Source organism: Pseudomonas sp. B21-036 (genome assembly GCF_024748925.1).
Taxonomy (GTDB): Bacteria; Pseudomonadota; Gammaproteobacteria; order Pseudomonadales; family Pseudomonadaceae; genus Aquipseudomonas; species Aquipseudomonas palmensis.
The window spans coordinates 127,501-185,171 of sequence record NZ_CP087178.1; the positions used below are offsets into that span (position 1 = coordinate 127,501).

44 protein-coding genes, 1 tRNA gene and 3 rRNA genes (2 of these 48 only partly in view) are annotated in these 57,671 nt (G+C 66.0%); 35 read left to right on the forward strand and 13 right to left on the reverse strand.

The features are described from left to right. The 3 genes from LOY33_RS00595 to rrf (LOY33_RS00605) all read left to right on the forward strand — a co-directional run. Positions 1-557, forward strand: a 23S ribosomal RNA gene (locus LOY33_RS00595); it begins 2,333 nt to the left of the window's first position. 138 nt (positions 558-695) lie between these two features. Then, positions 696-811 (forward strand): 5S ribosomal RNA (gene rrf, locus LOY33_RS00600). 107 nt (positions 812-918) lie between these two features. Further along, a 5S ribosomal RNA gene (gene rrf / locus LOY33_RS00605) occupies positions 919-1,034 on the forward strand. A gap of 140 nt (positions 1,035-1,174) precedes the next feature. On the opposite strand, the gene LOY33_RS00610 is transcribed toward rrf (LOY33_RS00605), so the two are convergent. From LOY33_RS00610 to LOY33_RS00630, 5 genes are all read right to left on the reverse strand, one after another. Then, positions 1,175-2,353 carry a PepSY domain-containing protein gene (locus tag LOY33_RS00610; protein WP_043861335.1) on the reverse strand — a complete coding sequence of 393 codons (1,179 nt, stop codon included), beginning with the start codon at positions 2,351-2,353 and terminating at the stop codon, positions 1,175-1,177. Positions 2,354-2,439: 86 nt separating this feature from the next. Next, entirely contained in the window at positions 2,440-4,815 is a 2,376-nt protein-coding gene (locus LOY33_RS00615; RefSeq protein ID WP_408980699.1) for a TonB-dependent siderophore receptor, read from the reverse strand. Between the two features lie 221 nt (positions 4,816-5,036). Then, positions 5,037-6,005 (reverse strand): FecR domain-containing protein, encoded by a 969-nt coding sequence (locus tag LOY33_RS00620; protein WP_258660671.1) that lies wholly within the window; start codon positions 6,003-6,005, stop codon positions 5,037-5,039. Continuing rightward, entirely contained in the window at positions 5,995-6,492 is a 498-nt protein-coding gene (locus LOY33_RS00625; RefSeq protein WP_054915945.1) for a sigma-70 family RNA polymerase sigma factor, read from the reverse strand. The genes LOY33_RS00620 and LOY33_RS00625 overlap by 11 nt, the downstream gene beginning before the upstream one ends. Positions 6,493-6,587: 95 nt before the next feature. Further along, positions 6,588-7,277 (reverse strand): GntR family transcriptional regulator, encoded by a 690-nt coding sequence (locus tag LOY33_RS00630; RefSeq protein WP_258660673.1) that lies wholly within the window; start codon positions 7,275-7,277, stop codon positions 6,588-6,590. Positions 7,278-7,488: 211 nt separating this feature from the next. On the opposite strand from LOY33_RS00630, the gene lapG reads away from it, so the two are divergent. Both lapG and lapD read left to right on the forward strand, forming a co-directional pair. Beyond that, positions 7,489-8,181: a cysteine protease LapG gene (lapG, locus tag LOY33_RS00635; RefSeq protein WP_408980672.1), complete on the forward strand. Its 693-nt coding sequence runs from the start codon at positions 7,489-7,491 to the stop codon at positions 8,179-8,181. 9 nt (positions 8,182-8,190) lie between these two features. Then, the gene (gene lapD, locus LOY33_RS00640) at positions 8,191-10,128 is read left to right on the forward strand and encodes a cyclic di-GMP receptor LapD (protein WP_258660675.1); all 1,938 of its coding nucleotides are present in this window, start codon (positions 8,191-8,193) and stop codon (positions 10,126-10,128) included. A 76-nt stretch (positions 10,129-10,204) separates the two neighbouring features. Here lapD and LOY33_RS00645 read toward each other — a convergent pair whose 3' ends face one another. Further along, complete coding sequence (locus tag LOY33_RS00645; protein ID WP_043861329.1) at positions 10,205-10,516, reverse strand: hypothetical protein; 312 nt, start codon at positions 10,514-10,516, stop codon at positions 10,205-10,207. A 168-nt stretch (positions 10,517-10,684) separates the two neighbouring features. On the opposite strand from LOY33_RS00645, the gene LOY33_RS00650 reads away from it, so the two are divergent. From LOY33_RS00650 to LOY33_RS00705, 12 genes are all read left to right on the forward strand, one after another. Further along, positions 10,685-11,584: a TauD/TfdA family dioxygenase gene (locus tag LOY33_RS00650; RefSeq protein ID WP_258660676.1), complete on the forward strand. Its 900-nt coding sequence runs from the start codon at positions 10,685-10,687 to the stop codon at positions 11,582-11,584. Between the two features lie 20 nt (positions 11,585-11,604). Then, positions 11,605-12,624, forward strand: coding sequence for an ABC transporter substrate-binding protein (locus LOY33_RS00655; protein ID WP_258660677.1), 1,020 nt, complete (start codon positions 11,605-11,607; stop codon positions 12,622-12,624). Positions 12,625-12,628: 4 nt separating this feature from the next. Beyond that, on the forward strand, positions 12,629-13,492 hold the full coding sequence (locus LOY33_RS00660) for an ABC transporter ATP-binding protein (RefSeq protein ID WP_043861326.1): 864 nt from the start codon (positions 12,629-12,631) through the stop codon (positions 13,490-13,492). Between the two features lie 15 nt (positions 13,493-13,507). After that, complete coding sequence (locus tag LOY33_RS00665) at positions 13,508-14,377, forward strand: ABC transporter permease (RefSeq protein WP_054915880.1); 870 nt, start codon at positions 13,508-13,510, stop codon at positions 14,375-14,377. Between the two features lie 90 nt (positions 14,378-14,467). Continuing rightward, positions 14,468-15,280: a tetratricopeptide repeat protein gene (locus LOY33_RS00670; RefSeq protein WP_043861324.1), complete on the forward strand. Its 813-nt coding sequence runs from the start codon at positions 14,468-14,470 to the stop codon at positions 15,278-15,280. A 97-nt stretch (positions 15,281-15,377) separates the two neighbouring features. Then, positions 15,378-15,830 (forward strand): MarR family winged helix-turn-helix transcriptional regulator, encoded by a 453-nt coding sequence (locus LOY33_RS00675; RefSeq protein ID WP_043861339.1) that lies wholly within the window; start codon positions 15,378-15,380, stop codon positions 15,828-15,830. Continuing rightward, entirely contained in the window at positions 15,827-17,917 is a 2,091-nt protein-coding gene (locus LOY33_RS00680) for an FUSC family protein (protein WP_088513901.1), read from the forward strand. Before LOY33_RS00675 ends, LOY33_RS00680 begins: the two co-directional genes overlap by 4 nt. Beyond that, positions 17,914-18,126: a DUF1656 domain-containing protein gene (locus LOY33_RS00685; protein WP_043861322.1), complete on the forward strand. Its 213-nt coding sequence runs from the start codon at positions 17,914-17,916 to the stop codon at positions 18,124-18,126. The genes LOY33_RS00680 and LOY33_RS00685 overlap by 4 nt, the downstream gene beginning before the upstream one ends. After that, entirely contained in the window at positions 18,123-18,998 is an 876-nt protein-coding gene (locus LOY33_RS00690; protein ID WP_253086546.1) for an HlyD family secretion protein, read from the forward strand. The genes LOY33_RS00685 and LOY33_RS00690 overlap by 4 nt, the downstream gene beginning before the upstream one ends. Further along, positions 18,995-20,395, forward strand: a complete 1,401-nt coding sequence (locus tag LOY33_RS00695; RefSeq protein ID WP_043861320.1) for an efflux transporter outer membrane subunit — start codon at positions 18,995-18,997, stop codon at positions 20,393-20,395. The genes LOY33_RS00690 and LOY33_RS00695 overlap by 4 nt, the downstream gene beginning before the upstream one ends. A 278-nt stretch (positions 20,396-20,673) precedes the next feature. Further along, positions 20,674-20,916: a DUF2789 domain-containing protein gene (locus LOY33_RS00700; protein WP_043861319.1), complete on the forward strand. Its 243-nt coding sequence runs from the start codon at positions 20,674-20,676 to the stop codon at positions 20,914-20,916. A 69-nt stretch (positions 20,917-20,985) separates the two neighbouring features. After that, complete coding sequence (locus LOY33_RS00705; RefSeq protein WP_054915884.1) at positions 20,986-21,624, forward strand: hypothetical protein; 639 nt, start codon at positions 20,986-20,988, stop codon at positions 21,622-21,624. Between the two features lie 3 nt (positions 21,625-21,627). Here LOY33_RS00705 and LOY33_RS00710 read toward each other — a convergent pair whose 3' ends face one another. Further along, the gene (locus LOY33_RS00710; protein ID WP_043861317.1) at positions 21,628-22,068 is read right to left on the reverse strand and encodes a CBS domain-containing protein; all 441 of its coding nucleotides are present in this window, start codon (positions 22,066-22,068) and stop codon (positions 21,628-21,630) included. Between the two features lie 104 nt (positions 22,069-22,172). Continuing rightward, on the reverse strand, positions 22,173-22,799 hold the full coding sequence (locus LOY33_RS00715) for a LysE family translocator (protein ID WP_213606680.1): 627 nt from the start codon (positions 22,797-22,799) through the stop codon (positions 22,173-22,175). Positions 22,800-22,923: 124 nt separating this feature from the next. Between LOY33_RS00715 and LOY33_RS00720 the strand changes: the two genes are divergently transcribed. The 8 genes from LOY33_RS00720 (at position 22,924) to LOY33_RS00755 (ending at position 40,474) form a co-directional block, all read left to right on the forward strand. Beyond that, positions 22,924-24,357, forward strand: a complete 1,434-nt coding sequence (locus LOY33_RS00720; protein ID WP_258660682.1) for a PLP-dependent aminotransferase family protein — start codon at positions 22,924-22,926, stop codon at positions 24,355-24,357. 58 nt (positions 24,358-24,415) lie between these two features. Continuing rightward, entirely contained in the window at positions 24,416-26,413 is a 1,998-nt protein-coding gene (locus LOY33_RS00725; RefSeq protein WP_258660686.1) for a TonB-dependent receptor, read from the forward strand. Positions 26,414-26,780: 367 nt separating this feature from the next. Continuing rightward, on the forward strand, positions 26,781-28,553 hold the full coding sequence (locus LOY33_RS00730; protein WP_054915887.1) for a ShlB/FhaC/HecB family hemolysin secretion/activation protein: 1,773 nt from the start codon (positions 26,781-26,783) through the stop codon (positions 28,551-28,553). A gap of 8 nt (positions 28,554-28,561) precedes the next feature. Continuing rightward, the gene (locus LOY33_RS00735) at positions 28,562-29,080 is read left to right on the forward strand and encodes a toxin-activating lysine-acyltransferase (protein WP_213606682.1); all 519 of its coding nucleotides are present in this window, start codon (positions 28,562-28,564) and stop codon (positions 29,078-29,080) included. Between the two features lie 40 nt (positions 29,081-29,120). Further along, positions 29,121-38,201, forward strand: a complete 9,081-nt coding sequence (locus LOY33_RS00740) for a hemagglutinin repeat-containing protein (protein WP_258660689.1) — start codon at positions 29,121-29,123, stop codon at positions 38,199-38,201. Then, a complete protein-coding gene (locus LOY33_RS00745) occupies positions 38,201-38,815 on the forward strand; it encodes a GAD-like domain-containing protein (RefSeq protein WP_043861310.1) in 615 nt (204 codons plus the stop codon). Before LOY33_RS00740 ends, LOY33_RS00745 begins: the two co-directional genes overlap by 1 nt. Positions 38,816-38,819: 4 nt before the next feature. Then, entirely contained in the window at positions 38,820-39,437 is a 618-nt protein-coding gene (locus tag LOY33_RS00750; protein WP_043861309.1) for a hypothetical protein, read from the forward strand. 131 nt (positions 39,438-39,568) lie between these two features. Beyond that, positions 39,569-40,474, forward strand: coding sequence for a hypothetical protein (locus LOY33_RS00755; protein WP_043861308.1), 906 nt, complete (start codon positions 39,569-39,571; stop codon positions 40,472-40,474). Positions 40,475-40,543: 69 nt separating this feature from the next. On the opposite strand, the gene LOY33_RS00760 is transcribed toward LOY33_RS00755, so the two are convergent. Continuing rightward, a tRNA-Arg gene (locus LOY33_RS00760) sits at positions 40,544-40,620 on the reverse strand. A gap of 262 nt (positions 40,621-40,882) precedes the next feature. Here LOY33_RS00760 and gabD point away from each other — a divergent pair. From gabD to LOY33_RS00775, 3 genes are all read left to right on the forward strand, one after another. Continuing rightward, on the forward strand, positions 40,883-42,325 hold the full coding sequence (gabD, locus tag LOY33_RS00765) for an NADP-dependent succinate-semialdehyde dehydrogenase (protein WP_043861307.1): 1,443 nt from the start codon (positions 40,883-40,885) through the stop codon (positions 42,323-42,325). A 182-nt stretch (positions 42,326-42,507) separates the two neighbouring features. Continuing rightward, positions 42,508-43,788 (forward strand): 4-aminobutyrate--2-oxoglutarate transaminase, encoded by a 1,281-nt coding sequence (gene gabT, locus LOY33_RS00770; RefSeq protein ID WP_054915891.1) that lies wholly within the window; start codon positions 42,508-42,510, stop codon positions 43,786-43,788. Between the two features lie 136 nt (positions 43,789-43,924). Continuing rightward, positions 43,925-45,127 carry a response regulator gene (locus LOY33_RS00775; protein WP_043861305.1) on the forward strand — a complete coding sequence of 401 codons (1,203 nt, stop codon included), beginning with the start codon at positions 43,925-43,927 and terminating at the stop codon, positions 45,125-45,127. 97 nt (positions 45,128-45,224) lie between these two features. Here LOY33_RS00775 and LOY33_RS00780 read toward each other — a convergent pair whose 3' ends face one another. Further along, entirely contained in the window at positions 45,225-46,214 is a 990-nt protein-coding gene (locus tag LOY33_RS00780; RefSeq protein ID WP_058541701.1) for a sensor domain-containing diguanylate cyclase, read from the reverse strand. Positions 46,215-46,364: 150 nt separating this feature from the next. Then, positions 46,365-47,549: a delta-9 fatty acid desaturase DesA gene (desA, locus tag LOY33_RS00785; protein ID WP_043861303.1), complete on the reverse strand. Its 1,185-nt coding sequence runs from the start codon at positions 47,547-47,549 to the stop codon at positions 46,365-46,367. A gap of 150 nt (positions 47,550-47,699) precedes the next feature. On the opposite strand from desA, the gene dibA reads away from it, so the two are divergent. The 6 genes from dibA to LOY33_RS00815 all read left to right on the forward strand — a co-directional run bounded on the left by dibA (position 47,700) and on the right by LOY33_RS00815 (position 53,854). Continuing rightward, positions 47,700-49,595 carry a phosphodiesterase DibA gene (gene dibA / locus LOY33_RS00790; protein ID WP_043861302.1) on the forward strand — a complete coding sequence of 632 codons (1,896 nt, stop codon included), beginning with the start codon at positions 47,700-47,702 and terminating at the stop codon, positions 49,593-49,595. 236 nt (positions 49,596-49,831) lie between these two features. Beyond that, positions 49,832-50,014, forward strand: a complete 183-nt coding sequence (gene oscA, locus LOY33_RS00795) for a sulfur starvation response protein OscA (protein ID WP_007941032.1) — start codon at positions 49,832-49,834, stop codon at positions 50,012-50,014. A gap of 46 nt (positions 50,015-50,060) precedes the next feature. Continuing rightward, positions 50,061-51,068 (forward strand): sulfate ABC transporter substrate-binding protein, encoded by a 1,008-nt coding sequence (locus LOY33_RS00800; RefSeq protein WP_043861301.1) that lies wholly within the window; start codon positions 50,061-50,063, stop codon positions 51,066-51,068. Positions 51,069-51,155: 87 nt separating this feature from the next. After that, positions 51,156-51,974 carry a sulfate ABC transporter permease subunit CysT gene (gene cysT / locus LOY33_RS00805; protein ID WP_043859898.1) on the forward strand — a complete coding sequence of 273 codons (819 nt, stop codon included), beginning with the start codon at positions 51,156-51,158 and terminating at the stop codon, positions 51,972-51,974. A 14-nt stretch (positions 51,975-51,988) separates the two neighbouring features. Next, a complete protein-coding gene (gene cysW / locus LOY33_RS00810; protein WP_043859899.1) occupies positions 51,989-52,861 on the forward strand; it encodes a sulfate ABC transporter permease subunit CysW in 873 nt (290 codons plus the stop codon). A 3-nt stretch (positions 52,862-52,864) separates the two neighbouring features. Beyond that, positions 52,865-53,854 carry a sulfate/molybdate ABC transporter ATP-binding protein gene (locus LOY33_RS00815; RefSeq protein ID WP_054915893.1) on the forward strand — a complete coding sequence of 330 codons (990 nt, stop codon included), beginning with the start codon at positions 52,865-52,867 and terminating at the stop codon, positions 53,852-53,854. A 119-nt stretch (positions 53,855-53,973) separates the two neighbouring features. On the opposite strand, the gene LOY33_RS00820 is transcribed toward LOY33_RS00815, so the two are convergent. Together LOY33_RS00820 and LOY33_RS00825 are read right to left on the reverse strand one after the other, a co-directional pair. Then, positions 53,974-55,572 (reverse strand): alkaline phosphatase family protein, encoded by a 1,599-nt coding sequence (locus LOY33_RS00820; RefSeq protein ID WP_043859901.1) that lies wholly within the window; start codon positions 55,570-55,572, stop codon positions 53,974-53,976. Positions 55,573-55,672: 100 nt separating this feature from the next. Further along, on the reverse strand, positions 55,673-56,617 hold the full coding sequence (locus LOY33_RS00825) for a LysR family transcriptional regulator (RefSeq protein ID WP_043859902.1): 945 nt from the start codon (positions 56,615-56,617) through the stop codon (positions 55,673-55,675). 144 nt (positions 56,618-56,761) lie between these two features. Between LOY33_RS00825 and LOY33_RS00830 the strand changes: the two genes are divergently transcribed. Further along, positions 56,762-57,671 carry the beginning of a TonB-dependent receptor gene (locus tag LOY33_RS00830; RefSeq protein WP_258660694.1) on the forward strand. The gene runs 1,430 nt beyond the window's last position, so the window shows 910 of its 2,340 coding nt (coding positions 1-910); it begins with the start codon at positions 56,762-56,764; its stop codon lies beyond the right edge, outside the window.

The following is a 57,671-nucleotide window of genomic DNA, read 5'->3' on the forward strand; positions in this document are numbered from 1 at the left end:
TGCGAGACAGACACGTCGAGCAGGTACGAAAGTAGGTCTTAGTGATCCGGTGGTTCTGTATGGAAGGGCCATCGCTCAACGGATAAAAGGTACTCCGGGGATAACAGGCTGATACCGCCCAAGAGTTCATATCGACGGCGGTGTTTGGCACCTCGATGTCGGCTCATCACATCCTGGGGCTGAAGCCGGTCCCAAGGGTATGGCTGTTCGCCATTTAAAGTGGTACGCGAGCTGGGTTTAGAACGTCGTGAGACAGTTCGGTCCCTATCTGCCGTGGACGTTTGAGATTTGAGAGGGGCTGCTCCTAGTACGAGAGGACCGGAGTGGACGAACCTCTGGTGTTCCGGTTGTCACGCCAGTGGCATTGCCGGGTAGCTATGTTCGGAAGAGATAACCGCTGAAAGCATCTAAGCGGGAAACTTGCCTCAAGATGAGATCTCACTGGAGCCTTGAGCTCCCTGAAGGGCCGTCGAAGACTACGACGTTGATAGGTTGGGTGTGTAAGCGCTGTGAGGCGTTGAGCTAACCAATACTAATTGCCCGTGAGGCTTGACCATATAACACCCAAGCAATTTGCGTCGAACGACCAGATTGCGGTGTTGTGAAGACACAGTAAGCCGAAGATTTGTACCTCACGAACATCACATACCCGATTCGCTGGAGTGTCTGAACAAGACCTTCTGGCAACAGAATTTCTTGACGACCATAGAGCATTGGAACCACCTGATCCCATCCCGAACTCAGTAGTGAAACGATGCATCGCCGATGGTAGTGTGGGGTTTCCCCATGTGAGAGTAGGTCATCGTCAAGATTAAATTCCGAAACCCCTATCTGCATCTGCAGGTAGGGGTTTCTTTAGAGTAGAAGCATCAAGAATTCGCCGGCACGTCGCAATGTACGGGCCAGCACACAGAATTTCTTGACGACCATAGAGCATTGGAACCACCTGATCCCATCCCGAACTCAGCAGTGAAACGATGCATCGCCGATGGTAGTGTGGGGTTTCCCCATGTGAGAGTAGGTCATCGTCAAGATTCAATTCCAGAACCCCTGTCTGCGTTGCAGACAGGGGTTTTGTCTTTTCAGGGGCTAGGGTAGCGGGTTGTTCCTGCCACCCTCTGCACCGGCCAGGCCGGCCCCTGCACACAATGGGCTGCAGGAGCCGACCTTCAGTCTATGCAGTGCGCCGAGCCCGGCTACTGCGCCGCGCCAGCAACTTGCGCCACCAGATATACACCCCTGTCACCGACAGCACCGCAATCACTACCCCCAGCACCGCGATCATCACCTGGCCTGTAGTGCCGAGGATCCTGCCGCCATGTATGGGTAGTTGCAGCCGGTAGAAGCGTTCCCCCAGGGTGCCCTGGCCAGCGATCTCCTGCCCCAGCAGGCGCCCGTCGGTGCCATGGAAGAACAACCACGACTTGCCCTGGGCATCGGTGTCGTGCTGTCCGAAACCGGCGCCATAGAAGTTGTACTCGAAGCTGTAGTACAACTCGCCGATCGGCGCCGTCAGCCCCAGCCGCTGGCCCTCCTGCTGCGCCAGCTGATGGGCTTGATGCCATGTCAGCTGGGTCTGTCCCAGTTCTTCCCTGGGCAGCCTGCCACGGGCCTCATAGACGCTTGGTTCCACCGGCGAGAACAGCGACACCGCCGGCTTGAACACTTGGCTGGGCAGGTTCATCGCCACACTGCTGACGGCCACCGGCAACAGCAGCAGCCACAGCCACAAGCCCCCAGCCCTGTGGATATCCATGTTCAGTCGATACGCATGCCCGCCCTTGATCTTCCAGGCCGTGCTCCATTTGCGCCAGAACGGACGACCACGGGGCAGGGTCAGCAGCAGGGCGATGAAGCAGTCGAGCACCCACAGGATCGCCACCACGCCCATCAGCCACAGCCCCCAGTTGCCCGGCAGGGTCAGGTTGTAGTGCAGCTCGAGGACGAACGGCATGAAGTTCTCCCGCGAGAAACAGCACTCGCCCCAGTAGCGCTGGCCCAGCGTCTGGCCGCTGACCGGGTCGAGGTAGAACACCGTGTTCTTCTCGGCATACGGCTTGTCGGTGGCCGGGTCGTTGCGCGGCACCATCGCCAGCAACGCCGAATGGCCGGGCTCGTCGGGGTATTCCATGTACCACACCTGCAGGCGCGGGTGTTCGGCCTGCACCTTGTCCACCAGGTTGCCGGGGTCCTGGCGGGGGCCTTGCGCCGGGGCTTCATAGAACGAAGGGTTCAGCCATTCGTCGATCTCGTGGTTGAACGCCAGCACGCTCCCGGTGAGCCCTGCCAGGGCAAGGAACAGCGCGGTGGCCAGGCCGATATAGCGGTGCAGCAATACGTAGAGGTGGCGCATATAAAAGGATTCCAGATCAGGTCGCCAGATGCGACAAAGCCAGCGCCTGGAATCAGGCACTGGCTTTGCGGCTCACGGGGGTGTGGTCAGAACTGATAGCTGACCGTGGCGCTGACATTGCGCTCTTCACCCATGTAGCAGTAGTTCAGGCTCGCGCACGAGGCGATGTAGCTCTCGTTGGTGAGGTTGTTGGCATTGAGCCGCACATCCACGCCCTTGAGCCCGACCTTGCCCAGGTCGTAGCCCACCGACGCATCGAACAGGGTGTACGACGGTACCTTCATGGTGTTTTCCGCATCCACCCAGCTGTAGCCCACGTAACGCACGCCACCGCCTACGCGCACACCGTCCAGCACCCCCTGGCGGAAGTTGTAGTCCGCCCACAGCGAGGCCATGTGCTTTGGCGCCTGGGTTGGCGAGTTGCCCTTGTTGTCGAGTGTGCTGCCAGCCAGGGTGCTCGGCATCGTCTTGCTGTACTCAATGTCGGTGAAGGTGTAGCTGCCCAGCACCTTGAGGTTCTCGCTCAACTGCATGTGCGCTTCCAGCTCCAGGCCTTGGGAGCGTACCTGCCCGACCGGGTAGTAGAAGTCGTTCTGCGGCTGTTTGGTGGCCAGGTTCTCCTGCTCGATGCGGAACACCGAGGCGGTGAACAGGTTGTCGGTGCCCGGCGGCTGGTACTTGATACCGGCCTCCCACTGGGTGCCTTCGGTCGGTGCCAGCGGGTTGCCGGCGGCATCGGCGTAGGAGTTGGGGTTGAACGACTCCGAATAGCTCAGGTAAGGCGCAATACCGTTGTCGAACAGGTACAGCACGCCCGCGCGGCCGGTGAGCTTGGTGCGGTCATCGCTGATCCTGGTGCCCAGTGGGCGGGTAGGCTCGGCGATACGATTCTCATCCGAGGTCTTCACCCAGTCCTGCCGCAGCCCCAGCGAGAAGCGCCACTTGTTCAGCTCGATCAGGTCCTGGGCGTAGATGCCGGTCTGCTGCAGGCGCCGGGTGTAGCTGGTCGGTGCGTAATAGGTGATCTGCGAATTGCCGTACTGCGGGTTGAACGCATCGATCGACGCCAGGCCGCCGCTGCTCCAGTCCACCACGGTCTTGCGTCGCTGGTAGTCCAGGCCCACCAGCGTGGTGTGCTTGGCCGCGCCGGTGAAGTACTCGGCCTGCAGCATGTTGTCGATGATGTAGGAGTGCAGTTTCTCGTCGGCACCGGTGTAGTAGCGGTTCAGCTTGTTGCTGGTGGGCGACTCGTAGCCCCAGGCGTACACCTGGTCCATCTTCACCGTCGAGTCCAGGTAGCGGAAGTTCTGGCGTGCGGTGAACACATCGTTGAAGCGATGCTCGAACTGGTAGCCGAACGACTGCTGATTGCGCTCGTAGCTGTCGATGCCCGGCTCGCCCTCGAAGAAGTGTTCCGAGATACGCTGGCCGTTGCGTTTGTGCAGCGCGCCATCGGCTGGCACGCCGGCGTGGTAGCCGCCTTCCGGATCGTTCTGCAGGTAGGCCTGCAAGGTCAGCGAGGTGTCCTCGGTGAAGTCGATGCTCAGGGTCGGCGCCAGCGCATAGCGCTTTTCTTCGTTGTGATCGAACTGGGTGTCGGACTGATGCGTCAGGCCGGTCAGGCGGTAGGCGATACGCTTGTCGTCGTCCAGCGGGCCGCTGAAGTCGAAGCCCACCCCACGCTGGCCCTGGGTGCCGACGGTAGCCTGCACCTGGCGGAAGTTCTCGTACAGTGGCTTCTTGGTGGTCAGCGCCACCAGGCCACCTGGCGAACTGCGGCCATACAGCACCGACGACGGACCTTTGAGAATATCCACGCGCTCGAGGAAGTACGGGTCGATCTGCATGGTGCTGAAGGTGCCGCTGTCACCCATCGACTTCAGGCCGTCGATGTAGATGTTGTCCACCGAGCCATCGTTGAAGCCGCGCATGGCCACATAGTCATAGCGGTGGGTCGCGCCATACGGGTTGGTCAGCACGCCCGGGGTGTAGCGCATGGTCTGCGAGACCGTCTGCGCGCCCTGGTCGTCCATCTGCTGGCGGGTTACCACAGACACCGACTGCGAGGTCTCCAGCAGCGCGGTACTGGTCTTGGTCGCGATCTGGCTGTGGGTGGCGTTGTAGCCCTCCATGCTGCCCAGCGCGTTGCCCAGGGCAAAGCCACGCACGTCGGTGGTAGGCAATGCCAGTGCGGCGTCGTGCGGGGCCGCATGCAGCACATAACTGGTGCCATCCTGGCTCACCGCCTCCAGCCCCGTGCCATTGAGCAACTGGCGCAGCGCCTGGTCGGTGGCGTAGCTGCCCTGCAGGCCGGGCGATTGCGCGCCCTGGGTCATCTGCGGGGTGCTCGACAGCGTGATGCCGGCCTGGCGTGCGAACTGGTTCAGCACCTCGTCCAGCGAGCCGGCGGGGATGTTGTACTGCTGGCTGGCGCTGCCCGCAGGTTCGGCCATCGCTACCATCGGCACGCTGGCCAGGCCCAGCGCGGTACCGAACAGTGCGGCGCGCACCGCCTTGCCCAGGCGTGAATCTAAGAGAGGTTGAAACTCATTACTGTCAGTGAGCCGCGGCTGGGCCAGGGTATCGCGCATGAAGAGCATCCGTAGGGTCGGTAAGGGCAGAAGGGAGTCGCTTACTGTCCTAGCCGGACGTGCCGACAAAACCCGCCAAAAAAATCAGCGCATCACGCCTGGCGTTCCAGGCGTACCCACCAGCGCGTGCGATAGCTGACATGCACCGGCAGGGTCTGCGGCAGCAGGTGCAGCAGCTTGTCGGTGTCTTCCAGGCGGAACACCCCGGACAGGCGCAGGTTGGCGATATCGTCGGAGCAGCTCAGGTAGCCGTGGCGGTAGCGCGCCACCTCGTCGATGAAGTCCCCCAGGCGCATGTTGCGCGTGACGATCAGGCCATCGGCCCAGGCACCGGGGTCCATGTTCTGCTGCGCCACGGGCGTGGCGCCCTGGGCATTTACCAGAAAGGCTTCGCCAGCAGCCACCCATTGCAGCCCGGCGGGGCCGGGGTGATGGATCGCCACCTTGCCCTGGCTGACCGTGACGCGGGTGCAGTCGCGCTCCTGGCGCACCACGAAGCGCCCATCGAAGCCTTCGAGCAGCGCATCGCGGCTCTGCACCAGCAACGGCCGCCCAGCCGGGCCGAGCGGGTGTTCGGCGCAGGTCAGCATCAACTCCCCGTGCTTGAGGCGCACCAGGCGCTGGCGGCTGTCGAAGGCCAGGTCTGCCGCGGTATGGGTATTGAGATTGAGCAGGCTGCCATCGGGCAGGCGGACGCTGCGCCGCTCGCCGGTGGCCGTGGCGAAATCCGAGGTCCACGGGTCGAGCAGGCCAACGTCCTTGCTGACCCAGGACGCTGAGCCAAGCATCACCACGCCGCCCAGCAGCTTCAGGGCCTGGCGCCGGTGCAGCCGCTGCTGGCTGTTCTCCAGGGTCTGCAGGGCGACGACACCGGCGCCCGGCACCGCACGCAGGTTCATTTCCTGCTGCAGGCTGTGCACCCGCTGCCAGGCCAGTTCGTGCTCGTGGCTGGCGCTGCGCCACTGCTCGCACTGGGCCTGCAACTGCGGGCTGGCGCCGTTCTCGCGCACCCGCAGCATCCAGTGAATGGCCTGCTTGACCACGCGCGGGCTAGGGTTCATAGCGCAGCAGGTAGCAGTGATAGAGGGCGTCGGCCACATACCGCTCCACCGAGCGCAGCGAGATACCCATCTGCTCGGCGATCTGCTTGTGGCTCAACCCTTCGCACTGGGCCAGCAGGAACGCGGTGCGCACCTTGGGCCTGAGGCCGTCGAGCAGGCACGCAATGCGTTCCAGCAGCTCCAGCAGCAGCTCGCGGGTCTCCGCTGATGGCACCTCGGCCTCGGGCAGCTGCGCCAGGGCTTCGAGGTAGGCACGCTGCAGCTCTTCGCGGCGCCAGTGATCGATCACCAGCCCGCGCGCGATGGTGCGCAGAAACGCACGCGGCGCATTCAGCTCCAGTTGTTCGCGCCGCTGCAGCAGGCGCACGAAGGTGTCCTGGGCCAGGTCCGCGGCATCGGCCGCATTGCCCAGGCGGCAGCGCAGCCAGGTGTTCAGCCAGCTGTGGTGTTGCTGATAGAGCCTGTGCACAGAGTCGTGGGAGGACATGAAGGCGCGCTGCAACCAAGGTCATAAATGATAATTAGTCTCATTGTTATGGGGCCTTGCGCAATTTGCAACCACTGACCGACCCGGCGGCGCGTTCAGCCCTGCGGCTGGCTGGCCAGGTACTGCCTGATGGTCTGCATGCCCTTGTCCAGGTGCTGGGTCAGAAGCTGTACAGCTTCGTCCACCTGGCCGGCCTGGGCTGCGTCCACCAGCGCAATGTGATCGTCCTGGGTCAGCTTGCCCAGCCCCATCGACGACAGATGAAACCGCAGGAAGCGCGCCTCTTCGCTCAACTCGTTGTCGATCAGGCGCAGCAACTTCTGATTGGGCGCCTTGCGGTACAGGGCCATGTGCAACAGGCGGTTGAGCTGGCCCATCTCGGCGTGCCGGGTCTCGTTCTGCAGTTGCTCGATGTAGCCCCGGGCCAGGGCGATGTCCTCGGCGTCCAGCAGCGGGATCGACTGGCGCAGCGCCTCGCTCTCCAGGATCACCCGTAGCCCGTAGGAGTCCATTGCATCTTCGCTGATCAGCGGGGCCACCACCGCGCCCTTGTGCGCCACCACCTGCAGCAGCGACTGCGCCTCCAGCTGACGCAGGGCCTCGCGCACCGGCATGCGGCTGACCCCGAACAGCGTCGCCAGCTCCTGTTGGCGCAACGCCATGCCGGGTGCCAGGCGCCCGTCGAGGATGGCGCTGCGCAGGCGCTCTTCGATCACGCTGCGCGCCAGGTGAGCAGGCACCTGCTCGTCACCCAGAATGCTCAGGAGTTTGATTTTTTCGGCCACGCTGACTGCCCTGCTAGCAAAGATTGGATCCAATGACCCTAGTGATGACGGTTGCGCCTGTCAAATTCAGGCCGGCGCGGGCCTGCGGGCGTTCGCGGCGGCTATCCTGAATGAAGTCGCAGCGCTTTGGAAGCTTGCCGCCGTGCGCCATTGTCTTTTGCCCGCCCAGCCTGCACCATCGCGATTCCACGATCTGCATGGACCGCCGGCCTTGGCGATACGTTGGGCTTTGCCTCTGACCCCGCGCCGGGCTGGCCTGGCGCTGTTGCTCGGCTGCGTATTGCTGGGCAACCTGCGCGCGGACTGGGACTTTTCCCAGATCAGCCGCAAGGCCCAGACCCTGTACGGCCCCCTTGGTGCCGGCCAGCAGCGTATCGATGCCTGGCAGCAGTTGCTTGCCACCCAGCGCCAAGGCAGCGAAGCCGAGCGCCTGCAGGTGGTCAACCAGTTCTTCAATCGCCAGTTGCGCTACGTCGAAGACCCCGAACTGTGGCAGCAGGCCGACTACTGGTCCACCCCGATCCAGTCACTGATCAAGGGCGCCGGCGACTGCGAAGACTACGCCATCGCCAAGTATTTCAGCCTGCGCCGCCTGGGTATCCCCAGCGAGAAACTGCGCATTACCTACGTCAAGGCGCTGCGCCAGAATCGCGCGCACATGGTCCTGACCTACTATTCCACTCCAGAGGCGATGCCGCTGGTGCTCGACAGCCTGATCGACACCATCGAGCCGGCCAGCCAGCGCACCGACCTGCTGCCGGTCTATGCCTTCAATGGCGAGGGCCTGTGGCTGACCGGGGCGGGTGGCAATCGCAAGGTCGGCGACAGCAAGCGCCTGTCGCGCTGGCAGGATCTGTTGAAGAAGATGCAGGCCGAGGGGTTTCCCACCGAGCCGGCTTACTGAGGATTGCGGATGTCACTGTTCAAGCAATTGTTGCTCGCCATCTGCCTGTTTCTGGTGGTCGCCTTCAGCGGCAGCTTCATGGTCGGCCTGGAAAGCTCGCGCAGCCAGTACGTCAATCAGCTGCGCGCGCATGCGCAGGACGCCGCCACCGCGCTGGCGCTGTCGCTCACGCCGAACATCGACGACCCGGCAATGGTCGAGCTGATGGTCAGCTCCATCTTCGACAGCGGCTACTACGCCAGCATCCGCGTGATCGACCTGGGCCCCAATGCCCTGCTGGTGGAGCGTCACGCCGAGCCGGACAGCAGCGGTGTGCCGGCCTGGTTCATCCGCCTGATCAACCTGGAGCCGGCCGGCGGCGATGCCATCGTCAGCCGCGGCTGGCAGCAGGCGGCGCGGGTCGAGGTGGTCAGCCACCCGATGTTCGCCCTGGCCAAGCTGTGGCGCAGTGCGCTCGGCAGCCTGGCCTGGCTGCTGGCCTGCGGGGTGGTCAGTGCACTGCTGGGGGCGCTGCTGCTGCGCCGTCAGCTGCGACCGCTGGACTACCTGGTGGCGCAGTCCCAGGCCATTGCGCGTCGCGAGTTCCTCAGTGCGCCGCGCCTGCCGCGCACCCCGGAGCTGCGCCGGGTGGTGCAGGCCATGAACCAGATGGTCGAGAAACTCAAGGCGCTGTTTCTCGAGGAGGCCCAGCGCAGTGAAGCCCTGCGCGCCGAGGCCTGGCAGGACAGCCTGACCGGCCTGGGCAACCGGCGCTTCTTCGAGATGCAGCTGTCTGCCCGGCTCAGCGCCCAGGACGATAGCCCCGGCTACCTGATGCTGGTGCACGTGCAGGACCTGGCCGGGCTCAACCTGCGCCTGGGCGGCCAGCGCACCGATGCCCTGCTGCAGGCTCTTGCGCAGCAGGTGCAGCGGGTGTGCGTGCACTATCCCAAAACCCTCGACCTGATCGCCCGTAGCCGTGGCGGCGAGTTCGCCGTGCTGGCACCGGGGCTGGTGCATGACGAGGCCGTGCACCTGGCCCAGGAACTGGAGCAGACCCTGCACAGCCTGTACGACACCGGTGCTTCCGACCGTAACCCGGTGGCCTGGATCGGCCTGGCCCCCTACAGCCCGGGCGACGCCCCGCAGGCCCTGCTCGAGCGCTGCGACGAAGCCCTGGCCCAGGCGCAGAGCCAGCAGCTGCCGACGTGGGTCTGCCTGCCCGCACACGCCCCGGCGCTGCTGGACCACGACTGGCATGCCCTGCTGCAACACGCCCTCGACCAGCGCCGCTTCGAGCTGTTCTTCCAGCCGGTGGTGGCGACGCACGAGCTGGGCCGCGTATTGCAGTACAAGGTGCTGTCGCGCCTGCCCGACGGGCATGGGCAAACCCTCCCCGCCGGGCGCTTCCTGCCCTGGCTCGAGCGTTTCGGCTGGTCGATCCGGCATGACCTGCTGATGCTCGAACAGGTGCTGGCCCACCTGCAGCGCCATGACCAGGCGCTGGCGCTGAACCTGTCGGCGGCCACCCTGGCCGACCCCCAGGCGTTGCAGGCGGTGTACGGGCTGCTGGGGCGTCACGCGGCGCTGGGCCCGCGCCTGACTCTGGAGATCGGCGAAGAGCAGTTGCCCGACCAGGCCGCGCTCGAGCAGTTGGCACGGCAACTGGGCGCGTTGGGCTTCAAGCTGAGCCTGCAGCACTTTGGCGGGCGCTTCAGCATGATCGGCAACCTGGCGCACCTGGGCCTGGCGTACCTCAAGGTCGACGGCAGCTTCATCCGCGCCATCGATCAGGAGCCGCACAAGCGCCTGTTCATCGAGGCGATCCAGCGCGCAGCGCACAGCATCGACCTGCCATTGATTGCCGAGCGGGTGGAAACCGAAGGTGAACTGGAGGTGCTGCGCGAAATGGGGATTTTCGGGGTGCAGGGGCGCTTGATCGGCGAGCCCCGGCCCTGGGCGCCGTAGTGGCTTCTTCGCCGGCCACGCCGGCGCCTGCAGGCGGCGGTGAACCCCGCAGGCGCCGGCCTGGCGGGCGAAGCTGCTAGATCAACGGCCGCTCCTCATCGATCAGCTTGTTCAAACCCCCCATGGTCTGGCGCGCGCTCGAACGGCTGAGCAGCTTGGCCTGTGCGCTCGCCGGCAGGTCGGTGATGCTGATCACGCCCTTGCTGGTCAGTACCTCGATCAAGTCCTCCAGCACCCGGATCATGTCCAGGTCGCTCTGCTGCAGCTTCTTGGCAAACCAGGCCTGAGCCTCCGGCGAATCGTTGGGCAGCGCTTCGTTCTCCTCGGCAAAGGGCGTCGACTCCAACCGCACGATCTGCCCACGGGTGTCGCGTTGCACATAGAACATGGCTTTTCCCCCTGATGACATCTGCTTGATGGCCTCAGCAGCATAGGTCACGCGAAGCGGACAACCCTCTCTATGCTTATTCTCTAAAGGTATTTAAATTATTTTTCTTATGCATTTATATTTATTTCCACGCGCAGTTACCGACCCGACACGTGGGAGTGAAAAGATATGTCAGCGGCCCCTGGCGCCTTGTCGTACACCGACAGCGCCCAACCCCAAGCCTTCGAGATTCGTCCGTTTGCCGGTGCCGTGGGCGCCGAGATCATCGGCCTGGACCTGAGCCGTCCGATCAACGCTGGCGATTTTGCGCGCATCCACCGCGCGCACCTGGACCACCATGTGGTGGTGTTCCGCGACCAGCGCATCACCCCCCAGCAGCAGATCGACTTCAGCCGCCGTTTCGGCGTGTTGCAGATCCACGTGCTCAAGCAGTTCCTGCTCGGCGGCCACCCCGAGATCCTGATCGTCTCCAACATCATCGAGAACGGCCAGAACATCGGCCTGGGCGATGCCGGCAAGTTCTGGCACTCGGACCTCTCCTACAAGGAACTGCCCAGCCTGGGCTCGATGCTGCATGCCCAGGAGCTGCCCAGCGAGGGCGGCGATACCCTGTTCGCCGACATGCACAAGGCCTGGGACCAGTTGCCCGCCCACCTGCGTGCCGCCGTCGAAGGCCGCAGCGCCGCGCACTCCTACACCGCGCGCTACAGCGAAACCAAATTCGAAGGCAACTGGCGCCCCACGCTCACCGCCGAGCAACTGGCCCAAGTGCAGGAAGTGATCCACCCGGTGGTGCGTACCCACCCGGAAAACGGGCGCAAGGCGCTGTTCGTCAGCGAGGGCTTCACCACCCGCATCGTCGGCCTGCCCGAGGACGAAAGCCGCCATATCCTGGCCGAGCTGTACGCCCACAGCGTGCTCGAACACAACATCTACCGCCACCAGTGGCAACCCCACGACCTGGTGTTCTGGGACAACCGCTCGCTGATCCACCTGGCCGCCGGCTGCCCCGCGCACCTGCGTCGCAAGCTGTACCGCACCACCATCCAGGGCGACGCCCCGTTCTGACCCGTCTTCAGGAGTACCGCATGCGCAACTCAATCAGCCGCCTGGCGGCCAGCATCGGCCTGGGCGTCAGCCTGCTCGCCGGCAGCCTCGTCGTCCCCGCCACGGCCCAGGCCGAAGGTGAAATCCGCATCGCCGAACAGTTCGGCATCGTCTACCTGCTGCTCAACGTGGTGCGCGACCAGCACCTGATCGAGAAGCACGGCAAGGCCCAGGGCATCGACATCAAGGTCGACTGGACCCAGCTCTCGGGCGGCGCCGCGATCAACGACGCGCTGCTGTCCGGCTCGGTGGACATCGCCGGTGCCGGCGTCGGCCCGTTGCTGACCATCTGGGACCGCACCTACGGCCGCCAGAACGTCAAGGCCGTGGCCTCGCTGGGCAACTTCCCGTACTACCTGGTCAGCAGCAACCCCAACGTCAAGACCATCGCCGACTTCACCGAAAAGGACCGCATCGCCCTGCCGGCGGTTGGCGTCTCGGTGCAGTCGCGCTTCCTGCAGTACGCCGCCGCCCAGCAGTGGGGCGACAAGGACTACGCGCGCCTGGACAAGTACACCCTGGCGGTCCCGCACCCCGACGCCACCGCCGCGCTGCTGGCCGGCGGCACCGAGCTCAATGCGCACTTCTCCAACCCGCCGTTCCAGGACCAGGCGCTGGCCAACAAGAATGTGCACGTGGTGCTCGACACCTACGACCTGCTCGGCCCCAACTCGCCCACCGTGCTGTTCGCCACCGAAAAATTCCGCAACGACAACCCCAAAACCTACCAGGCCTTCGTCGACGCCCTGGCCGAGGCGGCCGACTTCGCCCAGCACGACAAGGGCGCGGCGGCCGATACCTACATTCGCGTGACCAAGGCCAAGATCGACCGCGAGGCGCTGCTCAAGATCATCGACAACCCGCAATACGAATTCAGCGTCACGCCGAAGAACACCTACAAGCTGGCCGACTTCATGTACCGCATCGGCGCGATCAAGCACAAACCCGAATCGTGGAAGGACTACTTCTTCCAGGACGCCAAGCCACTGCAGGGGAGCTGAGCGCATGACCGCCCGCTTGCCAGGCCACACGGCCAGCAACCTGAGCCCCGTGAGCGCACCGGCGCTGCTGCAGGTGGACAACCTCAGCCTCGAGTACCGCACCGCCCAGCGCGTGGTGCGGGCCACCCACCAGGTCAGCTTCGAAGTGGACAAGGCCGACCGTTTCGTCCTGCTCGGCCCCTCAGGTTGCGGCAAGTCGACCTTGCTCAAGGCCGTGGCCGGCTTCATCGAGCCCCGTGAGGGCGCGATCCGCCTGCAGGGCCAGCCGGTGCACGGGCCGGGCCCGGACCGCATCGTGGTGTTCCAGGAGTTCGACCAGCTGCCGCCGTGGAAAACCGTCAGGCAGAACGTGATGTTCCCGCTGCTGGCCTCCGGCACGCTCAAGCGCGCCGAGGCCGAACAGCGCGCCCTGCATTACCTGGACAAGGTCGGCCTGGCGGCATTTGCCGATGCGTACCCGCACACCCTCTCCGGCGGCATGAAGGCGCGCGTGGCCATCGCCCGGGCGCTGGCCATGCAGCCCAAGATCCTGCTCATGGACGAACCCTTTGCCGCCCTCGACGCGTTGACCCGGCGCAAGATGCAGGAAGAACTGCTGCTGTTGTGGGAGGAGGTGCGCTTCACTCTGCTGTTCGTCACCCACTCCATCGAGGAGGCGCTGGTGGTGGGCAACCGCATCCTGCTGTTGTCGCCGCACCCGGGGCGCGTGCGCGCCGAGATCCACAGTCACCAGTACGACCTGCACAGCCTGGGCGCTGCCGACTTCCAGGCCAGCGCGCGGCGCATCCATCGTCTGCTGTTCGACGATGATGCCGCCGCCGAGCAGGACGCCGCCCTGGATTTCACCGACATCCGCATCGCCTACTGACCGGGAGCCCCACCGATGACCACCTCTGCACCGGCTCCGCGTCAGGAGTACGAAGTCACCCTTGAACCCCTGCTCAGCGTACCGCTGGAACGCGAGCTGCCCCTGGGCCAGCGCCTGTGGCAACAGGGCTGGCTGCGCAAGAGCCTGATCCTGATCCTGCTGGCGCTGGCCTGGGAAGCCGTGGCGCGCTATCAGGGCAACGACCTGTTGCTGCCCAGCTTCCTGCAAACCGCCGCGGCGCTGTACGACGGCCTGCTCAGCGGCGAACTGCCGGCCAAGGTCGGGGTGTCGCTGGTGGTGCTGCTCAAGGGCTACCTGCTGGGCATCGTGCTGGCCTTCGGGCTCACCAGCCTGGCCGTGTCGACCCAGATCGGCCGCGACCTGCTCAGCAGCCTGACCTCGATGTTCAACCCGCTGCCGGCCATTGCCCTGCTGCCGCTGGCGCTGCTGTGGTTCGGCCTGGGCGACAACAGCCTGATCTTCGTGCTGGTGCACTCGGTGCTGTGGGCGCTGGCGCTCAACACCTATGCCGGCTTCATGGGTGTGTCCGAAACCCTGCGCATGGCCGGGCGCAACTACGGGCTGCGCGGCTTGCGTCTGGTGGTGCACATCCTGATTCCGGCGGCGCTGCCGTCGATCCTGTCGGGGCTCAAGATCGGCTGGGCGTTCGCCTGGCGCACCCTGATCGCCGCCGAACTGGTGTTCGGTGCCACCAGCGGCAAGGGCGGGCTGGGCTGGTACATCTTCCAGAACCGCAACGAGCTGTACACCGACAAGGTGTTCGCCGGCCTGGCCGTGGTGATCCTCATCGGCCTGCTGGTCGAGAGCCTGGTGTTCAATACCCTCGAGCGCGTCACAGTACGGCGCTGGGGCATGCAGCGCTGAGCGCATCGGGGCGACAAAAGTGCGTGTCCTTGTCTAGGCTTGCCTCACAGGGTGGCATGGGCCGCCCACCGGTCAGTCAGGGATGAACCGTTGTCTGCTGCCAGCACCATCTACCCACTGCTCGCGCGGCTGTTGCCCAGGGCGATCGCCCCCGATCCGGGCGGGCAGACCCAGCGCCACACGGCCGGCATCGGCATGCCGGCCCAGCGTGCGGTGCTCGGCAGGGGCTTCTGCCTGGTCAACCGCCTGGACGAAGCCGTCGACCTGCAGGCGGTGTATGCCGACCTGCGCCAGCAGGCGCTGGATGGCAGCGTGGTGGCGCTCAACGACCTCGGCTGGGTATGGCTCAACGGCAAGTACTGGCGTGCCGAACCGGCCCTGGCCGGGCGCCTGCTGCGCATGGCGGCGCTGCAGGGCAGTGCGGTGGCCTGGTACAACCTGGGCCAGCAGCACTATTTCGGCAAGGGCGTGACCATCGCCTACGCCAGCGCCGCCGAGTGCTACCGGCAGGCCTTCGAGCGCGGCCTGGACGAAGCCGCCGCGGCGCTGGGCGACCTCTACGAAGAAGAGATCTGCGATACCCACCTGCAAACCTGGCAGGTCGATCCGCAGCGCGCCTACGACTGGTTCATGCAGGGCGCCCAGCGCGGCGATGGGCGCTGCCGGTTCGAGATCGGCTACCGCCTCCTGCATGGCCAGCAGGTGCGGGCCGATGCCAGGCTCGCCGTGTACTGGCTGGAGCTGGCGGCCGCAGCGGGGGTGATGCCGGCGGCCGAGGAACTGGCCATGCATTTCAGTGTGGCCGGCAACCCCATGCGCTATCTGTTCTGGCGTGACCGGGCGATCAGCCTGGGCAGCCCGCGGGCGCTGACCCTGAAACACGAAGACCAGTACCGGCGCTGACCTCGGCCGACGGATGCCGCATTGCCGCTATTGACGCCCGGGGCGTTGATCGAAGAACATTGATAGTTAGCAAACTATGAATCTCGACACCTTGCCCATGAATCTTGATGCACTGCAACTGAACATCAGCAGCGGCATGGTCGCGGCCAGCCGTCACTGGCGGCGCATCTGCCAGGCCACGCTGGTCGGCTACGGCATCTCCGAAGCCTGCGCGGTACCACTGCTGATGATCGTGCGCCTGGGCGATGGCGTGCACCAGGTGGCGGTAGCCCAGGCCGCAGGGCTTGAAAGCCCGTCGCTGGTACGCCTGCTCGACCAGCTGTGCAGCGCCGGTTTCGTATGCCGCAGCGAAGCCCCCGGTGACCGCCGCGCCAAGGCCCTTAGCCTGACCCCGCGCGGGCGCGAGCTGGCCGAGGCGATCGAGGCCGAGCTGGTGCGCCTGCGCCGCCAGGTGCTGCACGACATCCCGCCCGCCGACCTCGAAGCGGCGCTGCGTGTGGTGCGCGCCTTCGAAGACGCCGCGCAGCGCTCGCCGGGCGTGCCTTCATGAAGGACTTCTTCAGCTCCATGCCGCCGGCGCGGGACTGGTTCTACGGCGTGCGCACCTTCGCCGCGTCGATGATCGCCCTGTACATCGCCCTGCTCATGCAACTGCCGCGCCCCTACTGGGCGATGGCCACGGTCTACATCGTCTCCAGCCCGTTCGTCGGGCCCACCAGTTCCAAGGCCCTGTACCGCGCCCTGGGTACACTGCTGGGCGCGGCGGGGGCGGTGTTCCTGGTACCGCTGCTGGTTCAGACCCCGGTGCTGCTCACCTGCGCCATCGCCCTGTGGACCGGCACCCTGCTGTTTCTCTCGCTGCACCTGCGCACCGCCAACAGCTACGCGCTGATGCTGGCCGGCTACACCCTGCCGATGATCGCCCTGCCGGTGGTGGACAACCCGCTGGCGGTATTCGACATCGCCTCCTCGCGGGCCCAGGAAATCTGCCTGGGCATCGTCTGCGCGGCGGTGGTCGGGGCGATCTTCTGGCCGCGCCGGCTCACCCCGGTGGTGGTCGGCGCCACCGGCAACTGGTTCGCCGAGGCGATCCGCTACTGCGACACCTTTCTTGCCCGCCAGGCCACGCCCGAAACCGTGGGCGGGCTGCGCGCCTCGATGGTCACCACCTTCAACTCGCTGGAGATGATGATCGGCCAGCTGTCCCACGAGGGCGCGCGGCCGCAGACGGTCAAGAATGCCCGCGAGCTGCGCGGGCGCATGATCCACCTGTTCCCGGTGATCGACGCCCTCGACGACGCGCTGCTGGCCCTCGAAGGCCGCGCCCCGGCCCAGGCGGCGCAACTGCAAGGCTTGCTGGAGCAGGCCCGCAGCTGGTTGCAGGCCAGCGCCGAAGACGCCTCGGTGGCGCGCTGGACGGCCCTGCGCGAGCAGCTCGAACGCCTGCAACCGAGTGTCGCCGCCCTCGACGAGCGCCCCGGCCTGCTGCTGTCCAATGCCCTCTACCGGCTGGGCGAATGGATCGACCTGTGGCAGGACTGCTGCAGCCTGCAGCACGCCATCCGCGACGAAGACCTGTCGCCCTGGCGCGCGGTGTACCGGCACTGGCGCCTGGGCCGCCTGACGCCGTTCTTCGACCGTGGGCTGATGCTCTACTCGGTGTTCTCCACCTTCACCGCGATCCTCGCCGCCACCGCGCTGTGGATACTGCTCGGCTGGCCCGACGGCGCCAGCGCCGTGATCCTCGCGGCGGTGGCGTGCAGTTTCTTCGCGGCCATGGACGATCCCGCGCCGCAGATCTACCGGTTCTTCTTCTGGACCACCCTGTCGGTGGTGTTCGCCAGCCTCTACCTGTTCTTGGTGCTGCCCAACCTGCATGACTTCCCGATGCTGGTACTGGCGTTCGCCGTGCCGTTCATCTGCGTCGGCACCCTCACGGTGCAGCCGCGCTTCTACCTGGGCACCTTGCTCACCATCGTCAACACCGCCTCGTTCATCAGCATCCAGGGCGCCTACGACGCGGACTTCCTGACCTTTGCCAACGCCAACCTGGCCGGCCCGGTGGGGCTGCTGTTCGCCTTCATCTGGACCCTGGTGGTGCGCCCGTTCGGCGTGGAGCTGGCGGCCAAGCGCCTGACCCGCTTCAGCTGGCACGACATCGTCGGCATGACCCGCCCGGCCAGCCTGGCCGAACACCGGCGCCTCGGCGTGCAGATGCTCGACCGCCTGATGCAGCACCTGCCGCGCCTGACCCAGACCGGCCAGGACACCAACAGCGCGCTGCGCGACCTGCGCGTGGGGCTCAACCTGCTCGACCTGCTGGCCTACATGCCACGGGCCACGCCGCCGGCACAGGCGGCGCTGGCGCAGGTGATCGCTGAGGTGGGTGCGCACTTTCAGGCGTGCCTCAAGGCCCGCCGCCGCCTGCATGCGCCGGCCGACCTGCTGCGCAGCATGGAGCGTGCGCGGCATGCCCTGAACCTTGAGGCCATGGCCGACTGCGGGGAAACCCGCGTGCACCTGCTGCATGCCCTGAGCGGCCTGCGCCTGGCGCTGCTGCCGGGGGTGGAGGTGGTGCTGGAACCGTCCGACGATCAACCGCAACTGCCCTACGGCATCGATGGAGCCCCCCTGTGATCGGTGAACTGGATATCAGCGGGGTATTTCTGCCCACGCTGCTGGTGATGATGGTGTTCACCTATGTGCTGTTCCTGGGGGTGCACGCGGTACTCACGCGCCTGCACTTCTACCGCCTGGTCTGGCACCGGGCGCTGTTCAACGTTGCTCTCTACGCCGTGCTGCTGGGCACGGTCGACCACTTTTGCCGAAGCCTGATGCTGCCATGAAAAAACCCTTACTGACCCTGGGCCGCGTGGTCCTGACCCTGCTGGTGGTAACGCTGGCAACCGTGCTGGTGTGGCAGATGGTGCTGTACTACATGTTCGCCCCCTGGACCCGCGACGGCCACATCCGCGCCGACGTGATCCAGATCGCCCCCGATGTGTCCGGGCTGATCCAGCAGGTCTCGGTACGCGACAACCAGGTGGTCAAGCGCGGCGACGTGCTGTTCAGCATCGACCAGGACCGCTTCCACCTGGCCCTGCGCCAGGCCCAAGCGACCCTGGCCGAACGCCGTGAAACCCTGGCCCAGGCGCAGCGCGAGGCGCGCCGCAACCGTGGCCTGGGCAACCTGGTGGCGCAGGAGCAGCTCGAAGAAAGCCAGTCGCGCCAGGCCCGCGCGCAATCGGCCCTGGCCGAGGCGCAGGTGGCGGTGGACGCGGCGCAGCTGAACCTCGACCGCTCGGTGGTACGCAGCCCGGTCGACGGCTACCTCAACGACCGCGCCCCGCGCGCCCACGAGTTCGTCAGCGCCGGGCGCCCGGTGCTGTCGGTGGTCGACAGCAATTCCTACCACGTCGATGGCTACTTCGAAGAGACCAAGCTGGGCGGCATCCATATCGGCCAGGCCGTGGATATCCGCGTGATGGGCGACGACGCGCGCCTGCGCGGTCGCGTGCAGAGCATCGCCGCAGGCATCGAGGACCGTGACCGCAGCAGTGGCGCCAACCTGCTGCCCAACGTCAACCCGGCGTTCAGCTGGGTGCGCCTGGCGCAGCGCATACCGGTGCGCATCGCATTCGACGAGGTGCCGGAAAACTTTCGCATGATCGCCGGGCGTACTGCCACGGTGTCGATCATCGAGGATGCCGCCCGATGAAACGCTTTGCGCTGCTGGGCGCAGGGTTGCTGCTGTCGGCCTGCCAGATGGTCGGGCCCGACTACAGCGTGCCCAAGGAGGCGGCGGTCAATCGCGGCGACCTGCAGGGCGCGCTGCGCAGCGACGCCGACAGCGTGGTCTCGGCGCCGGTGCCCGCCAACTGGTGGCACCTCTACCAGGACCCGCGTCTCGACGCGCTGGTCAACCAGGCGCTGGCCGCCAACACCGAACTGCGCGTGGCCGCGGCGAACATCGCGCGGGCGCGGGCACAGGTCGAGGAGGCCGAGGCCCAGGGCGGGTTCAATGGCGGGGTCAAGCTGGGTGCGCAGCGCCTGCAGGAGTCCGGCGAAGCCTTTCTGCAACCCGACAAGGTGCCGGTGGCCAACATCGGCGAGGCGATCCTCAGCGCCTCGTACCAGTTCGACCTGTGGGGCACGCTCAAGCGCGGCGTCGAGGCCGCCCAGGCCCACGCCGACGCCACCCAGGCTGCCGCCGACACCGCCCGCATCACCCTGGTGGCGGATGTGGTGCGGGCCTACACCCAGGTGTGCGCGGCCAACGAGGAATACCACATCGCACGGGCCTCGCTGGACCTGCAGGAGCAGAGCGTGACCCTCACCCAGCGCCTGCGCGATGCCGGGCGCGGTGACGAAACCCAGGTGACGCGCACCGAGACCCAGTTCAAGTCGCTGCGCGCCGAACTGCCGCGTTACCAGGCCATGCGCGAGGCGGGCCTGTACACCTTGTCGATGCTGCTGGCCAAGCCGGTCGAGCAACTGCCGGCGGGTACCGCGCACTGCGCCGAGCTGCCGCACATCGCGCAACGTGTGCCGGTGGGCGATGGCGCCGCGCTGCTCAAGCGCCGCCCCGACATCCGCCAGGCCGAACGCAGCCTGGCGGCGGCCACTGCCGGCATCGGCGTGGCCACCGGGCAACTGTACCCGGACATCAGCATCGGCGCGCAGGTGGGCACCATCGGCATCCTCGAGAACCTGGGCAAGCCGGCGACCAACCGCTGGGGCTTTGGTCCGCTGCTGACCTGGACCGTGCCCACCAATGGTTCGCGGGCACGCATTCGTCAGGCCGAGGCCTCGACCCAGGCGGCGCTGGCGCATTTCGACGGGGTGGTGCTCAACGCCATCCGCGAGACCCAGACCAGTCTGGCGCAGTACAGCGCGCTGCTTGACCGGCGCGACGCGCTGGCCGAGGCCGAGCGCTCGGCGCAACTGGCGGCCGACCAGACCCACCGGTTCTTCAAGGCCGGGCGTGAATCGTTCCTGGCCGACCTGCAGGCCACGCGCACCTACACCGACATGCGTGCGCAGCTGGCGGCGGCCAATACCCAGGTCGCGATGGGGCAGATCGGCTTGTTCCTGGCGCTGGGCGGCGGCTGGTAGCAACCGCTATCTTGCAGGGCCATTCTGACCCGCTCCCACATGGGCAGCGGTGATCCTTGTGGGAGCGGGCTTGACCCGCGATTGGGCCGCAAAGCGGCCCCCACCCACCCTCGAGCGACGCCATCGGCATCGGAACGTCTGCATGTACCGCAACTGCAGCGACTAAACTCCAGCGGTCGGGACCGGCGGTGAAATTAAACGCCAACCCGACTGACCTCGAACGACCTGTGCGCTGTCTACCCCATTCAACCCGGCCTGACGTCCAGAAGGAGTGACCCATGGAAGCACCTACCCACAGCTTTAGCGCCCTGTTCAAGCAGCTTGGCCTGCCCGATGATCCCAAAGGCATCGACCAGTTCATCACCAGCCACTCGCCGCTCAAGGGCGACATCAAGCTGGTGGATGCGCCGTTCTGGACGCCGGCACAGCGCGAATTCCTCAAGGAGGCGATTCTGGAGGATGCCGACTGGGCCGTTCAGTTCGACCAGCTCAACGAGGCGCTGCGCAATCCCCGCAAATAAGCGCTGAGCGGCACCTGTACCTGCAGTTGGCGTTGCTATGCTCAGAAAAACAATAAGGGGATGGCGCCAATGAAAGATCCCTACGCACCCGGCTTCTGGGCGGCCGTGACCGCCCTGGGCCTGCTGAGCACCGGCTATTTCTACGGCGTTCGCCAGCTCTACCAGCTGGTGGAGGCCATGCACTTCATGTACGCGGCCGCCGCCGTGATTGCGGCGCTGGCCCTCACGGCCCTGGCCTGGAGCAGCTGGCAGCAGCTCAAGGTGCGCAAGCGCCAGCTCGAGCAGGGCCGCACCCTGGTGGCCATCTGGAACACCAAGGTTGCCCTGCGCCGGGTCGAAACCGTATTCGACCGCTACTTCTGGGGCAGCTACTGGCAGCCGGGGCGCACTTTTCAGGAAGTGATGGGCGAGCTTGAAGGCACCCCGCTCGAACAGAGCCTCGAAGCCCTCAAGCGCCAGTGCCAGCAGCTCGACCAGCAGACCCGCGGGCGCCACCGCTACTGGCTGAACAACGCCCGCGAACTTTCCAGCGTGGCCACGGCCATGGCCCGCGAACGCTACCAGCTCGACCTGTGCGACTCGCAGCAGAGTGCCGGGCGCGGCAGCGCCGTGCTCAACCGCGATCTCGAAGTGCTGGTGTACACCTGGTCGGCGCGCCTGCGCAGCTTCGACCACCAGCTCGACGAGCTGGAGGGCGAATACCGCTGAGGTTCATTCGCCGCGGATGTACTGCTCCAGTTGCAGGATCAGGTTGGCCTGTTCGGCAATCGCCGCCTTGACCAGGTCGCCAATCGACAGCAGACCGATCAGTTGGCCGTTCTCCACCACCGGCAGATGGCGCAGATGGCTGTTGGTCATCAGGTTCATGCACACCTCCACGCTCTGGTGCGGGTCTACCGTGACCACCGGTGCGCTCATGATGTCGCGTACCGGCGTGCCCACCGACGAACGTCCCTTGAGCACCATCTTGCGGGCGTAGTCACGCTCGCTGATGATCCCGACCACCTGGCCGTCATCGACCACCGGCAAGGCGCCGACGTTCTTCTCGCCCATCACCATCAGCGCCTCGAGCACCGTCTGGTGCGACCTGATGGTGTGTACCGCATGGTGTTTTTCTTCTTTGGTATTGAGCAGCTCTTTCACGGTTTTCATGTGCAGCCTCGGCGGTGGATAAGCGGCGATGCCTATCCCCTAAGAATCGTGCACGGATGCCCACTCGGCAAGGTTGAAAACGCCATGGGGCCGATTGAAAAACGTCATGCTCCGTCGAAACCGCGCATCAGCATCAACGCCACGCCTGTCAGCAGCACCGCCGTGGCCCGTTGCAGCAGGCGCCGACGCGCCGGTTGCTGCAGCACATGACGGATGCGCTGGCCGAAGTAGCAGTACAGGCAGCCGCTGGCAAACTGCAGCAGCAGGAAGGTCAGGCCGAGCACGGCGATGTCGCGGGTGTGGCTGGCAAACTGCGGGAACACCGCGCTGAACATCAGGATGCTCTTGGGGTTGGACAGCCCGGTCAGCAGGCCCCTGGCGAACAGCGCCCGGAAACCCTCCAGCGCCGGCCCGCCGCTATCGCCCAGCGCCAGCCCGGTACTGGTCCACTGCCGCCAGGCCAGGTACAGCACATACGCGACCCCCAGGGCCTGGATCAGCTGGCGCACCAGCGGGTAGCCCTGGATCAGCGCCGAAAAGCCCAGTGCAAACACCAGAATCGACAGCAGGTAGGCCACGCTGGCGCCCAGTTGCGCCGGCAGCGACTGGCGCAGGCCGGCCTTGAGGCCCAGGCTCAGCAACAGCAGGGTCATCGGCCCTGGGCTGAAGGTCATGCTGGCGCAGAACACCACGAAGTAACCGAAAGAGGAGGGCGTCAGGCCGAGGTTCATGGGGCAGTGCTCACAGTGCAAAGGCCGCAGTCTAGAGTGCAGGCCACGCTGCGGGCAGGCCAAGCAGCGGGCAATCGCGCCCTACTTTACTGGTAGGATTACCGGTAAACCTGTGGAGACCTGCATGCTGCCCGTCATCGAATTCTGCCCTGGAACACCCAAGGTCCAGCAGATCGCCGAAGCCTGGGCGCGTGCCATCGAGGCCGGCGAGCTGCCGGCGGGCAGTCGCCTGCCGCCGGTGCGCGAACTGACCGCGCAACTGGGCGTGAGCAAGTTCACCGTGATCGAAGCGCTGGACCGCCTGCGTGCCCGCAACCTGATCACCTCCAGCCAGGGCCGCGGGCACTTTGTCGCCAGCCGTCACGCGCCGAGGGTGCCGGGGGGCGACACCGACTGGCTGCCGCAGGACCTGGCCAGCGTGCTGCGCCGCTCGCTGCTGGCCGATGACAACAGCCTGCGCCCCGGCAGCGGGCACCTGCCGCCCGACTGGCTGGAGCCCGGCAACCTGCGCCAGGCATTGCGCACCGTGGCCCGCTCCACGCGCCTGCGCATTGGCGGCTACGGTACGCCGGCCGGTTACCTGGCGCTGCGCCAGACCCTGCAGACGCGCTTGCTCGGCCAGGGCATCGCCGCGCCGCTGGAGCAGATCGTCACCACCAGCAACACCGTGCAGGCGCTGGACATGCTGCTGCGGGTGATGCTGCGCCCGGGCGATTGCGTGGTGCTCGACAGCCCGTGCTATTTCAACTTCCACGCCAACCTGGCCCTGCACGGCGCGCGCATCGTCACCGTGCAGCGCACCGCCGAGGGCCTCGACCTGGCGCGTTTCGAACAGCTGCTGGCGCAGCACCGGCCCAGGCTGTACCTGACCACCAGCGTGCTGCACAACCCCACCGGGCACTCGTTCACTGCGGGCCAGGCGTTCGCGCTGTTGCAGCTGGCGCGCCAGTACGACTGCCATGTCATCGAGGATGACCTCTACGCCGACCTGCACCCGCATGCGCCGGCCCGCCTGGCGCCGGCCCGCCTGGCGGCGCTGGCGGGCCTGGAGCAGGTGACATACCTGTCCGGGTTCTCCAAGACCCTCAGCGCCAACGCCCGGGTCAGCTATGTGGTGGCCGCGCCGCAACTGGCCGCCAGCCTCACCCACATGAAGCTGATGAGCGGCGGCATCACCTCCGAACTGCTGGAGCAGGTGGTCGACCAGCTGCTCACCGATGGCAGTTACGACAAGCACCGCAAGCGCCTGCAGCTGCGCCTGCAGGAGGCAGCCGGGCGCGTCGAGCAGCGCCTGCGGGCGCTGGGCTGCGAGCCGCTGCAGGGGTATGCCGGCGGCCTGTTCATCTGGGTGCGGCTGCCCCCCGGTTGCGACGCCCAGGCCCTGGCCCGTGCAGGCCTGGCGCGGGATGTGCTGCTGGGGCCGGGCAGCCTGTTCGGCCCCGAGCCCGGTCTGTTGCAGTGCATGCGCTTCAACGTCGCCTGCAGCGACGACCCGCAGCTATGGTCGGAGCTGGCGGTACTATTGGACAGTTTTGCCGACCCGGCATCTGCGTTATAACGAACCCCCAAAAACGTCGGCACAGTGTGTAGCCGGCGGCCACCTTCAAGGAGTCACCATGTTGCCAAGGCGGCCCACCGTCCTCACCTTCCTGTTGCTTGGCGCGGGCTCCGCGAGCGCCGACAGTGTCGACCTGGCGCCGCTGGAAGTCACCTCCACCCGCGTGACCTCCGAATGGTTGCAGACCCCGGCCGCCGTCAGCTCGGTGAGCGTCGCCGACAAGCCCGGCGAACAGATGCTGACCCTCGACAGCCTGCTGATGGCGGTGCCCGGTGCGGTGCCGCAAAGCCGCTACAACATGGCCCAGGGCATGCGCCTGTCGATTCGCGGCTTTGGTGCCCGCTCCAGCTTCGGCATGCGCGGCATCCGCGTACTGGTCGACGGCGTGCCGTTGACCATGCCCGATGGCCAGACCGAGATGGACGGTGTCGACTTGAGCCTGGTGGAAAACATCGAAGTGATCCGCGGCTCGGCTTCCACCCTGTACGGCAACGGTGCCGGCGGCGTACTGGCGATCACCACCCGCGAGCCCTCGCTGGAGCCGCGCACCCTCGTGGACGTGGGTGGTGGTGCCGACGGCTATCGCCGCGTGCGTGCCGAAACCAGTGGCACCTCCGGCAACCTTGGCGGGTTGCTGGCGCTCAACGTCACCAACATGGACGGCTACCGCGATCACGCCGCCTCCGAAGCGCGCAACCTCACCGGCAAGCTGCGCTGGCAGGCCGATGCCGGCGTGCTGGGGGTAACCTTCCAGGCCCTCGACAACCGCTCCGAAGACCCTGGCGCCCTGACCCTCGCGCAGGTGCGCGACAAGCGCAGCCAGGCGCGCCCGCAGAGCCTGCTGTTCGACTCCGACGAACAGATGAACCAGCAACGCCTGGCGGTCAACTGGACCAGCCAGCTGAGCGACACCGACAGCTACCAGCTGCGTACCTGGCTGGGCCGGCGTGACTTCGGCAACCGCCTGCCGCTGCGCGCGGGCGGGCAGACCACCTACGAACGCCTGTTTGCCGGTGTCGGCGGGCAGTACACGCACCTGGCCAACTGGTTCGGCCTGGGTCATCAGCTCACCACCGGCATCGACATCGAGCAGCAGCGCGACGACCGCGAGCGGCACAACAACGAAGTCGGTGGTCACACCGGCAACCTCACCCTGCGCCAACGCGAAAAGGCCGGTGGCTATGGGCTGTACGTGCAGGACAGCGTCGACCTCACCGAGCGTCTGCAACTGACCCTGGGCGGACGCTATGACGCCACGCGCCAGTCGGTCGACGACCGCTTCCCGAGCGACGGCGACGCCTCCGATGCGCAGCGTTTCGAAGACTTCAACTACAGTGCCGGCCTGAGCTACCGCCTTACCGAGCACACCATGGCGTATGCACGGGTGGCCACCTCGTTCGAGACCCCCACCCTCAACGAACTGAGCAACCCGACCGCAGGCGGCTTCAACACCGGGCTGCAACCGGCGCGGGCGCTGACCCGCGAGCTGGGTGTGAAGGGCGAGTGGGACGACCTGCGCCTGGAGGCGGTGGTGTACAGCATCCTGCTCAAGGACGAACTGGTGGCGCAGAGCACCGACCGCGGCAACACCTACAGCAACGCCGGCAAATCGCGGCGTGACGGCTTCGAGTTGAGTGGCGAATACCGCCCTGTGGATAACTGGCGCCTGTCGATGGCCTACAGCTACAACGATTACCACTACACCCGTTTCGAGGGCTATGACGACAACCGTCTGCCGGGCATTCCCCGGCAGACCTTGTTCACCGAGGTGGGCTACGAGTCGGATGCGTTCTATGCACGGGTCAACATGAACGCCTATGGCCCGCAGTATGCGGACAACGCCAATGAGGCGCGGGTGGCGGGCAATGCCTTGTTCAACCTGCGCGTGGGCACGGTACTCAAGCTTCAGGGCCAGGAGCTGGAACCGTACGTGGGTGTGGATAACCTGACTGACCGGCGTTACTACGACAACCTGCGCATCAACGACACAGGCGCCCGTTACTACGAGCCGGGCCCAGGTCGGACCTTGTACGCGGGCATCCGCGCGAGCTTCTGAAGACCTGACGCCGAGCGAACAAGGCTGGCACCGCCGATCCTGCAGGCCATGGCGCGTTGCAATCGATACAGGAGCCGGCCTTGCCGGCGAAGCGCCGCGCGGGCGGCGCTCGATCTGGTGATCGCCGCAGAAGCAGCGGCTGGCACCTTGTGAGGTCGCATCTGTTGCCATCCCCTGCAAAACCTTGAACCCCATCACGTTTCCCGCACCCCGTTGCAACTTTCTCGCGATATCCCCGTCAGAGCGGTGCGGAAGAGGTTGTAGGACAAATCACCGTCCCTCACAGCAGGCTTGAACATTCAGCCGCGCACAACGCTCCGCCCCCCGATAACACTCCCCCTAGAATTCCGGCCCACAAGGATGTGCCATGCTGCCGATCGCCCATTGCCGGGCGTTGACGACACGTGTTGCCCACTGCTTCGTCAGCACCTCGCGCCCCACTCCCGCTGCCGCACTGCTGCTGGCCCTCGCTGCCTGGGCCGCCGGTGCCGGCACCGCCGCACACGCCGCCGACCCGAATGCCGAGCTGCTGCGCCAGCGCGACCGCGAGCGGGTGCAGCGCGAGCAGCTCGAAGCACGCCCCGACGTGCGCCTCGAAGCACCGCTGGCCGATGAAGGCGACGGCCGCCTGCCCGCCAACGAAACCCCGTGCTTCCCCATCCGCCAACTGCGCCTGGTGGGCGATGCGGCCGAGCGCTTCCAGTGGGCGCTGCGCGCCGCCAACCCCAAGGATGACCCGGCCACCGGGCGCTGCCTGGGCAGCGCCGGCATCAACCTGACCATGAAGCGCATCCAGAACGCGATCATCGAAAAAGGCTACGTCACCACCCGCGTGCTGGCCCAGGCCCAGGACCTCAACAGCGGCGAACTGACCCTGACCCTGATTCCCGGGCGTATCCGCGACATCCGCTTCGCCGAAGGCACCAGCTCGCGCGCCAATGCCTGGAACGCGCTGCCGGCGCACTCGGGCGACCTGCTCAACCTGCGCGACATCGAACAGGCCCTGGAGAACTTCAAGCGCGTACCCACCGCCGAAGCCGACATCCAGATCGCCCCGGCCCAGGCCCGCGACGCCGGCCCCGGCGAGAGCGACATCGTGATCGCCTGGCGCCAGGCCTTCCCGGCGCGGCTCAGCCTGTCTGTGGATAACTCCGGTAGCAAGACCACCGGCAAGTACCAGGGCAACCTGGCGTTGTCGCTGGACAACATCCTCTCGCTCAACGACCTGTTCTACGCCAGCGCCACCCACGACCTGGGCGGCGGCGAGTCGGGCAATCGCGGCTCCAAGGGCAACACGCTGCACTACTCGCTGCCGTTCGGCTACTGGCTGCTGGGCTTCACCACCAGCGAGTACGACTACCACCAGCAGGTGGCCGGCGAGAACGAGACCTACCAGTACCGCGGCGAAACCCGCAACAACGAGCTGCGCCTGTCGCGCCTGCTGTACCGCGATGCGGTGCGCAAGACCACGGCCTGGGGCAGCCTGTGGACGCGTACCTCGGAAAACTTCATCGACGACACTGAAATCCAGCTGCAGCGCCGGCGCATGGCCGGCTGGGAAGCCGGCCTGAGCCACCGCGAATTCATCGGCGCCTCCACCCTCGACCTGAGCGCGGGCTACCGCCGCGGCACCGGTGCCCACGGCGCACTGCAGGCGCCAGAAGAACTCACCGGCGAAGGCACCTCGCGCTCCAAGATCATCAGTGCCGATGCCCAGCTGCAGGTGCCCTTCATCGCCTACAACCAGCGTATGCGCTACATCGGTGGCTGGCGCGCGCAGTGGAACCGCTCGGCGCTGGTGCCGCAGGACCGCTTCTCCATCGGCGGGCGCTACACCGTGCGCGGCTTTGACGGCGAGAACATCCTCTCGGCCGAACGCGGCTGGACCCTGCGCAACGAGATCGGCCTGGCCCTGGGCGATACCGGCCAGGAGCTGTACACCGGCGTCGACTACGGCGAAGTCAGCGGCCACTCCAGCGAGTACCTGGTGGGCAAGCGCCTGGCCGGTGCCGTGGTAGGGGTGCGCGGCGGCTACAAGGCGCTGTCGTATGACTGGTCCTGGGGTACGCCGCTGAAGAAGCCCGACGGTTTCGAAACGGCCAACATCACCAGTGCCTTCACTGTCTCTTTGTCGTTCTGAGGCCCGCCATGCGTATCGATCGCTTCGACATCATCGCCCCCGGGCTCTTCGACGAGCCCTGGAACGAGGCCACCGTGCTGGGCTCGGCCACCTGGCTGTGGATGCACTCCACAGCTCACCGCGACGCACCGCTGCACAGCCTGGCCACCCTGTTGCTGCCGGCGCTCAAGCACCGCCAGTTCGTGCTCGGCAGCGAGGCCGGCAAGCCGGTGTTCTACCTGTCCTGGCTCAACCTCGACGGCGCCGCCGAGCAGCGCTACATCGAGCGCTCGCCTGTCGAGATGGCCAATGCCGACTGGAACAGCGGCGAACGCCTGTGGATAAACGACTTCGTCGCCCCGTTCGGGCATGCGGCAACGCTGGCGCGCCTGGTGCAGCGCCAGCTGTTCCCCAACCGCTGCATGCGCGCCCTCGACCACCAGGGCGAAGTGCGCGGCCTGCGGGTCAAGACGCACCTGGGGATCGGCGTGATTCCCGAACAGGCCAAGGCCTGGTTTGCCGCTCACCCGCTGGAACTCACAGCGTAACCCTGACTTCTGGCGGTCTGGCACCGCAAATGGAATTGCAATGAACAAGCATCTCTACCGTATCGTTTTCAACAAGGCTCGCGGGCTGCTGATGGTGGTTGCCGAGAACGTCGCCAGCCAGGGCAAGGCGCCGGGCACCACCACCGGGCCCGTGGCCGGCTCGGCCGGCACACTGGCCGAACTGGGCCGCCTGCGTTTCGCAATGATGCTCGCCCTCGGCCTGGTGGCGCTGGACGCTGCACCTTCCTGGGCTGCCGGGGTGGTCGCCGATGGGCGTGCGCCAGCAGCCCAGCGCCCGAACGTGGGCCAGAGTGCCAACGGCACGCCGCAGGTGAACATCACCGCCCCCAGCGCCGCCGGCGTGTCGCGCAATACCTACAGCCAGTTCGACGTGGACAAGCGCGGGGTCATCCTCAACAACGGCGTCAAGGCCAGCCAGACCCAGCTGGGTGGCTGGATCCAGGGCAACGGCAACCTGAGCAAGGGCAGTGCGCGGGTGATCCTCAACGAGGTCAACGCCAGCAACCCCAGCCAGTTGCGCGGCTATGTGGAAGTGGCCGGGCAACGCGCCCAGGTGGTGATCGCCAACCCGGCCGGCGTCACCTGCGACGGCTGCGGGTTCATCAACGCCAACCGCGCCACCCTGACCACCGGCCAGGCGCAGCTTGAGAACGGCCGCATCACCGGCTACCAGGTCAAGGGCGGTACCCTCAGCATCCAGGGCAAGGGCCTGGACAGCGCCGACGCCGACTACACCGACCTGATCGCGCAGAGCGTGCAGGTCAACGCCGGCATCTGGGCCAAGGACCTGAAAGTCACCGCCGGGCGCAACCAGGTCAACGCCGACAACACCCGCGCAACCCGGCTGGCAGGCAGCGACGAGGAGGCCCCCGCAGTCGCCATCGACGTGGCCAAGCTCGGCGGCATGTACGCCGGCAAGATCATGCTGGTGGGCACCGAGGGCGGTGTGGGCGTGCGCAACGCCGGCACGATCGGTGCCGGCGCCGGCGAGGTGGTGATCAGCGCCGACGGCAAGCTGCTCAACAGCGGTACCCTCAGCAGTGCCGGCGCCACCCGCGTCGCCGCCAAGGGCGGGGTCGACAACAGCGGCACGGTCTATGCCAAGGGCGACCTGCAGCTGAGCAGCGCCGGCGACCTGAACAACAGCGGCACCCTGGCCAGCCAGGCCAATGTCGAACTCAAGGCGACCGGCGCGCAGTCGACCATCACCAGCAGCAAGGGCTCGGCACTGGCTGCCGGGCTGGACGAGAGCGGCAAGCTGGGCAAGGCCGGCGACCTGACCCTCACCGCGCAGCGCGTGCAGGCCCACGGCGAACACCTGGCCGGCGGCGACCTGCAGGTCAGTGCAGGCGACGTCGACCTGAGCGCCAGCCGTAACGTGGCCGGCAACATCACCCTCACCGGCGGCGACATCAACCTCGCCAACGCCAGCGTCGATGCCAGCAAGACCCTCAGTGCCACCGCCCGCCAGACCCTGCGCAGCGACGCCGCCAAGGTGGTGGCGGGCAACCTGCAAGTACGCGCCGGCGAGCTGTCGAACGTGGGCGGCGAGCTGACCCAGAGCGGCAAGGGCAGCACCTCGATCAAGGTCGACGGCGCCCTCGACAACCGCAGTGGCCGCATCGCCAGCAACGCGACCCATGCCACGCTCAGCGCCGCCACCGTGGTCAACACCCAGGGCCGCGTCGAGCATGCCGGCGCCGGCACCCTGCAGTTGACTGCCACGACGCTCGACAGTGCGCAGGGCACGCTGGTCAGCACCGGCACCCTGCAGGTCAACGCCGGCCAGGTTCAGCTCGACGCCGGCGTGGCTCAGGGCAAGGACGTATCGATCGAGGCCGACACCCTGTCCAACCGCGGCGGCAAGGTCCTGGCCACCCAGGGCGGCAGCCTTGCGGTCACCACCCAGGGCCTGCTCGACAACACCGGCGGCACCCTTGCGGCCAGCGGCAACGGCGTGTTCAACGCCGGCACGCTGGACAACCGCAGCGGCACCGTGAGCGCCGGCGGCACACTGTTTGCGGGCGCTGGCGAGCTGTTCAACACCGCCGGCACCTTCGCCGCGATCCGCCAAATGACGCTGACTGCGGCGCACCTGAACAACAGCGGCGGTACGGTCGGCTCGGTACAGGGCGCCCTGCTGCTGACTGCCCGCGACAGCCAGCTGGGCAACGTGGGCGGGCGCCTGGAAGCGGCGGGCGACATCGTGGTGAACGCTCAGGGTATCGACAACAGTGGCGGCGTGATCAGCGGCCTGGCACTCAACCTGAACAGCAATGGCCAACTGCTGCAGAACGCCCAGGGCACCCTGGATGCGCGCAGCACCCTGGACTTGCGCAGCGGGCGCCTGGAAAACGCCGGCGGGCTGATCCAGTCCCAGGGCAGGCTGTACATCGATACCGGCGAACAGGCACTGGTCAACCTCGACGATGGCAGCGGCAAGGGCATCATCAGCCAGGGTGCGCTGGAGATTCACAGCGCGCACCTGAGCAACGCCGGCGGTTACGTCTCGGCCAAGGGCGCGATGCAACTGCTGGCCGCCGACGTGACCAACGCCGGCGGGCGCATCGTCGGCGCCGACAGTGTGCAGGTGCAGGGCCTGCGGCTGAACAACCAGGCCGGGCAGATCCAGGCGCTGGGCGCCATCGACGTGGCCTCGGCCGAACGTGTGGACAACCAGGGCGGCCTGATCCGCTCCGCCGGTTTGCTGCATGTGTCGACCGGCACCCTCGCCAACAACGCCACCCAGGCCGACAACCAGGGCCTGCAAGGGCACGCCCTGCGCCTTGAGTCCGACGTGCTGGGCAACCAGGCCGGTGTGATTCGCGCCGACACCACGCTGGACATCGGCGTCAGCCAACTGCTGGACAACGCGGGCGGGCTGATCAGCTCCAGCCAGCACCTGAACATTACCGACCGTGACCCCGCTGCGCGCCGCCAGAGCATCAGCAACCTCGACGGGCGCCTGCTGGCCGGCCAGTCGCTGAGCCTGAACGCCGCCTACTACAGTGGCAACGGTCAGGCCGTGAGCCTGGGCGACCTGACCCTGCGCCTGCTCGCAGGCCTTGAACTCAGTGGCCTGCTGCAGGCCAACGGCACCCTCGACGTGCAGACCGGCGGTGCGCTGAACAACAGCGGCAAGCTGCTGGCCGGCCGCTCCATGCTGCTCGACGCCAGTACCCTGGACAACCGCGCCGAGGGTGAAATCAGTGCCGACCAGGTGCGCATCACTGCCCACCAGAGCCTGACCAACCGTGGCCTGATCGACGGCCAGAAGGTGCGCCTGCAAACCGGCGTGCTGTACAACCTGGGCACCGGTCGCATCTACGGTGACCATCTGGGCATCGCTGCCGGCACCCTGGTCAACGCCAACGAGGGCGACCGCTCCGGTGCCATCGCCGCCCGTGCGCGCCTGGACATCGGCGCCACGCAGATCGACAACAGCGAAGCGGCGCTGATCTTCAGTGCCGGCGACATGGCCATCGGCGCCACGCTGGATGACGCCGACCACGCCAGCGGCCGCGCCGCGCTGCTGACCAACGCCAGTGCCACCATCGAGTCGCTGGGGCACATGGCGCTGGACGTGCAGACCCTGCGCAACCTCAACAACCACTTCAGCACCCGCGACGTGGAAATCAGCCGCCAGAGCTTCCAGGAATTCCAGCTGGCCGGCTCGCCCAACCGCTACCAGGCCGACCAGGTCACGTTCCGCCACAACGAAGTGCAGTACCTGATCACCCCCGAGGGCCAGAAGGACAACTGGAACCGCTACGACGTGACCCGCGTGGTGCGCGAAACCCAGATCGCCACCTCGGCGCCGGGGCAGATCCTGGCCGGTGGCAACCTGGTCATCAACGCCGGCGAAGTGCTCAACGACAAGAGCCGGATCATCGCCGGCGGCCTGCTGCAGGGCGCCATCGGCAGCCTGGTGAACACCGAGTTCAAGGGCCAGCAGGTCACCACCGACAGCGGCACGGTGACCAACTTCTACCGTATCCAGCGCAAGGGCCGCGACCGCCAGGGCGCCCGCGTGGCCGGTTATGTGCCCGCGCCGCTGATCCAGGAAATCTCGCTGCAGCCCACCGTATGGCAGGAGCTGGCCGCCATCACCGGCAGCGGCACCCAGCTCGGCGGCCATGCCAGCCAGCTGAGCGACCAGCAGGCCGCCGGCGCAGGCGCGGTGGACAGCGCCGCCGCCAATGCCTACCAGGTGGCGCCGATCATCGAGGTGGCGGCGCAGGCCGGGCTCTATGCCGAAGGCGTCGGCGAGCAGATCCGCACCGGCGGCCCAGTGCTGACCCTGCCGAGCAACAGCCTGTTCGACAGCAACCCGCAGGCGGTGCGCAATTATCTGGTGGAGACCGACCCGCGCTTTGCCGGCTACCGCAACTGGCTGTCGTCCGACTACATGCTGCAACAGCTGCACCTGGACCCGGGGCAGACCCTGCAACGCCTGGGCGACGGCTTCTACGAACAGAAGCTGATTCGCGAACAGGTCGCCCAGCTCACTGGCCGGCGCTTCATCGACGGCTATGCCAACGACGAGGAACAGTACCGCGCGCTGCTCGACAACGCGGTTACCGTGGCCAACACCTGGCAACTGGTGCCGGGTGTGGCGCTGAGCGCCGAGCAGATGGCCCAGCTGACCAGCGACATCGTGTGGCTGGTGGAAAAACAGGTGACCGTGGCCGGCGGCGAAACCCGCAGGGTGCTGGTGCCGCAGGTGTACGTGCGGGTGCAGCAGGGCGACCTCAACGGCGCGGGTGCGTTGATGGCCGGCCAGCAGCTCAAGCTCGACGTGAACGACACCCTGAGCAACAGCGGCAGCCTCGGCGGGCGCAGCATCCTGGCGCTCACCGCGCAGAACGTGGAGAACCTCGGCGGGCGCATCCAGGCCGACAAGGTGTCGGTGCAGGCACGCGAGAACCTCGACAACCTCGGTGGCCTGATCGGCGCCGTGGACAGCCTGGCGATCAGCGCCGGCAACGACCTCAACGTCATCTCCAGCACCCATGACAGCAGCAGCGAGCAGGGCACGCGCAGCAACCTGTCGCGGGTGGCCGGGCTGTTCGTCAGCGGCGCCGGCGGCACGCTCACGGCCTCGGCCGGCAACGACATCAACCTGGCCGGCGCCCAGGTGGTCAACGCCGGTGCCAACGGCAGCACGCAACTGGTGGCCGGCAACAACCTGAACCTGACCACCGTCACCGAGTCGCACCAGCAGTCGATCACCTGGAACAGCAGCAACTGGCGCAAGGACGCCAGCCGCACCGAGGTGGGCAGCAATGTGCAGGGCACCGGCGACGTCAGCCTCAAGGCCGGTCAGGACATCAACCTGCGCGCCAGCCAGGCCAGCAGCGAGCAGGGCATGGTGATGGCCGACGCCGGCCGCGACGTGAACCTGATGGCCGGGCAGAACTACCAGTTCGCCGACGAGGCGCACAAGGTCACCGGTGGCAACGGCATGTTCTCCAAGACCACCAGAACCACCCGTGACACGCTCAGCGAAACCACCGCCCAGGGCTCGACCCTAAGCGGCGAGCACACCTACGTGCAGGGCGGGCGCGACATCAACCTGCAGGGCGCCAACGTGGTGTCCAGCCAGCAGACCATCCTGGTGGCGGGCAACGACGTCAACATCGCGGCGGCCAGCGATAGCCGCAGCGAGCGCCACGACAAGACCGAGAAGACCAGCGGCCTGTTCAGCGGTGGTGGCATCGCCGTGACCGTCGGCACCCAGGAGCAGCGGGTCAAGGACATGACCACCAGCACCACCGCGGTGGCCAGCACCGTAGGCTCCACCGAAGGCGACGTGCTGATCGAGGCCGGCAAAAGCTATCGCCAGGTCGGCAGCCAGGTCATGGCGCCCAAGGGCGACGTGGATATCCGTGCCGAGAAGATCGCCATCGTCGAGGCGCGCAACACCAGCGAGCGTGAGCGTCAGACCCTGTTCAAGCAGACTGGCGTGTCGCTGACCCTGACCAACCCGGTGATCAGCGCCATCCAGACCACCCAGCAGATGAAGCAGGCCTCGGACAAGACCGAAGACGGGCGCATGAAGGCGCTGGCCGCGGCCACCGCGGCGCTGGCGGCCAACAACGCGGCCACCGCGGTGGCCACCGATCCGGGTTCGGCGGGCGGGATCAACCTGAGCCTGTCGCTGGGCACCAAGAAGAACCAGAGCACCACCGAGCAGCACAGCGATACCGCTGCCGGCTCGACCATCGTCGCTGGCAACGACGTGCGCCTGATCGCCACCGGCGCCGACGAGGACAGCACCCTCACCGTACGCGGCAGCCAGATCAAGGCCGGCAACAATGCCAGCCTGCTGGCCGACGGCGACATCAACCTGCTGGCCGCCACCAACACCAGCACCCAGCAGACCGACAGCACCGGCAGCAGTGCCAGTGTCGGTATCGGCCTGTCGCTGGGCGGCACGCGCAACGGCTTCACCCTCGACCTCGGGGTGTCGGGCAATCGCGGCGAAGCCGATGGCGAGGACCTCACCCACACCAACACCCATATCGATGCCGGCAACCAGCTGGTCATGGTTTCGGGCGGCGACACCAACCTCAAGGGCGCGGTGGTCAGCGGCAAGCAGGTGGTGATGGACGTGGGCGGCAACCTCAACATCGAGAGCCTGCAGGACACCAGCACCTACACCGTGGACGAGAAGAGCCTGGGCGTGGGTATCAGCCTGTGCATTCCGCCGTTCTGCTATGGCATGAGCTCGGTCAGTGGTGCCAGCGGCAGCTTCGGCGCCACCGACATCGACTCCAGGTACGCCAGCGTCACCGAGCAGTCGGGGATCAAGGCCGGCGACGGCGGCTTCGATATCTACGTGGCCGGCAACACCGACCTGGTGGGCGCAGTGATCGCCAGCAGCGACAAGGCCGTGCAGGACGGCAGCAACCGCCTGGTCACCGCCAGCCTGACCAGCCGCGACATCAGGAACGAGGCCGAGTACAAGGGCAGCAGCCTGAGCCTAGGCGGCGGTTACCGCGAGGTCGGCAAGGACCAGCAGGGCAATGCCACCAGCGGCGCCACGCAAACCCCTGGCACCGACCTTGCGAAAAACGAGAACGACATCGGTGTGAGCATGCCGATCGCCATCAGTGCCAGCGATAGCGCCAGCAGCGTGACCCGCAGCGGTATCAGTGGTGGCAGTATCGTCATCACCGATGCGGCCGAGCAGCACAAACGCACCGGCAAGAGCGTGGACGAGGCCATAGCCAGCCTCAACCGCGACGTGTCCAGCGACCGCGATGGCAGCAATGCGCTGAAGCCGATTTTCAACGAGGAGCAGATTCGCGCCGGGTTCGAGATCGTCGGCGCGTTCGCCAACGAGGCGGGCACCCTGCTCAACAACAAGGCCAAGGAAGTCGACGCCAAGCGTAACCAGGCCAAGGAGGCCGAAGCCAAGGCCGCCAACCCGGAACTGGGCGACGGCGAGCGTACTGCCTTGCTGCTGGCGGCCAGCGACCTGCGCCATCAGGCCGACGGCATTGCCGAAAACTGGGGCGCCGGCGGCACCTACCGGCAGATCACCACCGCGCTGGTGGGTGCGGCCAGCGGCAACATCAGCGCCGGCAACACGGCGTTCATGCAGGGCCTGGTGGTCAACTACGTGCAGCAGCAGGGCGCGGGCTATATCGGCGAGCTGGTGGCCAACGGCAGCCTTATCGAAGGCTCGCCGGTACACGCGGCGCTGCACGGCATCCTCGCCTGCGCGGGCGCGGCGGCCAGCAGCCAGAGTTGTGGCAGCGGTGCGGCCGGGGCGGCGGCATCGAGCGTGCTCACCGGGTTGTTCTCCGAAGCCAGCCCCAACGAGTCCGAGGCGCAGCGTGAAGCCAAGCGCAACCTGATCACCAGCCTGGTCACCGGGCTGGCCGCCAGCACCGGCCTGGATGCCGCCACCGCCAACACCGCCGCTGGCGCCGCCACCGACAACAATTGGCTGGCCACCCAGCAACTGGTGCAGGCCAAGAAGGAGCTCAAGGAAGCCGAGGGCCTGGCGGACGAGCTCAAGGTCATTGCCAAGTGGGGCTTCATCAGCAAGAAGCAGGACCTGCTGACCCAGGTTGGCGTGGGGCGTGGCCTGGTCGAGGCCGGCATCAACGATATCGAGGGGCTGGCGCAGTTCATCGCGCACCCTATCGATGGCCTCAAGGGCATCAAGGAACTGATTTCCAACCAGGAGGCGCGCGACAAGCTGGGCGCCGATGTGGTGGATGAACTCAACGCCAAGATCGACCGCGTGACCCTGGCGCTGGAGGTGGGCGGTGACGAGCACGCCATGCAACTGGGGCGTGACCTGGGCGAGATCGTGTGGCAGGCCGGCAGCATTGCCACCGGCGTGGGCGGCGCGGCCAAGGCCGGCGTGACGCTGGCCAAGACCGGCATCAAGATGGGCCGGGCGGGTCTGGAAAAAATGGCCGCCAAGGCCGAAGTGCTGGTCAAGGAAGCGCCGGTGGCCAAGGTCGAGCTGCCCCCTGCCGGCAAGCCGGCGGCGGGTGCGGGCACCGTGGCCACCGTCGAGCGCCTGGACGAACTGCCCGTGAAGCAGTTCAACCCCTATGACAACCCGCGCTACAAGGAGATGACGCCCACCGAGCAGCAGGCGTACCTCAAGGAATACAACAAGCAGTTGCAGGCCCAGCAGGACGCCATCAACAACATGACGGCCGACGAGTTCAAGTTCGCCCGCGAGGCGTTCGACAGCACCGGGCGCAACCCCGACGCGGTGGCGCTGCAGCGCAAGTTCGGCCGCGAATTCGAGCGCAGCGTGGCCGAGAACATCCAGAAGGGCCTGGTCAACAACGGTGTCGACCCCAAGGTCGCGGCGCAGATGGCCAAGGCACGGGCCAAGGAAATCAAGTCGAACCTGGCCGCACTGCACGAGCCCGACATGGTGGCTGGCGGGTGGGTAAAACCCGACCCTGTTAGAATGGGCAATTCGAACGTCAACTCGTCGATCGGCGCCAGCTGGTCGAGCCGGCTGCCGCTGCTGGACGAGACCGTGCGCAAGGCGGTGGAGGCGGGCAACGGCAGTGCCAAATTGAACATCAGGTTAGAGCTAGCCAGGGGAGCCAGTCAGTGATGAAGGACGCATTTCTCGAGATGTTTATCGAGGCCATGGGCGAACCTGCCCATCAGCGGCCCGTGCCGGCCGAAAGCATCGCGCAGTACCGTGGCCGCCTGCCGGACAAACTGCTGGAGTACTGGCAGGAGCAGGGGTGGGGCAGCTATGCCGACGGCCTGTTCTGGCTGGTCAACCCGCACGACTACCAGCACCTGCTGGACATGTGGCTGCAAGGCACCGAGTTCGAGAAGCTGGACACCTACCATGTGATCGGCCGCACGGCCTTTGGCGACCTCTATGCATGGGGCGAAACCTATGGCCGCAAGCTGATCGTGCTGTGTGCGTACAACCGCGTGTACGCCATGAGCAGCGAAAAGAACGTGCCCTGCAGCAACCCGGACCTGGAGCTGCAGTCGTTCCTGTCGATGGTCGAGCGCGAGGACTTCGACATGGAGGACGCCGATGGCGAGTTCCTGTTCGAGCGTGCGCTGCAGGCCCTGGGCCCGCTGGGCGAGCAGGAGCTGTACGGCTTCGAGCCCGCGCTGGTGATGGGCGGCAAGGCGGTGCTGGGCAACCTGCGCAAGCTGCAGCTGGATGTGCACCTGACGATTCTTCGCCAGTTCGGTCGCTGAGCGCATGACCCTGCTCGATGACTGGATAGCGTGCCGCGAAGGTCGCGTCGTGCTCGACAGCTCGCATTTTCTCGGCTTGTTCAAGGAGCATGGCAGCGACGCGGAGCTGGCGCAGATCTTTGCCGGCTTTGCCCAGGCCGATGCCTTGCAGGCGCGGGCGCAGCAGGTGCTGGCGGCAGGTTCGCTGGACAGCAGCCTGTACCTGTTGCCGCAGCGCGGCTGCGATGAAGGCCGGCTCAAGGCCGCGGCGCTGGCCTGGTGGAACGAACAGGCACGGTACTGCCTGTCCACCCAGGGGCCGTGGCCGGAGCAGGCCCACTGGCAGCCTGTGGTCGAGGTGGTAAGCCGCGAGGTGGCGTTGAAGGCGTTGCAGAGCGATGCGCCGAATGCCTGGGTGTTCGAGCATTTCGCCGACACGGTCATCGAGGACGTGCGTGACAGCCAACTGCCGATGTACGCGCTGCTCGAAGCGTTGTACGGGATTGCCGCTGACTATTACCTGGCGTGGTACATCGCGGCGCCGCTGCTGGCGCTGGAGGTGGATTTTGCGCGTTACTTCGAGCTGTGGCGGCTGGGGGGCATGAGCGTGGTGCTGCAGGACCGGCTGCTGGTGGCCGGTTGACAGGTATCAGCAGAGCCGGCATCGACGGCGAACAGGCCCGCACCGCCTGCCAAAACCTCCGGCACTGCCTGTAGACTCTCCAGCGCCCCGCACCTGTGCGGTTGATCGATCAAGCGTTGAGAGGATAGAGAATGAGTCTCTGGGATGACCTGAAAAAGAAAGCCGTCGACGCCAACCCCGAGCTTGCCGCCAAGGCGGCCCAGGCGCTGACCAAAGCCAGGGAACTGGCCGTGGAGGCCGGCCAGAAGGCCGCGCCGGTGCTCAAGGAGGCCAGCGAAAAGGCCGCTGCCTACGCCCAGGAGAAAACCCCGATCCTCAAGGCCCAGGCGCTCAAGGCCATCGACGACGCCAAGGTGCGCCGCGCCGAGCTCAAGGAGCGCGCCAGGCACGACAAGGCCGCGCGCGAGGAAATGGTGCGCACCATGTATGACATCAGCCTGTCGCCCGACGACCCCAACTTCATCGACGAGCCGTTCAACCACTACGATCGCCAGTTGCATTTCTTCGTGGTCACCGGCGAGATTCTCGACACCCAGAAGCGCAACCAGACCCACCTCAGCGCCAGCCACTCGCACCATTCCGGCGGCGGCTACATGATCGACGGCTACGGCTCCATCGGCGGCAGTTCGTCGTCGATGCACGTGAGCAGCCACAACATCCAGGAGCATGAGTTCTGGGTGAAGCTGCGCGATGGCAGGGAAGCATGTTTCCAGTTCGCCGACAGCGCCGTGCGCATCCGCACCGGGCAGACAGTGAGCATGCTGTTTGCGCGCCCTGCCGACACCCAGACCGGGCAGATGGTGGCGCTGTACAACCACAGCTCGCAGGAAAACCATGTGATCGCCGGGCCGGCCGCGATCAACCAGATATTCAACCTGTATACCGTCGAGCCCGGGCTGTTCAACGGCAATGAGGTGACCACCCGGCGCAACCGCCTGCTGCAGGAGCTGGATCGGCGGCTGGGGCAGTTGGCCAGGTATTCGGCATTGCATGGCAACAGCCAGGGGCAGCTGATAGAGGGCGAGCGCACGGTCTGAGCCCGGCCTGCCCCTTTTTCGCGCCCATGAAAAAAGGCCCGGGTTTTCACCTGGGCCTTTTGTCGTAGATGGCGCACTCGGCGGGATTCGAACCCACGACCCCTGCCTTCGGAGGGCAGTACTCTATCCAGCTGAGCTACGAGTGCAACGCGGGCGCCATGATACCCATCTGCACCCTTGCCGTCCATCGCCAGTAATGTTGTGTTCGATTCCGAACACTCGCTGGCGCAAAAGTGACGTTGATCTGAAATTTCAGGGTCTGCTAGGCTTTTTGTTCTTTTTTTCGAACACCCTATTGTCCTTTGTTCCCGTTGATCCTAGGATTCGTTTGAGATTTCAAACGCTCTCCTTTTTCTACAAATCAATAATTCGCCCTGTGTTCGCACGGTGCAGTTAAGGAAGCCCGACATGCAGCTCAAAGACGCCCAGTTGTTCCGCCAGCAAGCCTTCGTCAACGGAGAGTGGCTGGACGCGGACAACGGTCAGACGATCCAGGTGACCAACCCGGCCACCGGTGAAGTGCTCGGCACCGTGCCTAAAATGGGCGCCGCCGAAACCCGTCGCGCCATCGAGGCCGCCGACAAGGCCCTGCCGGCCTGGCGCGCACTGACCGCCAAGGAGCGTGCTGGCAAGCTGCGCCGCTGGTTCGAACTGATGATCGAGCACCAGGACGACCTGGCCCGCCTGATGACCTCCGAGCAGGGCAAGCCACTGGCCGAAGCCAAGGGCGAAATCGCCTATGCCGCCTCGTTCATCGAGTGGTTCGCCGAAGAAGCCAAGCGTGTCTATGGCGACACCATCCCGGGCCACCAGCCCGACAAGCGCCTGATCGTGATCAAGCAGCCGATCGGCGTTACCGCGGCAATCACCCCGTGGAACTTCCCGGCTGCGATGATCACCCGCAAGGCCGGCCCGGCCCTGGCCGCTGGCTGCACCATGGTGCTCAAGCCCGCTTCGCAGACCCCGTACTCGGCCCTGGCCCTGGTCGAGCTGGCCACCCGTGCCGGCATCCCGGCTGGCGTGCTGAGCGTGGTCACCGGCAGCGCCGGCGACATCGGCAGCGAACTGACCGGCAACCCGATCGTGCGCAAGCTGTCCTTCACCGGCTCGACCGAAATCGGTCGCCAGCTGATGGCCGAATGCGCCAAGGACATCAAGAAGGTTTCCCTGGAGCTGGGCGGCAACGCTCCGTTCATCGTGTTCGACGACGCCGACCTGGACAAGGCCGTCGAGGGCGCGATCATCTCCAAGTACCGCAACAACGGCCAGACCTGCGTCTGCGCCAACCGTATCTACGTGCAGGACGGCGTCTACGACGTGTTCGCCGAGAAGCTCAAGGCGGCAGTCGCCAAGCTCAAGATCGGCAACGGCCTGGAAGACGGCACCACCACCGGCCCGCTGATCGACGGCAAGGCCGTGGCCAAGGTGCAGGAGCACATCGCTGACGCGGTGAGCAAGGGCGCCAAGGTACTGAGCGGCGGCAAGCTGATCGAAGGCAACTTCTTCGAGCCGACCATCCTCGTCGACGTGCCGAAAAGCGCTGCCGTGGCCAAGGAAGAAACCTTCGGCCCACTGGCTCCGCTGTTCCGCTTCAAGGACGAGGCCGAAGTCATCGCCATGTCCAACGACACCGAATTCGGCCTGGCCTCGTACTTCTATGCCCGCGACATGAGCCGTGTGTTCCGTGTCGCCGAAGCCCTGGAATACGGCATGGTCGGCATCAACACCGGCCTGATCTCCAACGAGGTCGCGCCGTTCGGTGGTATCAAGGCCTCGGGCCTGGGCCGCGAAGGCTCCAAGTACGGCATCGAGGACTACCTCGAAATCAAATACCTGTGCATCAGCGTCTGATCGCAGCGTAAGGCTTTACCTCTGCCAGCGGGGCGCGAGAGCGCCGTCCCGCTGGCCTTTTTTACACCGTGACATCCGGCCGCCTGGGCCCCTGCAGCAGTCGATCAACGCATGCTGCTGCAGTCGAATACCGGCCGCCCCGATCGAATCGCGCCACCTGCGTGTGGCGAAATGAGGACATTATGAGCAAGACCAACGAATCCCTGATGCAACGCCGTGTAGCCGCCGTCCCACGTGGCGTCGGCCAGATCCACCCGATCTTCGCCGAGTCGGCCAAGAACGCCACCGTGACTGACGTCGAAGGCCGCGAGTTCATCGACTTCGCCGGCGGTATCGCGGTACTCAACACCGGTCACGTGCATCCGAAAATCATCGCTGCCGTTGAAGCTCAACTGCACAAGCTGACCCACACCTGCTTCCAGGTACTGGCCTACGAGCCGTATGTCGAAGTGTGCGAAAAGATCAACGCGCTGATCCCGGGTGATTTCGCCAAGAAAACCCTGCTGGTCACCACCGGTTCCGAAGCCGTTGAAAACGCCATCAAGATCGCCCGTGCCGCCACCGGCCGTGCCGGCGTGATCGCCTTCACCGGCGCCTACCACGGTCGCACCATGATGACCCTGGGCCTGACCGGCAAGGTCGTACCGTACTCGGCCGGCATGGGCCTGATGCCAGGCGGCATCTTCCGCGCCATCTACCCGAACGAACTGCACGGTGTGAGCATCGACGACTCGATCGCTTCGATCGAACGCATCTTCAAGAACGACGCCGAAGCCAAGGATATCGCTGCGATCATCCTGGAGCCGGTCCAGGGCGAAGGCGGTTTCTACGTCGCGCCTAAAGAGTTCATGAAGCGTCTGCGCGCCCTGTGCGACCAGCACGGCATCCTGCTGATCGCCGACGAAGTACAGACCGGCGCTGGCCGTACCGGTACCTTCTTCGCCATGGAACAGATGGGCGTCGCGCCTGACCTGACCACCTTCGCCAAATCCATCGCTGGCGGCTTCCCGCTGGCCGGTGTGTGCGGCAAGGCCGAGTACATGGACGCCATCGCTCCAGGCGGCCTGGGCGGCACCTACGCCGGTAGCCCGATCGCCTGCGCCGCGGCCCTGGCCGTGATGGAAGTGTTCGAAGAAGAAAAACTGCTGGACCGCAGCAAGGCAGTCGGCGAGCGTCTGGTCACTGGCCTGCGCAAGATCCAGGACAAGCACCCGATCATCGGTGACGTGCGTGCCCTGGGCTCGATGATCGCGGTCGAGGTGTTCGACAAGGCCGGTTCCCACACCCCTAACCCGACTGCCGTTGCAGCCGTCGTGGCCAAGGCGCGTGACAAGGGCCTGATTCTGCTGTCGTGCGGTACCTACGGCAACGTGCTGCGTATCCTGGTTCCACTGACCTCGCCTGACGAGCAGCTGGACAAGGGTCTGGCCATCATCGAAGAGTGCTTCGCCGAACTGGCGTAAGTGTGACGCGATAGGAAAAAACCCGCCTCGGCGGGTTTTTTTTCGCCCAAAGCCCGACAAGGGCGCTAAGGTTTGCACAGGAGCTACCTTGGAAGACGCCCTGGATGGCGTGCATCGAGATGTCAGGAGAAGCCCGATGACCGTTTCAAACCCACCCACCGCACCCTGTGTGCTGATTGCCGAAGGCGACCCGTGGGTGCGTGACATGCTCAAGGACATGCTGCTCAGCGTGCGCTGCGATGCCCGCCTGCACGTCTGTGCCAATGGCCACGAGGCGCTGTCCGCGCTGGCCAGCCAACCCGATCTGATCATCGCCGCCCGCGAGCTGCCCGGCATCGACGGCCTGGACCTGCTGCGCAGCGTGCGCGCCAAGCGCCGCAGCTTGCCGTTCATCCTGATCAGCAGCCGCAGCGATGTGGCCAGCGTGCGCGAGGCGCTGCCGCTGGCGCCCACGGCGTACCTGAGCAAGCCGCTCAATGCCGAGCTGCTGCGCCAGCGCCTGGAGGAGCAACTGCTTGGTGCCGGCGAGGCGGTGGCCTGCCCGGTGCCGGCATTGCGCCCGGGCATCACCTTGTCGCGGTTTCTCGAAGACCACCGCAGCACCGCCGATGGCGGGCCGTTGCTGGCTGATGTGAAGCAGGCGATCAAGCACGCACTCAACCCCGAGGGGCTCAACCTCAAGGCACTGGAAGAAGAGATCCGCAACGACCCGCAGATCACCGCGGTGCTGATCGCTGCGGCCAACAGCGCGGCGCTGCATCGTGACGGTGCGGTGCAGACCCTGCTGCAGGCGTTGAACAAGCTGGGCACCACCCAGAGCATGAACCTGATCATGGGCCTGGCACTCAAGCGCAGCGCCAGGCTCAGCGACCCGTTGCTGTCACGCCATGCCGAGCATTTCTGGGGCCTGTCGCTGCACACGGCCGAGTATGCCGCCAGCCTGGCGCGGTCGATGGAGCTGGACCAGGAGCGTTGCTACTGTGCCGGCTTGCTGCATTGCCTGGGCGACCTGGCGTTGCTGCGCTGCCTGCAGGAGTGGAGCCTGGCCGGGGGCGAGCTGGACGAGGACGCGGTGCAGTTGTCGTTGAACGAGTATGGCGCTGCGTACGGCTCGGCGCTGCGTACCCGCTGGCGCTTGCCGCTGGAGCTGCGCGAACTGATTGCCTCGGTGTATCAGTTGGGGGGCGGGGTGTACTCGCGGGAGAACCTGATCTTGAACCTGGCCGGGCAGCTGGCGCGGCTGCCGGCCGAGCAGGGCCTGGAGCAACTGGCCGAGAGCAAGACGGCGCGCCTGCTGAGGGTGGGGTTGGCGCAGCTGGAGCTGCTGCGCAAGGCCTGAGACCGCAATCGCGGGTCAAGCCCGCTCCCACAGGGCCCTGGTAAACCTGTGGGAGCGGGCTTGGCCCGCGATGGGGCCGGCTCAGGCGCCGGACGTTTCAGCCCCTGACAATCTGGTTCTTGCCCTGCCGCTTGGCCTGATACATCGCCGCATCCGCCCGTGCGAACAGGCTGTCGAGCACTTCATCCTCCTCATCGATGCCGGTCAGCCCCTGGCTCACCGTCACCCCGAACACTTGTTCGTCCTGGCTGAAGCTAAGGCGCTGGATCTCGCGCTGCAGACGCTGCGCCACCTGCAGCGCCAGCTCCGGCGTGCACCCGGGAAACACCGCCGCGAACTCTTCGCCGCCAATGCGCCCGAACAGGTCGCCACGGCGCAGCACCGCCTTGCCGCTGTCGGCGATGCGTTGCAGCACCTGATCACCCGTCTGGTGCCCGTAGGTGTCGTTGACCTGCTTGAAGTCATCGATGTCCAGCAGCAGGAACGCCATCGGCGCCTGCTCCTGGCGTGCCTTTTCGAAGGTGTGGTGCGCGCATTCGAAAAAGTGCCGGCGGTTGCTGCTCTGGGTCAGCACGTCGGTGGTGGCCAGGCGCTGCAACTCGCCTTCGAGCTGCTTCTTTTCGGTGATGTCCTCGGCCATGCCGACCACGATCACGCCCTGTGCGCTATCGGCCTGCTGGTTGATGAAGCACTTGTCGCTGAGCCAGCGCACCTGCCCGTCGGCGGCGATGATGCGGTACTCGCGGTCTTCCACCGCGCCCTTGACCAGCACCTCGGCCAGGCTGCGTTCGGCGTACTCCAGGTCGTCGGGGTAGATGCTGTCGCGCCACTCGTTGTGATCGGCCAGCAGCAGACCGGCCGAGCGCCCGAAAATCCGCTCGTAGGCCGGGCTCACGTACAGCACGCGCCGGGTTTCCCAATCCATGGCCCAGAGCACCGCGTTGACACTGTCCAGCAGCGAGCTGAACAGCTGCTCGCGCTCGCTCAGGCGCGCGACTTCACCCTGGGCATGCAGCAGGGCCAGCAAGGTGTGCGCGGGATGCGACGGTGGGCTGAAGGACGGGGACGGCGGGTTCTTGTTGACCATGTGCACGAAGCGTCTCGAAAAGCGGAATCGAAAGGCGAAGGGCGTGCGGCCTGACACGGCCCGCCACGCGGGCGATATGCCAGTCAGAGTGAAAATCGAAGGGAGAGTTCCTCAGGCGCGCCCCAGGACGGGGCGCGCCGATCAACGGCGTCAGGCCAGGGCAGGGCGCAGCGAATAGGTCTTGAGCTGTGCGGCGAAGTCGCGCAGCGACTGGATACCGCTGGCCTCGGCCTCGTGTACCCAGTCCTTCATCGCGGCCAGCATGTCGTGGCCGTTGGCGCTGGTGCGTGCCCAGATCTGCTGCAGGGCCAGGCGCTTCTCGTAGATGGTCTTGAGTGCCTGGCTGTGCGCCAGCATCGACTCGATGCGCTGGTGGTGGCGGTCTTCGAGCAGGCTCGGCTCGCGCGAAAGCAGGCGCTTGGCGCGGCGGAACTGGTGGCGCACCGAGTCGTCCACGCGCATCAGCTCCTGCTTGACCAGCGGCGCGATCACCAGCTTGCGGTACTGCGCCATGATCTGGAAGCGGTTGTTGAGGATCGCCATGGCGGTGTCCATGTCGAGCTGGCCCTTGCCCTCGACGCGGTGCGCGATGGGCGCCACGCGCTGCACCTTGGCCAGGCGCAGCCAGGTGAACAGCTTGATCCATGCCCAGCCCATGTCGAACTCCCAGCGCCTGACCGAAAGCTTGGCCGAGTTGGGGTAGGTGTGGTGGTTGTTGTGCAGCTCTTCGCCGCCGATGATGATGCCCCACGGCACCAGGTTGGTGGCGGCATCGCGGCATTCGAAGTTGCGGTAGCCCACCGCGTGGCCCAGGCCGTTGACCACGCCGGCGGCCCAGAACGGAATCCACATCATCTGCACTGCCCAGATGGTGATGCCGATGGTGCCGAACAGCAGCACGTCGATCAGCGCCATCAGCGCGATGCCGCCCAGCTTGTAGCGCGAGTACAGGTTGCGTTCGATCCAGTCCTCGGGGCAGTTCTTGCCGTAGATGCGCAGGGTCTCGGGGTTCTGCGCCTCTTCGCGGTACAGCTCGGCACCTTTGCGCAGCACCGTGGACAGGCCCTTGATGACCGGGCTGTGCGGGTCGTCGACGGTTTCGCACTTGGCGTGGTGCTTGCGGTGGATGGCGGTCCATTCGCGGGTGTTCTGCGCCGTGGTCAGCCACAGCCAGAAGCGGAAGAAGTGCTTGAGCCCGGCATTGAGCTCCAGGGAGCGGTGCGCGGAATAGCGGTGCAGATAAACCGTGACCGCGACGATCGTCACGTGGGTCATCAGCAGGGTGACGGCCAGCAGTTGCCAGGCTGACAGGTCGAGAAAACCGTTGTACCACATAGGCGGGTGGGCCCTCGTAAAGCGAAAGAAACAGCGCAAAGTATTATCCCTACCCTACTAAATAAAACCAGTCGGCGTTTTAGATAGGAGGTCACGGGATATTTCTACCCCTATAATGGCCATCATTTTGCCCTGGGTTCCAGCGACTCTATGTCTGTATCCGTTCGAGACGCCCTGCGTATGTCCGCGCTGTATCTGGTGCTGTCGGTCATGTGGTTGGTGCTGTCTGATCAAATACTGAGCAATCTTTTCGATGATCCCGCCCAGCTGGCACGCTGGGAGCTGATCAACGCCTACGCGTGGATGGGCTGCAGCGCTGCGCTGATCTTCGTGTCGCGCTGGCGCCTGCTCAATTTCATCGGCGTGGGCGCGCGCCTGCGCCGCGAGGACCGCGAGCGCCTGCGCATGGCCGCAGCGGTGTTCGACAGCACCCTCGAAGGGGTGCTGGTGAGCGACCGCGACGGCCTGATCGTGCACGTCAACCGGGCGTTCATGCAGATCACCGGCTACCAGAAGGACGAGGTGCTGGGCCAGCGCCCGAGCAAGTTCAAGTCGGGCCGCCACGACACCGCGTTCTACCAGCAGATATTCGCCACCCTGGCCGAGAAGGGCGAATGGAGCGGCGAAATCTGGAACCGGCGCAAGAACGGCGAGATCTACCCGCAGTGGCAGACCATCTGCGCCATTCACGACGACAGCGGCCAGCTGACCCACTACGTGGCGGTGTTCAGCGACATCAGCGCGATCAAGCACACCGAGCGCGAGCTGGCGCACCTGGTGCACCACGACCCGCTCACCGACCTGCCCAACCGCCTGCTGTTCAACGACCGGGTCAAGCAGACCCTGGCTGCGGCCCAGGCCAACAAGCGCGGCTGTGCCCTGTTGCTGCTGGACCTGGACCACTTCCAGAGCATCAACGACAGCCTCGGCCACAACACCGGCGACCAGTTGCTCAAGGCCGTGAGCGAACGCCTGCTGGCCCAGCTGGGCACTGGCATGACCCTGGCGCGGCTGGGCGGCGACGAGTTTGCCGTGCTGTCCGAGAACTGCGCCCAGGTCGGCCAGGCCGCTGCCCTGGCGCAAGGCATCATCGATTGCCTCAAGGAGCCGTTCGAGCTCGACCACCATCGCCTGTTCACCAGCGTCAGCATCGGCATCAGCCTGTTCCCCAGCGATGCGCTGAGCGCCGAGCAATTGCTGCGCAACGCCGACTCGGCGCTGTTCAAGGCCAAGGGCAATGGCCGCTCGGGGTACGCCCTGTACACCGAGGAGCTGACCGCCCATGCCCAGCAGCGGGTCGAGACGGCCGGCGAGTTGCGCCGTGCCCTGGAGCAGCAGGAGCTGCGGGTGTACTACCAGCCGGTGCACGACCTGCTCACCGGTGCCATGATCGGCGTCGAGGCACTGGTGCGCTGGCAGCACCCCGAGCGCGGGCTGGTGCCGCCGGGCGAGTTCATCCCGATTGCCGAACGCACCGGGCTGATTGCCGAGATCGACACCTGGGTGATGCGCCAGGCCTGCCAGCAGATGGTGCAGTGGCAGGCTGAGGGCAAGGCCCTGAGGTTTGTCGCGGTCAACGTGTCCAGCCGCCTGTTCGGCAAGCGCAGCCTGTACCAACTGGTGGCCCAGGTGCTGCACGACACCGGGCTGGACCCGGCGCGGCTGGAGGTCGAGGTGACCGAAAGCGCGGTGATGGAAGACCCCGAGGTGGCGCTGGAGCAGTTGCACCGCCTGCGCGAGCTGGGCCTGCAACTGGCCATCGACGATTTCGGTACCGGTTACTCCTCGCTGCTGCGGCTCAAGCGCCTGCCGGTGCAGAAGCTCAAGATCGACCAGGGCTTCGTGGCGGGCCTGCCCCATGACGATGATGACGTCGCCATCGTGCGGGTGATCATCGCCCTGGCGCGCAGCATGGGCATGCAGATCCAGGCCGAGGGCATCGAAGAGGCCGAGCAGGCGCGCTTCCTGCTGGAGCAGCAGTGCGACATGGGCCAGGGCTACTGGTACGGTCGACCGGTGCCTGCGCAGCAACTGCGCTGGTCCTGAGGGCCCTTTCGCGGGGCAAGCCTGCTCCCACAGGGGCCGGTGGAGAACCTTGTGGGAGCGGGCTTGACCCGCGATGGGCTGCAAAGCAGCCCGCCTATACACTTTTTAGTTATATAAAAATTCTTAAATAGTATTTTTAAGAATATTCCACCCTCTCTAAGATTGCCCTCAAGCCAGGCGCAGTCGTCCCCTTCAGATGCAGCTGCACGGCACCCCTTATTTCCAGGAGCACGAGCATGAGCGCATCTCTGCGTAGCGTTGACGGACAGGACGAAGCCACCATTCTGCGCGAGATCCAGAGCGCATTGCGCGACCTGCGTTTCGGCGCGGTGGAAATCACCGTGCACAACGCCCAGGTCGTGCAGATCGAACGCAAGGAAAAATTCCGCCTGCAGAATCCAGGCAACAAGCCCAGCTGATTCAGCCCTCTAATTAGAAAAAAATACGCCAATCGGGAGCTTCACCATGTCCATCCGCCGTTATGCCCTGGCCGCACTGGCCAGTGCCGTGTTTGCCGGTTCCGCCATCGCCAAGGACTACGAGCTGTTGAACGTGTCCTATGACCCCACCCGCGAGCTGTATCAGCAGTACAACGCCGAATTCATCAAGCACTGGCAGCAGGCGCACCCGGACGACAAGGTCAAGATCCAGCAGTCCCACGGTGGCTCGGGCAAGCAGGGCCGTGCGGTGATCGACGGCCTGCGCGCCGACGTGGTGACCCTGGCCCTGGCCGGCGACATCGACGAAATCGCCAAGCTCGGCAAGACCCTGCCGGAGAACTGGCAGACCCGCCTGCCCGACGCCAGCACCCCGTACACCTCGACCATCGTGTTCCTGGTGCGCAAGGGCAACCCCAAGGGCATCAAGGACTGGGGCGACCTGATCAAGAAGGACGTGTCGGTGATCACGCCCAACCCTAAAACCTCCGGTGGCGCGCGCTGGAACTTCCTCGCCGCCTGGGCCTACGGCCTGAAGGCCGGCGGCAGCGAAGCCAAGGCCCAGGAATACGTGCAGGAGCTGTTCAAGCACGTGCCGGTACTGGACACCGGCGCCCGCGGCTCGACCATCACCTTCGTCAACAACGGTCAGGGCGACGTGCTGCTGGCCTGGGAAAACGAAGCCTTCCTGGCCCTCAAGGAAGACGGTGGCGCCGACAAGTTCGACATCGTCGTGCCGTCGCTGTCGATCCTGGCCGAGCCGCCGGTGGCGGTGGTGGACAAGAACGCCGAGAAAAAGGGCAATACCGCGATCGCCACCGAATACCTCAAGTACCTGTACAGCCCGGCCGGCCAGAAGATCGCCGCCGAGAACTTCTACCGCCCGCGTGACGAGAAGGTCGCTGCCGAATACGCCAAGCAGTTCCCTAAACTCGAACTGGTGACTATCGACAAAGACTTCGGTGGCTGGAAAACTGCGCAGCCCAAGTTCTTCAACGATGGTGGTGTGTTCGACCAGATCTACACGGCGCAGTGATGCGTGGCCGTTAGGATAATCGCCATTCAGTAGCCAGCATGGGCCCGGGATTCGTCTCGGGCTTCGTGCGTTAAACCAGGGACTTCTATGTCGCGTCGTATCTCCCCCGTCATACCCGGCTTCGGGCTGACGCTGGGCTACACCTTGGTGTACCTCAGCCTGATAGTGCTCATACCGCTGGCGGCCATGTTCATCCATGCCGCCCAGCTCACCTGGGACCAGTTCTGGACCATCGTCACCGCACCCCGGGTGCTGGCCGCGCTCAAGCTCAGCTTCAGCACCGCGTTCTATGCGGCGCTGATCAACGGCGTGATCGGCACGCTGCTGGCCTGGGTGCTGGTGCGCTACACCTTCCCAGGGCGCAAGGTCATCGATGCGATGATCGACCTGCCGTTCGCCCTGCCCACCGCGGTGGCTGGCATCGCCCTGACCGCGCTGTATGCGCCGTCCGGTCTGGTGGGCCAGTTCGCCACCGACCTGGGCTTCAAGATCGCCTACACGCCGCTGGGCATCACCCTGGCGCTGACCTTCGTGACCCTGCCGTTCGTGGTGCGCACGGTGCAGCCGGTGCTGGCCGACATCCCGCGCGAGGTCGAAGAGGCCGCCGCGTGCCTGGGGGCCAAGCCGCTGCAGGTGTTCCGCTACGTGCTGGCGCCGGCGCTGCTGCCGGCCTGGCTGACCGGCTTCGCGCTGGCCTTCGCACGGGGTGTGGGCGAGTACGGTTCGGTGATCTTCATCGCCGGCAACATGCCGATGAAGACCGAGATCCTGCCGTTGCTGATCATGGTCAAGCTCGACCAGTACGACTACACCGGCGCCACCGCCATCGGCGTGATGATGCTGGTGGTTTCCTTCATCCTGCTGCTGCTGATCAACCTGTTGCAGCGGCGCATCGAAACCCCGTGAAGGAGGCCTGACCCATGTCTGCATCATCTGTTGGTGTGGCCGCTTCGGCCAACGCTGCCCGCCGTGGCAGCGCGATTTCACGGCGCGTGCTGATCGGCCTCGGCTGGCTGATCTTCGCGCTGTTTCTGCTGCTGCCGCTGTTCATCGTGGTGTCCCAGGGCCTGAAGATGGGCCTGGGCACCTTCTTCGAGGCGATCTTCGAGCCCGACGCGCTGTCGGCGCTCAAGCTCACCCTGATCGCGGTGGCCATCTCGGTGCCGCTGAACCTGGTGTTCGGGGTCAGCGCGGCGTGGTGCGTGAGCAAGTACAGCTTCCCCGGCAAGAGCATCCTGGTGACCCTGATCGACCTGCCGTTCTCGGTGTCGCCGGTGATCGCCGGTCTTGTCTACGTGCTGATGTTCGGTGCCCAGGGCTTCTTCGGCCCGTGGCTGCAGGACCATGACATCCAGATCGTGTTCGCCCTGCCCGGCATCGTGCTGGCGACCATCTTCGTCACCGTGCCGTTCGTGGCGCGCGAGCTGATCCCGCTGATGCAGGAGCAGGGCACCCAGGAAGAGGAGGCTGCACGCCTGCTCGGGGCCAACGGCTGGCAGATGTTCTGGCATGTCACCGTACCCAACATCAAATGGGGCCTGATCTATGGCGTGGTGCTGTGCACGGCGCGCGCGATGGGCGAGTTCGGTGCGGTGTCGGTGGTGTCCGGGCATATTCGCGGGGTGACCAACACCTTGCCGCTGCATGTCGAGATCCTCTACAACGAATACAACCATGTCGCGGCCTTCAGCGTGGCCAGCCTGCTGCTGATCCTGGCGCTCTTCATCCTGCTGCTCAAGCAGTGGAGCGAGTCCCGCATTAACCGCCTGCGCCACAGCGCCGCGGAGGAATAATTCATGTCGATCGAAGTTCGTAACGTCAGCAAGCGCTTCAACGCTTTCCAGGCCCTGGACAGCATCAACCTGGATATCCACAGCGGCGAGCTGGTAGCGCTGCTGGGCCCGTCCGGCTGCGGCAAGACCACCCTGCTGCGCATCATCGCCGGGCTCGAGACGCCGGACCAGGGCAGCATCGTGTTCCATGGCGAGGACGTGTCGGGGCACGACGTGCGTGATCGCAACGTCGGCTTCGTGTTCCAGCACTACGCGCTGTTTCGCCACATGAGCGTGTTCGACAACGTCGCCTTCGGCCTGCGCATGAAGCCCAAGGGCGAGCGCCCGAACGAGACGCGCATTGCCGAGAAGGTCCACGAGCTGCTGAACATGGTGCAGCTGGACTGGCTCAGCGACCGCTACCCCGAGCAACTGTCCGGTGGCCAGCGCCAGCGTATCGCCCTGGCGCGGGCACTGGCGGTAGAGCCCAAGGTGCTGCTGCTGGACGAGCCGTTCGGTGCGCTGGACGCCAAGGTGCGCAAGGAGCTGCGTCGCTGGCTGGCGCGGTTGCACGAAGACATCAACCTGACCTCGGTGTTCGTGACCCACGACCAGGAAGAAGCCATGGAAGTGGCCGACCGTATCGTGGTGATGAACAAGGGCGTGATCGAGCAGATCGGCTCGCCGGGCGAGGTATACGAGAACCCGGCCAGCGACTTCGTCTACCACTTTCTGGGCGACTCCAACCGCCTGCACCTGAGCGAGGACCAGCACGTGCTGTTCCGTCCGCACGAAGTGTCGCTGTCGCGACAGGAGGTGGAAGGCCACCACGCAGCTGAAGTGCGTGACATACGCCCGTTGGGCGCGACCACGCGGGTGACGCTGAAGGTGGAAGGGCAGAGCGAGCTGATCGAGGCCGAGGTGGTCAAGGACCACGACAGCCTGACCGGATTGGCCCGTGGCGAGACGTTGTTCTTCAAGCCGAAGGTGTGGCAGAAGGTCGGCAATATCTGAGGCCTTACGGGCCTCATCGCGGGTCAAGCCCGCTCCCACAGGGATATCACTGATCCAAGGGGCAGTGGAGTACCTGTGGGAGCGGGCTTGACCCGCGATGGGCCGCGAAGCGGCCCGCTTCACCACACCCCGATCTTCACCACGCTGTCCGCCTGCGGCTCCCCGTAGCGGAACCGCTCCCCCCGCCGCTCGATCTCCGCATGGCTGATCGTGGTGCGGCGCTTGAGCCCGCGCAACCACTGCAACAGGTACCCCTGATGCACCTCGCGCACGCCGGCATGCGCCGGATCATCGCCCAGGTCGTGCCGCTCCTGCGGGTCTTCCTGCAGGTCGAACAGCTGCGCCCTGAAGCCGTCATACGCGATGTACTTGAAGCGCTCGCTGCGCACCATGGTCATGCGGCAACGGTCGATCGGCTGCCCCAGCCGCTCCCGCGCCGGGGTCTGGAACGCATAGTCGTACTCGGCAATCGCGTATTCGCGCCATCCCTGCGCCGTGCCGTGCAGCAACGGTACCAGTGACCGCCCCTCCAGCCGATGCTCGGCTCCCGGCAATCCCAGTGCGTCCAGAAACGTCGGCAGCGCATCGATGGTCTCCACCAGCCGCGCATCCACCGTGCCGCGGGTGGCATCTGCCGCCCCACGCGGGTCGCGCACGATCAACGGCACACCCACCGCCTGCTCCAGCAGAAACTCCTTCTCCCCCAGCCCGTGGTCGCCCAGAAAATCACCGTGGTCGCTGGTGAACACGATCAGCGTGTCGTCCCAGCGCCCGGTGCGTCGAAGCACTTCGAACAGCCGTCCGAGCTGGTCGTCCACCTGCCTGATAAGCCCCATGTAGGTGGGGATCACCTTCAGGCGCACCTCCTCGCGGGAGAAGTTCACGCTCTCCTGATGCTGGCGAAACGCGCCATACACCGGGTGATCGCTGCGCCCGCCCGGCACCGCTGGCAGCACCTGCGCCGCGCCATACAGCGCGTGGTACGGCGCCGGCGCGATGTACGGCCAGTGCGGCTTGATGTACGACAGGTGCAGGCACCACGGCTGCTCGCCCTGTTCGGTGATGAAGTCGATGGCGCGGTCGGTGGTGTACACCGTCTCCGAATGCTGCTCGGGCAGGCGCGTGGGGCGGTCGGCGTGGCGCATGTGCCAGCCGCTGAGCACCTCGCCATCTTCGCCCTGCGCTGCATTGGCCCAGTCGTGCCAGGGGTTGTCGCCGCCATAGCCGTGTTCGCGCAGGTAACGGGTGTATGGGGCGCTCTCGCGCTTGTCGGCGAACTGCGGGTCGTCGGGGTAGATACCGTCATGGCGCACATAGGCTTCGAAACCCACTTCATCGAGCTGCCTGGCCATGTCGGCGTCGATGCCCAGCTGCTGCTGCGCCTGAAGGTTCGGCGTGGCGTGGGTCTTGCCCACCAGCGCGGTGCGGATGCCGGCCGGGCGCAGGTAGTCGCCCAAGGTCAGCTCCTCCAGCGGCAGCGGCACGCTGTTCCAGGCCACCTGGTGGCTGCTCACATAGCGCCCGGTGTATGCCGACATGCGCGACGGCCCGCAGATGGTGCCTTGGGTGTAGGCGCGGCTGAAGCGCACCCCGGCAGCGGCCAGGCGGTCGATGTTGGGCGTGTGCAGGTGCGGGTGGCCGTAGCACGACAGATAATCGCGACGCAGCTGGTCGCACATGATGTACAGCACGTTGCGCACGGGGGCAGGTTGGGTCATGGCGCTCACCGGTTGAAAGTCTGGTGGGTGATTTCGCCCTGCACGCCACGCGACCACAAGCGCATTTGCCGAATACCTTCGATGCGCCCGGCGCAACACCTCAGATGGCCAGGCGCTCCAGGTTGCACAGGTCCTGGTCGGCCTGATCGGTGGCGACGATCTGCGCGATCATTGCCTCGGCCAGCGGCGACAGGCGCTGGCGCGCACGGCTGACGATGCCGTAGCGGGTGTACAGCTCCTCGCAGTCGTCGTGCAGGCCGTCGATGTTCAGGCGCACCAGTTGCTGGGCGGCGCTGTGCAGCGCATCGCTGTTGGCGCTGCAGATGCCGATCGCGTCGGAGTTCAGCACCACCCCCAGCAGGCTGTAGCCGTTCTCGCACTCGACGCTGGCGGTGAAGTCCGGGCGCCCGCTCAGGTCGCTGATCACCTTGCGCAGGTTGGGCGGGCGCAGGGTCACCGCCAGGGGGTAGGCCAGCAGTTGCTCGGCGCTGACGCTCGGCAGTTGCGCCAGCGGGTGCGCGGCGCGGCAGCAGAAGTGCCAGCGGCGCGGGCGCAGGCGCACGGTGTGGTAGGCCGGGTCGGCCTCGAAGCGGCGGGTATCGGCCACGAAGAACTCGAACTCTTCGGCCAGCAGGCGCTTGTCCAGGTTCTGCCAGTCATCCACCTGAAAGCGCACCCGTGCCCTGGGGTAGCGCCCGATGAACGTGCCGATGGCACGCGGCACCAGCCCGGCGGCCGGCGCCGGGCCGCAGCCAAAGCGCAGCTCGCCGGCCTCCAGGCCGTTGAACTGGCTGATCTCGTTGCTCAACTGATGCGCGCCGCTGACCAGCCGGCGCGCATGTTCGAGCACCACCAGGCCCTGCTTGGTCGGCGCCAGCTCCTTGCTCGACCGGTCCACCAGCAGGCACCCGGCGCTGTGTTCCAGGGCCTGGATGCTGCGGCTGAAGGCCGATTGCGAAAGGCTCACCGCGTTCGCCGCCGCCACGAAGCTGCGGTGCTCGGCAAGCGCGATCAGGTGGCGAAGCTGGCGTAGGTCGATATGCATTTTTCACATGAAAAGTATCGGGCAAATGCATTTGCTCTGCCTCGGCTGCACTCCTTATAAAGGCAATCTCTTATGCAGTAAACATATGTGAAATCATAAATAAATAACTTTAAGGAATATAAATTCCTTCCCCAGGAGCCGCCCATGCGCCCGTCTTCCCCCGCCGCACCCTTGTCTTCCCGACGGCTCAAGCGCCTGCCGCTGGCCTTGCTGCTGGCCGGCAGCGCGCATTGGCTGCCGGCCCAGGCGGCCACCGACGCGACGCCCGAGGTCAGGCCCGACAGCCAGCTCAAGGCCGTCACCGTGACTGCGCGCCGACGTGAAGAGAGCGCCCAGGACGTGCCCACGCCGATGAGCGTGCTCGACGGCCAGGCCCTGGAAAGCCAGCGCGTGTACCGCATCCAGGACCTTCAGCAGTTGGTGCCCAGCGTCAACGTGGCCTACATGCATGCGCGCCAGTCCAGCGTGTCGATCCGCGGCCTGGGCAACAACCCGGCCAGCGACGGCCTGGAAGGCAGCGTGGGGCTGTACCTGGACAACGTCTACCTCGGCCGCCCCGGCATGGCGGTGTTCGACCTCATGGACATCGAGCAGCTCGAAGTGCTGCGCGGCCCCCAGGGCACCCTGTTCGGCAAGAACACCACTGCGGGGGTCATCAACATCAGCACCCGTGCGCCCAGCTTCACCCCCGAGCGCAGCATCGAGGCCTCGGTGGGCGAGGACGGCTACTTCCAGACCAAGGGCACGCTTTCCGGCCCGCTCACCGAGACCCTGGCCGGCCGCTTCTCGGCCTACCGCACGCGCAGCGACGGCGACATCAGCAACGAGCACGACGGCCACACCCTCAACGGTGGCGCGCGCCAGGGCTTTCGCGGGCAACTGCTGTACAAGCCCAGCGAGCAGTTCAACCTGCGCTGGATCGGCGACTACAACGAGGAAGACTCCAGCGCCGGCACCCGCGTGCTGTACAGCACCGGGCCGACCATCAACGGCGTCAACCGCTATGAAAGCCGTGCGGCGGCGGCCGGCGCCACGCTGGTCGACGGCCGCCACC

Bases quoted from the DNA above. Each gene is read 5' to 3' on its own strand.
- LOY33_RS00815 (WP_054915893.1), top strand. From the start codon at position 52,865: ATGTCGATCGAAGTTCGTAACGTCAGCAAGCGCTTCAACGCTTTCCAG.
- LOY33_RS00745 (WP_043861310.1), top strand. From the start codon at position 38,201: ATGAAGGACGCATTTCTCGAGATGTTTATCGAGGCCATGGGCGAACCT.
- LOY33_RS00775 (WP_043861305.1), top strand. From the start codon at position 43,925: ATGACCGTTTCAAACCCACCCACCGCACCCTGTGTGCTGATTGCCGAA.
- LOY33_RS00675 (WP_043861339.1), top strand. From the start codon at position 15,378: ATGAATCTTGATGCACTGCAACTGAACATCAGCAGCGGCATGGTCGCG.
- LOY33_RS00680 (WP_088513901.1), top strand. From the start codon at position 15,827: ATGAAGGACTTCTTCAGCTCCATGCCGCCGGCGCGGGACTGGTTCTAC.
- LOY33_RS00780 (WP_058541701.1), bottom strand. From the start codon at position 46,214: ATGGTCAACAAGAACCCGCCGTCCCCGTCCTTCAGCCCACCGTCGCAT.
- LOY33_RS00615 (WP_408980699.1), bottom strand. From the start codon at position 4,815: ATGGTAGCGATGGCCGAACCTGCGGGCAGCGCCAGCCAGCAGTACAAC.
- LOY33_RS00720 (WP_258660682.1), top strand. From the start codon at position 22,924: ATGCTGCCCGTCATCGAATTCTGCCCTGGAACACCCAAGGTCCAGCAG.
- LOY33_RS00690 (WP_253086546.1), top strand. From the start codon at position 18,123: ATGAAAAAACCCTTACTGACCCTGGGCCGCGTGGTCCTGACCCTGCTG.
- LOY33_RS00715 (WP_213606680.1), bottom strand. From the start codon at position 22,799: ATGAACCTCGGCCTGACGCCCTCCTCTTTCGGTTACTTCGTGGTGTTC.
- LOY33_RS00645 (WP_043861329.1), bottom strand. From the start codon at position 10,516: ATGTTCTATGTGCAACGCGACACCCGTGGGCAGATCGTGCGGTTGGAG.
- LOY33_RS00700 (WP_043861319.1), top strand. From the start codon at position 20,674: ATGGAAGCACCTACCCACAGCTTTAGCGCCCTGTTCAAGCAGCTTGGC.
- LOY33_RS00800 (WP_043861301.1), top strand. From the start codon at position 50,061: ATGTCCATCCGCCGTTATGCCCTGGCCGCACTGGCCAGTGCCGTGTTT.
- LOY33_RS00610 (WP_043861335.1), bottom strand. From the start codon at position 2,353: ATGCGCCACCTCTACGTATTGCTGCACCGCTATATCGGCCTGGCCACC.
- LOY33_RS00660 (WP_043861326.1), top strand. From the start codon at position 12,629: ATGACCGCCCGCTTGCCAGGCCACACGGCCAGCAACCTGAGCCCCGTG.
- LOY33_RS00705 (WP_054915884.1), top strand. From the start codon at position 20,986: ATGAAAGATCCCTACGCACCCGGCTTCTGGGCGGCCGTGACCGCCCTG.
- cysT (WP_043859898.1), top strand. From the start codon at position 51,156: ATGTCGCGTCGTATCTCCCCCGTCATACCCGGCTTCGGGCTGACGCTG.
- cysW (WP_043859899.1), top strand. From the start codon at position 51,989: ATGTCTGCATCATCTGTTGGTGTGGCCGCTTCGGCCAACGCTGCCCGC.
- LOY33_RS00695 (WP_043861320.1), top strand. From the start codon at position 18,995: ATGAAACGCTTTGCGCTGCTGGGCGCAGGGTTGCTGCTGTCGGCCTGC.
- oscA (WP_007941032.1), top strand. From the start codon at position 49,832: ATGAGCGCATCTCTGCGTAGCGTTGACGGACAGGACGAAGCCACCATT.
- LOY33_RS00740 (WP_258660689.1), top strand. From the start codon at position 29,121: ATGAACAAGCATCTCTACCGTATCGTTTTCAACAAGGCTCGCGGGCTG.
- LOY33_RS00820 (WP_043859901.1), bottom strand. From the start codon at position 55,572: ATGACCCAACCTGCCCCCGTGCGCAACGTGCTGTACATCATGTGCGAC.
- lapD (WP_258660675.1), top strand. From the start codon at position 8,191: ATGTCACTGTTCAAGCAATTGTTGCTCGCCATCTGCCTGTTTCTGGTG.
- LOY33_RS00750 (WP_043861309.1), top strand. From the start codon at position 38,820: ATGACCCTGCTCGATGACTGGATAGCGTGCCGCGAAGGTCGCGTCGTG.
- LOY33_RS00655 (WP_258660677.1), top strand. From the start codon at position 11,605: ATGCGCAACTCAATCAGCCGCCTGGCGGCCAGCATCGGCCTGGGCGTC.
- LOY33_RS00730 (WP_054915887.1), top strand. From the start codon at position 26,781: ATGCTGCCGATCGCCCATTGCCGGGCGTTGACGACACGTGTTGCCCAC.
- gabD (WP_043861307.1), top strand. From the start codon at position 40,883: ATGCAGCTCAAAGACGCCCAGTTGTTCCGCCAGCAAGCCTTCGTCAAC.
- LOY33_RS00665 (WP_054915880.1), top strand. From the start codon at position 13,508: ATGACCACCTCTGCACCGGCTCCGCGTCAGGAGTACGAAGTCACCCTT.
- LOY33_RS00620 (WP_258660671.1), bottom strand. From the start codon at position 6,005: ATGAACCCTAGCCCGCGCGTGGTCAAGCAGGCCATTCACTGGATGCTG.
- LOY33_RS00710 (WP_043861317.1), bottom strand. From the start codon at position 22,068: ATGAAAACCGTGAAAGAGCTGCTCAATACCAAAGAAGAAAAACACCAT.
- LOY33_RS00725 (WP_258660686.1), top strand. From the start codon at position 24,416: ATGTTGCCAAGGCGGCCCACCGTCCTCACCTTCCTGTTGCTTGGCGCG.
- LOY33_RS00625 (WP_054915945.1), bottom strand. From the start codon at position 6,492: ATGTCCTCCCACGACTCTGTGCACAGGCTCTATCAGCAACACCACAGC.
- gabT (WP_054915891.1), top strand. From the start codon at position 42,508: ATGAGCAAGACCAACGAATCCCTGATGCAACGCCGTGTAGCCGCCGTC.
- LOY33_RS00755 (WP_043861308.1), top strand. From the start codon at position 39,569: ATGAGTCTCTGGGATGACCTGAAAAAGAAAGCCGTCGACGCCAACCCC.
- dibA (WP_043861302.1), top strand. From the start codon at position 47,700: ATGTCTGTATCCGTTCGAGACGCCCTGCGTATGTCCGCGCTGTATCTG.
- LOY33_RS00825 (WP_043859902.1), bottom strand. From the start codon at position 56,617: ATGCATATCGACCTACGCCAGCTTCGCCACCTGATCGCGCTTGCCGAG.
- LOY33_RS00650 (WP_258660676.1), top strand. From the start codon at position 10,685: ATGTCAGCGGCCCCTGGCGCCTTGTCGTACACCGACAGCGCCCAACCC.
- desA (WP_043861303.1), bottom strand. From the start codon at position 47,549: ATGTGGTACAACGGTTTTCTCGACCTGTCAGCCTGGCAACTGCTGGCC.
- LOY33_RS00735 (WP_213606682.1), top strand. From the start codon at position 28,562: ATGCGTATCGATCGCTTCGACATCATCGCCCCCGGGCTCTTCGACGAG.